The sequence below is a fragment of the Pseudomonas sp. P1_C12 genome, from assembly GCF_056406435.1.
This window is the reverse complement of sequence record NZ_JBFUAE010000011.1, coordinates 57,672-115,342: the sequence shown is the minus strand read 5'-3', so window position 1 is coordinate 115,342 and position 57,671 is coordinate 57,672. Positions and strand designations below refer to the sequence as shown.

Below are 57,671 nucleotides of genomic sequence, written 5' to 3'. Positions count from 1 at the left end.
GGCCTGTGCATGGGCTCGTCGTTGATGGTCGGCGCGTTCCTTGGTGCCCGCACCGCCATCAGCGGCGGTGCGAAATTCATTCGCCCGGTGTTCATCACCGTGGTGCTGGGCCTGACCGTGCGCCTAGCCTGGCAGCACTGGTTCAGCGTGGCCTAAACGCCGCGCCACATAGAGGTCGATCAGGTAACGGGCAATCGAGCGTGACGCCGGCAACGGCGGCAGCTCGTGCACGTTGAACCACTGGGCGTCCTCGATCTCGTCTTCCTGACAGACGATCTCGCCGCCGGCGTATTCGGCATGAAAGCCGAGCATCATCGAGTGCGGGAACGGCCAGCACTGGCTGCCCATGTACTGGATGTTCCGGACCTCGATGCTCACCTCTTCGCGAACCTCGCGAATCAGGCAGTCCTCGGCCGATTCGCCCGGTTCGGCAAACCCGGCCAGGGTGCTGTAGACCCCCGGCACAAAACGCGGCGAACGCCCCAGCAGAATCTCGTCGCCGCGGGTCACCAGCACGATCATGCTCGGCGAAATCCGCGGGTAATAGCGCAAGTCACACGGCTCGCAGTACATCGCCCGCTCACGCACCACCTGATGGGTCGCCTGCCCACAATTGCCGCAAAAACGATGCTCGCGGGCCCAGGTGCCGATCTGTGCGGCGTAACCGAGCACCTTGTAGACCGTGTGATCGCCCTCCAGCATGAACGCCCGCAGGCCTTTCCAGTTGCAGCCCGGCACTTCGCTTTGACTGCGCAGCTCCAGCAGATAGACCGGCTCGCCATCGAGATGACCGATGCCATGCTCGGCGAGAATCGACAGGTCCTGACGTTTGAGCCATTCGCGCGCGAACAGTGCGCCATTGTCATCGAACAGAAAGCCTTCGGGGCTGCGCGCAATGGCCCAGCCGCCGGGTTGATCGGTGTCCAGTACTGCGGTGGTCCAGCGAGGAATCATGGTTAATCAATCCAGAAATTCGGGTTTCTGTTTGCTCATATGGGCGGCCATGGCCACACGCAGATCGGTGGATTGCAGCATGGCGGCGTTCCAGGTAGCGATGTATTCGAGGCCGTCATCGATGCGATGGTCGCGCATGTAGCTGATCATCTCTTTGGTGCCGGTGACGGCGATCGGCGACTTGCTGGCGATTTCGCGGGCAATGCCCATGACGCCGTCGAGCAGACTGGCGTTGTCGCTGTAGACGCGATTGACCAGGCCCATGCCCCGCGCCTCGTCGGCGCCAAACGTGCGACCAGTGTAAGCCAGTTCGCGCAGCATGCCGTCACCGATGATCCGCGGCAAGCGTTGCAACGTGCCGACGTCGGCGGCCATGCCGATGTCGATTTCCTTGATCGAAAACTGTGCGTCTTCGGCGGCATAACGCATGTCGCACGCGGCAATCAGGTCGATGGCGCCACCCAGGCAGTAGCCCTGAATCGCTGCAAGCACCGGTTTGCGGCAGTTATCGACGGCATTGAACGACGCTTGCAGGGTGAGGATCTTGCGCCGCAGCAGTCGCGCATTGCGTCCGACGTCCTTGCCCAGTTCATTGGCCACGCCAGCCAGCATCATCAGGTCGATACCCGAGGAGAAATGCTTGCCTGCGCCGCTGAGAACCACCACGCGCACTTCATCGGTGTCGTCGATCCACTGGAAGATCTCGACGATCTCGCTCCAGAACGCAGCGTTCATCGCGTTGATCTTCTCCGGGCGGTCGATCTGCACATGGGCGATTTTATCGACCAGTTCGACGTTGAACGCGCTGTACTGAGACATGCCAGTGATCCTTTTGCGGGCAAAAATGAGGCCCGAACTATAACAAGGCATCAAGGTGGGCAGTAAGGCAGCGGTTCGGCCAAATGCGGGACTCACGACGCGCACCACAATGGTGCGTGCATACTGAATCGTGTCGCACATTTATGTGACTGCCCAGTGACTTTTTGCGGCAAAAACGCAAAAAACATGCACTTCGTCGGGGCGATTGCACCTCGATCAGGCACGTCCGTCCCGCTACAAACCGATTGTCGAACAATTTTGCCATCTGCCCTTTACCGCTCTAAGTTCTGGCCTAGACTCATTTTCTCGAGACGAAACCGATCGGTCACAAAATGGAAAAACAGTCGAAACTTTTTCCAATCCCGATCGGTCCTCTGACAAGAAGGTGCGTTGCGACTGGTGCAATCTTTGCAGTGGCTCATTCACCCATTCTGCTTCAGCGCATTGGGCAGCGCTTGCTCACTGATGCGTAGCGCATTTGCGCCGGCCACGGACATTGGCCATGGAACACCGTTTGCCAGACCTAAGAACTAGATCAACAACACGGGAGATTCATATGATCAGTACGGCTTTGGAAATACAGGGAGAGCGTGCTCATCAGGTCGGCGAATCGAGCGCCGTAACTGCCGCGAACACCCAACCCGTCAGCGTTCCTGGCACCCGGACGCTGACCCCGGCAGCCCACCGGAATCCGAACCGTAAAAAAGTCTTGTTCGTCACCTCGGAAATCGCCGACCTGGTGAAAACCGGTGGCCTGGGCGACGTTTCCGCGGCGCTGCCACGGGCCATGGCCCATCTGCACGATGTGCGGGTGTTGATCCCGGGTTACCCGCAGGTGCTGCACAGCGAGAACCCCATTCATATCATCGGTGAGCTCGGCGGTCATGCTGCGTTGCCACCGTGCAAGATCGGGCGCATGGACATGCCCGACGGTCTGGTCATTTACGTACTGATCTGCCCCGAACTCTACGAGCGCGAAGGTTCGCCCTACGGCGCCAACAACGGCCGCGACTGGCCGGACAACCATATCCGTTTCGCCCGCCTGGGCCTGGCGGCGGCCGATATTGCCGCCAACCTCGCGCAAATCCACTGGTGCCCGGACCTGGTGCACGCCCACGACTGGCCGGCCGGCCTGGCCCCTGCTTATATGCACTGGCGTGGACAGCGCACACCCACCCTGTTCACCATCCACAACCTGGCGTACCAGGGCGTAACCAGCCTGGGGTCGTGCCCCGAATTGGGCATCCCCCATCACGCGCTGCAGCAGGAAGGCATGGAGTTCTACGGCAAGATGTCGTTCCTCAAGGCCGGCATGGCCTATTCGAGCCACATCACTACGGTTAGCGCGACCTACGCCCAGGAAATCACCACCCCGGATTTCGGCTGCGGTCTCGACGGTTTTCTCGCCGCCAAGACCCAGCAAGGCCTGCTCAGCGGGATTCCCAACGGCATCGATGAAAGCTGGGATGCGGCGACCGATCCGCACCTGTTCTGCCCGTTCAACATCGGCGACTGGGATGGCAAGGCCGTGAACGCCGCTCATGTGCGCGAGCTGTTCGGCCTGGAAGATTCCGAAGGCCCGCTGTTTGCGGTGGTCTCGCGGCTGGTTTATCAGAAAGGCCTGGACCTCACCGAGGCGGTCTCTGAATACATCGTCAAATCCGGTGGCCAGATCGCGATCATCGGCCGTGGCGAGCCGGAAGAAGAACAGTCGATGCGCGAACTGGCCCTGCGTTTCCCCGGGCAGATAGGCGTGCGCATCGGCTTCAACGAAACCGACGCCCGGCGCATGTTCGCTGGCAGCGACTTCCTGCTGATGCCGTCGCGTTACGAGCCGTGCGGCCTGAGCCAGATGTACGCCCAGCGCTTCGGCTCGTTGCCGGTGGCACGCAACACCGGTGGCCTGGCCGACACCATCGAAAACGGCGTGACCGGTTTCCTGTTCGATGAATCCACGGTGCAGAGCTACCAGGAAGCCCTGAGCCGTGCGTTCAAGGTATTCGCCTTTCCCGACCTGCTGCACGCCATGCGCTGCCGGGCCATGGCCGCGCCGTTCAACTGGTGCAAGGCGGTCGAACCCTACGCCGAACTCTATGAACAGCTTGTGGCGAAAGCATTGGGGAAATCGAACAAACAGTAAGAGGCTTTCAAGATGCCGTTACGGACCCTCGAGACCTGGCCCCACGGCGCAATCATGCTGGACGCAGAGCACACGCGATTTGCGTTGTGGGCGCCAGATGCGTTTTACGTCAGTGTCGAACTGGAAAATGGACAGTCCTTGCCGTTGCTGCCCCAGGCCGACGGCTGGTTCGTGAGCAACATCCGATGCGCGGCGGGCACGCGTTACCGCTACAGCATCGACGGCGAACTGGAAGTGCCCGACCCGGCCTCCCGCGCTCAGGCCGGCGATATCGACCGGCACAGCGTGGTGGTCGATCCGCTGGCCTATGCGTGGCAACACAGTACTTGGCTGGGACGGCCGTGGAACGAAGCGGTGATCTACGAACTGCATGTCGGTGCGCTCGGCGGCTTCAGCGCCGTCGAGCAGCATCTGGCGCGCCTGGTCGAACTGGGTGTCACCGCGATCGAACTGATGCCCATCGCGCAGTTTCCCGGTGAGCGTAATTGGGGTTATGACGGCGTCCTGCCCTATGCGCCCCAGGCTTCCTACGGCTCACCCGAGCAGCTCAAGCACTTGATCGACACCGCCCACGGCCACGGTCTGGCGGTGATTCTCGACGTGGTCTACAACCACTTCGGCCCGGACGGCAATTACCTGCATCGTTATGCCAGTGCTTTCTTTCGCGAAGACCAACACACGCCATGGGGCGCGGCCATCGACTTGCGCCGTCGCGAAGTACGGGACTTCTTCATCGAAAACGCCTTGATGTGGCTGCTGGAATACCGTTTCGACGGATTGCGCCTGGACGCGGTGCACGCCATCGAAGACCCGGACTTTCTTCAGGAACTGGCGCAACGGGTGCGCCAGCAGACGGGACCGGCGCGGCATGTGTGGCTGATGGTCGAGAACGAACACAACCAGGCCAGCCTGCTCGAACAGGGTTACGACGCGCAATGGAATGATGACGGCCACAACGCCCTGCACGTATTGCTGACCGGCGAAACCGACGCCTATTACGCCGACTACGCGCAAAACCCCACCGAACAACTGGCGCGCTGCCTGAGCCAGGGTTTCGTGTTCCAGGGCCATCTCAACCGCCATGGTGTGGCACGCGGTGAACCCAGCGGGCATTTGCCCCCCGGCGCATTCATCCTGTTTTTGCAGAATCATGACCAGATCGGCAACCGGGCCTTCGGCGAGCGCCTGCATCAACTCGCCCACCCGCAAGCGCTGCAGGCCGCCACGGTGTTGCTGCTCCTGTCGCCGATGATTCCGCTGCTGTTCATGGGTGACGAGTTTGCCGTCGAACAACCCTTTCTGTTTTTCACCAGCCATCACGGTGAATTGGCAAAACGGGTACGCGATGGCCGGCGCAACGAGTTCGCGGCGTTCAGCGCGTTTGCGGACCCGCGTCAACGCGAACACATTCCGGACCCGAACGATCCGCAGACATTTGCGGCGTCCCGCCCTGTCCTGCCCTCGATCGGCCACAGCGAGATGCACGACTTGTACTGCCGACTGTTGCAGATCCGTCACCGGCTCATCGTCCCGCACTTGCCGGGCACCCAGGCACTGGGCACCGACGTGCTGGGCCAAGGCGCGGTCAGTGCAGCCTGGCGATTGGGCGATGGCAGCCAACTGCGCATTGACCTGAACCTCAGCGACAGGCCCGTAGGCCACACCTCACAGACCGGTGCCGCGCGGTTGTTCGAATACCCGCCAGAGAGCGCCGGCCTTCTGGACCAGGGCACCCTTGCCCCGTATTGCGCGCTCGTCAGCCTCGCCGCCGCAGCCCCTTTGCTACCCCGTATGGAGAGCGTCCATGAGTGATGCGCAACTGGAAATCCTGGCCAGCCGTGCCGGCCTCGCGGTCGACTGGATCGACGCCAACGGTCGCCCGCAAAAAGTCGCGCCTTCAGTGTTGCGCAACGTGCTGAGCGGCCTTGGCCACCCAGCCGGCAGTGCCCAGGAAATCGACACCAGCCTGCTGGAGTTGCAAGCGGCGCAACAGACCCATCACTTGCCGCCATTGATCACCGCCGATGTCGGGGTGGGCCTGGACCTGGCGCGTTATTTCGAGCCCCAGACCCCTTGCGAAATCCACCTCGAAGACGGTTCGCGGCTCAACCTGAAACTGGACGCCAACGCGGTGCTGCCGGGGCTGGTACCGGTCGGCTATCAACAGGTCGGCATCGACGGACAAACCTTCACTCTGGCGGTGGCCCCATCCCGTTGTTACAGCGTGGCCGATGCCGTGGATAACCCCATTCCTCGTGCCTGGGGCCTGAGCGTGCAGTTGTATGGCTTGCGCCGCCCCGGTGATGGCGGGTTTGGTGACACCCAGGCGCTGGAGGACCTCGCCCGGGTGGCCGGTGAGCGTGGCGCCGAGGCGCTGGCGATCAGCCCGTTGCATGCGATGTTTTCCAGTGACACCCAACGCTATAGCCCATATTCGCCGTCCAGCCGTTTGTTTCTCAACAGCCTTTACTGCGCCCCCGGCACCATTCTCGGCGAACGCGCCCTGCGTACCGCCATCGATGCAACCGGCTTGGCCATTGAACTCAAGGCGCTGGAAGAACATCCGCTGATTGACTGGCCGGCCGCCGCCGAAGCCAAGCATCGGTTGTTGCAGGCCCTGTATGAAGGCTTCGTCCAGGGTGAACACCCGTTGCACGAAGACTTCAGCAGTTTTCGTCACGCCGCTGGCGAAGCGCTGGAAAATCACTGCCGCTTCGAAGCCATCCAGGAGGCTCGCGCCGCCCGCGGTGAACACCTCGACTGGCGGCAGTGGCCCGAACCCTGGCGCAACCCGCGCAGCGCCGAACTGGCGGCATTCGCCGAAGAAAATGCCGGGCGCATCGGCTTCTTCGCCTTCTGCCAGTGGCTGATCACGCGCTGCCTGGAGCGCGCGCAAACCGCCGCCCGCGCCAGCGGCATGAGCATCGGCCTGATTGCCGATCTGGCCGTCGGTGCCGATGGCGGCGGCAGCCAGGCCTGGAGCCGTCAGGACGAACTGCTCGCCGCCCTCACCGTCGGTGCACCACCGGACATTCTCAACCGCACTGGCCAGGGCTGGGGGATTTCCGCGTTCTCCCCTGAAGGCCTGGTGCGCAATGGTTTCCGGGCCTTCATCGAAATGTTGCGGGCCAACTTCGCCCACTCCGGAGGCTTGCGCATCGATCACGTCATGGGCTTGCAACGTTTGTGGGTGATCCCCAATGGCTCGCCGCCAGCCGACGGCGCCTACCTGTATTACCCGGTGGACGACCTGCTGCGCCTGCTGACGCTTGAATCCCATCGCCATCAAGCCATCGTCCTTGGCGAAGACCTCGGCACCGTGCAGGACGGCCTGCGGGAAAAACTCATCGCCCGTTCGATACTCGGCATGCGGGTGTTGCTGTTCGAACAGGACAACACGCACTTCAAGCCGATCCTCGACTGGCCGGACAACGCCCTGGCGACCACCAGCACCCATGACCTGCCCACCCTCAACGGCTGGTGGCATGGCCGCGATATCGACTGGAACGCCCGGCTCGGCATGGTCGATGCCAGCACTGAAATCGAATGGCGCCAGCACCGCGAGCGCGAGCGTGAGGGCCTGCGCCGGGCGTTGAGTCAGGACCCGCAGAACTTTCGCGAAGAGTCCCACGAAACCGACCAGGTGCTCGACGCCAGCGTGCGCTTCCTCGGCCATACCCGGTCGCCATTGGTGTTGCTGCCACTGGAAGATGCCCTTGGCGTGGAACAACAGGCCAATCTGCCGGGCACCATCGATACTCACCCGAACTGGTCGCGGCGCTTGCCCGGATACAGCGAGGCCCTGCTCGATGGAGCGGATGCCGCGCGGCGTCTGGAACTGCTCGCCTGTGCGCGACTTCAGGCGGCCGAGCGTGATCGATGACTCAAGTGCCGAGCCGACCACTGCGCGCCACGTTGCGCCTGCAATTTCATAAAGGCTTCACGCTGGAAGATGCGGTGCCACTGGTGCCGTATTTCGCCCGTCTCGGCATCAGCCATGTCTACGCCTCCCCGCTGTTGCGCGCGCGCGTCGGGTCGATGCACGGCTATGACGTGGTGGACCCGACAAGGGTCAATCCGGAGCTGGGCGGTGAGGTGGCGCTGCGCAGTCTGGTCGGTGCCCTGCACGGGCACAACATGGGGTTGATCCTCGATATCGTCTCCAACCACATGGCGGTCGGCGGCAGTGATAATCCCTGGTGGCTGGATTTGCTGGAGTGGGGGCGCCTGAGCCCCTACGGCGAGTTTTTCGACATCCAGTGGCACTCGCCCGACCCGTTGATGGAGGGCCAGTTGCTCCTGCCGTTTCTCGGCAGCGACTATGGCGTCGCGTTGCAGGACGGCACCCTGCCCCTGCGCTTCGATGCCTGGCACGGAAGCTTTCATGTCGAGTACTACGAACACCGCTTTCCCATTTGCCCCTGGGATTACGGCGAGCTGCTCAAGGTCGATGCGCCGCTCGATACGCAACAGGCCGAACAACTCAAATCCCTGGCCGATCGCTTCAGCACCCTGAGCTACCAGACCGATGCCCACAGCCTGGCGCGACCGCTGAAAGCAGAACTACGCGACCTGGTCAGCGATCCGGCCATTGCCCAAGCCATTGACCAACACCTGAAAAACTACGACTCAGTGACCCGCGAAGGCTTCCAGCGCCTGCACAACCTGCTGGAGCGCCAGAGCTATCGCCTGGCCAGTTGGCGCACCGCCGCCGACGACATCAACTGGCGGCGCTTCTTTGATATCAATGAACTCGGTGGGCTGCGCGTCGAGCGTCCCGCCGTGTTCGAAGCCACCCACGCGAAGATCTTCCAACTGGTGGCTGAAGGGCTGATCGACGGGTTGCGCATCGACCATATCGACGGCCTCGCCGACCCGCGGGGCTACTGCCGAAAACTGCGCCGTCGGGTCGACAGCCTGTCCGCGGGGCGCCACCTGCCCATCTATGTCGAAAAGATCCTCGGCGAAGGCGAAACCCTGCATCGCGACTGGTCGGTGGACGGCACCACCGGTTACGAATTCATGAACCAGTTGTCACTGCTGCAACACGATCCCCGGGGTGCGCAGACACTGGCCGAACTCTGGCATTACCACAGCGAGCGGCCCGCCGACTTCTCCCGGGAAGCACAACTGGCCCGTCAGCAAATCCTCAATGGCTCCCTCGCCGGGGATTTCGAAAGCGTCGCCCAGGCCTTGCTGCAAGTGGCCCGGGACAATCTGATGACCCGCGATCTGACCCTCGGCGCCATTCGCCGGGCCTTGCAGGCGCTGATCGTGCATTTTCCGGTGTACCGCACCTACATCAGCGCCCTCGGCCGGTCGGCCCAGGACGAGGTGTTTTTCCAACGGGCCATGGACGGTGCCCGGCAAACCCTGGGTGAGGCGGACTGGCCGGTGCTCGACTGCCTGGCCGGCTGGCTCGGCGGTGAACCCTGGCGGCAGCGCCCGGCCGGTCGCCAGCGCAAACGCCTCAAGCACGCCTGCGTACGTTTCCAGCAACTGACCTCGCCGGCCGCGGCGAAAGCGGTGGAAGACACCGCGTTCTATCGGTCGGCGGTCCTGCTCTCGCGCAACGACGTGGGGTTCAACACCGAGCAGTTCAGTGCGCCGGTTGCCGACTTTCATCAAGCCTGCATCGAGCGCCTCGACACCTTCCCGGACAATCTGCTGGCCAGCGCCACCCACGACCACAAGCGCGGGGAAGATTCACGGGCGCGGCTGGCGGTATTGAGCGAGCGCAGCGACTGGTACGCCGACCAGATCGGTCTGTGGCGCACTCTCGCCCGGCCACTGCGCAGTGACGATCAAGTGCCGTCGGCGGGCGATGAGTTGATTCTGTATCAAGCGATTCTTGGCAGCTGGCCGCTGGAGTTGGCTGTCGATCATCCGCCGGCGCTAGAGGACTACGCAAAACGCCTCTGCCAGTGGCAACGCAAGGCCCTGCGCGAAGCCAAATTGCAAAGCAGCTGGAACGCACCCAATGACCCTTGTGAGCAGGCGAGCGAGGACTTCATCCAGCGCCTGTTGCTCAGCCCCGAAGGCGAGTTGTTGCGTACGGCCCTGGCCAAGGCTGCCCGTTCGATTGCCGTCCCCGGTGCACTCAACGGTTTGGCGCAAACCTTGCTGCGCATGACCGTGCCCGGCGTACCGGATTTGTATCAGGGCAACGATTTCTGGGACTTCAGCCTGGTCGATCCGGACAACCGTCGCCCGGTGGATTACGCCAGCCGCCTGCAGGCACTGCAGCAAGCGGTGGACCTGCCGGACTTGTTGCTGAACTGGCATGACGGGCGCATCAAGCAAGCCCTGATTGCCCGCACCTTGGGCCTGCGTGCCGAGCATGCCGAGCTGTTTCGGCGTGGCACTTACCAGGCCCTGGAAGTGGTGGGCAGCGAGGCCCATCGAGTACTGGGATTTGTCCGTGAACGGGAGGGGAAACGCGCCATCGTGATTGTGCCGATACGTTGTGCCGAGCTGCTGGAAAACGGTGCCGAACCACAGGTCCACGCGCCGCTGTGGGGCGATACCCGGGTCAAACTGCCGTTCACCGTCCCTGACGAACATATAGAGGGACTTTTTTCCCGCATCACAGTCACACAACACAGGGAGCTGCTGGTCAGCGCCGCGCTGGGGGATTTCCCGGTCAATCTCATTATTCAAACTGCCCACACTTGAGTTCAGTTCAGGAGCATTACGATGAGTACCAACGACAAACGCATCCGCGAGTTCGCCTATCAGATCTGGGAATCCGAAGGAAAACCTGAAGGTCAGGAAGCCCGCCATTGGGAGATGGCGCTCAAACTGGCAGAAGCCGAAGCCCTGGCCCCGAAAAAGTCCACGAAGGCCCCCGCCAGCAAGGCAGCGCCGAAGAAAACCGCAGACGCAAAACTCAGCCCGGACAAGACCCTCAATGGCAAGACCGCCGCGCCGAAAGCCAAGGCCAAACCTGCGGCAGCTTCGAAAGTCATCCCGCCCGGAGAAAAGGCAGTCGAGAAAAAGCCCCGGGCTGCGCGAAAACCGCCGGCGGTTTGAGACTGTCCTGACAGGGCTTGTGAAGAGTTACCATGAATATTGAGCCTTATGGCCTCATCGCGAGCAGGCTCGCTCCTACATGGGATCTGTGTCGTTCAAAAATTTGCGGCCCGTTCCCGATAAATGTAGGAGCGAGCCTGCTCGCGATGGCGGCGTGCCAGTCGCCATAGGTTTTGAGTTTGCAGGAGCACTTATGACCAGCCCAAAGAAAGCCGCCACGCCAGCCCCGCGTGCCGAAGCCACGCGAATCCGCGAAGGCCTGCCCTTTCCGCTGGGTGCCACCTGGGATGGACTGGGCGTCAACTTCGCGCTGTTTTCCGCCCACGCCACCAAAGTTGAACTGTGCCTGTTCGACGACGCCGGCGAGGTGGAACTCGAACGCATCGAACTGCCCGAATACACCGACGAGATCTACCACGGCTACTTGCCCGACGCCCATCCGGGGCTGATCTACGGCTATCGCGTCTACGGCCCGTACGACCCGGCCAACGGCCATCGCTTCAACCCCAACAAACTGCTGATCGACCCCTACGCCAAACAACTGGTCGGCAAGCTGAAATGGTCCGAAGCGCTGTTCGGCTACACCATCGGCCACCCCGACGCCGACCTCAGCTTCGATAAACGGGACAGCGCGCCCTTCGTGCCCAAATGCAAGGTCATCGACCCGGCGCACACCTGGGGCCACGACCACCGCGTCAGCGTGCCGTGGGACAAGACAATCATCTATGAAACCCATGTGCGCGGCTTCAGCATGCGTCACCCTGCCGTCCCCGAAAACCTGCGCGGCACCTTTGCCGGGTTGATGGTCGATGACGTGGTGGAGCACATCCGCAAACTCGGCGTGTCGACCGTGGAGTTGCTGCCGATCCACGCGTTCGTCAACGACCAGCATTTGTTGCACAAGGGCATGACCAATTATTGGGGCTACAACAGCATTGCGTTCTTCGCCCCCGACCCGCGTTACCTGGCCAGTGGCAAGATTGCCGAATTCAAGGAAATGGTCGCGCACCTGCACGAAGCCAATCTGGAGGTGATCCTCGACGTGGTCTACAACCACACCGCCGAGGGCAATGAACAAGGCCCGACCCTGTCCATGCGCGGCATCGACAACGTGTCCTACTACCGCCTCAAGCCCGATGACAAACGCTTCTATATCAACGATTCCGGCACCGGCAACACCCTGGACCTGAGCCATCCCTGCGTGCTGCAAATGGTCACCGACTCCCTGCGCTACTGGGCCTCGGAAATGCACGTGGACGGTTTCCGCTTCGACCTGGCAACCATCCTCGGGCGTTACCACGACGGTTTCGACGAACGCCACAGTTTCCTCGTGGCCTGCCGCCAGGACCCGGTGCTGCGCCAGGTCAAACTGATTGCCGAAGCCTGGGACTGCGGCCCCGGTGGTTATCAGGTCGGCAATTTTCCGCCGGGCTGGGTCGAGTGGAACGACAAATTCCGCGACACCGTGCGCGCCTTCTGGAAAGGCGACGATGGGCAACTGGCGGATTTCGCCAGCCGCCTGACCGCTTCGGGGGAAATGTTCAATCAACGTGGCCGGCGGCCCTACTCATCGGTGAACTTCGTCACCGCCCATGACGGTTTCACCCTCAACGACCTGGTGTCGTACAACGACAAGCACAACGAAGCCAACGACGAAGACAATCAGGATGGCAGCAACAACAACCTGTCGTGGAACCACGGCGTCGAAGGCCCCACCGACGATCCCGACATCAACGCATTGCGCCATCGGCAGATGCGCAATTTCTTCGCCACCCTGCTGCTGGCCCAGGGCACGCCGATGCTGGTGGCCGGCGACGAATTCGCCCGCACCCAGGACGGCAACAACAATGCGTACTGCCAGGACAGCGAGATCGGCTGGGTCAACTGGGACCTCAGCGAAGACGGCAAGGCCCTGCTCAAGTTCGTCAAACGCCTGATCAAGTTGCGCCTGACCTACCCGATCCTGCGGCGCGGGCGTTTCCTGGTGGGTAATTACAACGAGGACATCGGCGTCAAGGACGTGACCTGGCTGGCGCCGGACGGCACGCAAATGACCACCAGGCATTGGCACGATGCGCACAATCGCTGCCTGGGCATGCTGCTCGATGGCCGCGCCCAGGAAACCGGCATTCGCCGCAAAGGCGCCGACGCAACGTTGATGCTGGTGGTCAACGCGCATCACGACATCGTCAATTTCCGGCTGCCGGAAGTGCCTGACGGTGGTTTCTGGACGTGCATGATCGACACCAACCAGCCGTCGATCCACGGCCAGGAGCGCTTCGAGTTTGGCCACAAGTACTCGGTCACCGGCCGCTCGTTGCTGCTGTTCGAGTTGCAGCATGAGGAAGAAGAGTAAAAGAGACTCCAGGCATTCATGGCCGCAACACCGCAGAGCGGAAAAATCATTCTGGATAAGCTCGCGACGCGACGAATAGCGTTACATGAGCAATACTCGATTCGCGGCAATCCAGGGTTAGGCTTGTCGCACATTGCTTTCAACGAGCCCTCACGGGTCTGCCGGCCCTGGCTCGCACACGACTGAGGGCGAAACACAACAAGGACGTAATCCCCATGAAATCCGTTTCCGTCAGCGAAGCCAGCCTGCCATCACAAATCTGGAACAGTGCCCCGCAACTGGACAGCATCCCGGTCATCAGCACCCAATCCCTGGTGCCCACCGGCTCACGCGCGGTGCTCATTGCCCCGCACCCCGGCGATGAAGTCGTGACCTGCGGCGGCCTGCTGCAATTGCTCAGCAACCTGGGCCACCCGCTGCAATTGATCTCGATCACCGACGGCAGCGCCAGCCATCCAGGCTCTCGGCAGTGGTCGGAAAAACGCCTCAGCGTATTTCGTCCCCAGGAAAGCGTGGAAGCCATCCGCCGACTCGGTTTGCCGATGCACAGCCTGAAGTGGATTCGTGGCGGGTTTACCGACAACGCCCTGGTGGAACACGAAGAACAGATCGCCCGATTCATCACGCGCTACCTGCGTCCAGGTGATGTGGTGTTCAGCACCTGGTGCGAGGACGGCAACCTCGACCACGACACCGTCGGCCGGGCCAGCGCCAGGGCCGCGGTCAACGCAGGGGCATCCTACAACGACGTACCGCTCTGGGCCTGGCACTGGCCGGCACGGGACCGGGAGTTGATTCCCTGGCATCGTGCACGCAAGGTGCGCCTCGATACCTGGACCGTCGCCCGCAAGAGCCACGCCATTCACGCCTACGCCAGCCAACTCGACGGCGAACCGGCCATCGGCCTCGCGCCATTGCTGCCGCGGGCGCTGCTCGAGCGTATCCGTTTGCCTTATGAAATCGTGTTGGTTTGACAGCGCACCCCATCAGACTGAACTGCCTGCCGACGCATCAGTCGCATACATAAGCAGCCCTGAATCAGAGGAGTGGATGTGGCCAGTCATTCAAAACGGCAGGTAGCCCAATCAACGCCATTGAACACACCCCCGGCGATTCATCGGCTTCGCGTGCTGACGGTCAACACCCATAAGGGGTTTACCGCACTCAACCGGCGCTTCATCCTCCCAGAGTTGCGTGAAGCGGTGCGCAGTACGTCGGCAGACCTGGTGTTTCTGCAAGAAGTCGTCGGCGAACACGACCGGTATTCCTCCCGCTACAACGATTGGCCACAAACCTCGCAATATGAATTTCTCGCCGACAGCATGTGGGGCGACTTCGCCTATGGACGCAATGCCGTCTATCCCGACGGTCATCATGGCAATGCCCTGCTGTCGAAATACCCGATCCGCGAGTACCGAAACCTCGATGTTTCCATTACCGGCCCGGAACGTCGCGGCTTGCTGCACTGCGTACTGGACGTGCCGGGGCATAACGAAGTGCATGCCATTTGCGTGCACCTCAGCCTGCTGGAAAGTCATCGTCAGCTGCAGTTGCAGTTGCTCTGCCAACTCCTTGAGTCCCTGCCCGAGCAGGCGCCGGTGATCATTGCCGGCGACTTCAATGACTGGCAGATGCAGGGCAATGCCGCCCTGGCTCGTCGCAATTATCTGCACGAAGCCTTCGAACGCCACCATGGCCGCCCGGCCAAAACCTACCCCGCGCGGTTCCCCTTGTTGCGCCTGGACCGCGTCTACCTGCGCAATGCCAGCAGCCACGAGCCGCAAATACTCGGGCACAAGCCGTGGACGCACCTTTCAGACCATTTGCCATTGGCGGTGGAAGTGCATCTTTGAATCACGGCCATTCAGTGCCAATTGACGAAAAATCGTCCCCCACCTGTTATTTCTGACAGTAGCCACGTTGGATCCATGCCTGCTACGTTGGTGACGCCCTGACGGATATCCGCAGGGGCTTGCGACACACACGTAGCGCCTTGGTTGCCGATGGTATTTGCGGGTCACTGTTTTTCCCGATGTTGTCTTGCAACTCGCGCTGCCGAGCACGTCTGATTCCTGGTCGTTCCTGACAACCCAAGGAACGGAAGTTGATCCCATCGCGGAGGCAAGCATGGAGTTTTCGACAGATCTGTCCAAGTACCGTTATGGCGCCTGCCTGTTCTCAATCTGGTTATGTGTGAACTGGCCCCAGCCCACCCAAGCAGCCTGCACAATCTCCCCCACCGCCGGTAACGACAACTTCGTGTGCGACAGCGCCACCAGCGGGCCGCTGACCGATTTGTCGGGCAATAACTCCCTGACCTTCCCCACCAATGGCACCGGCAGGATCAACGGCAACGTGACCTTCGGCGCGGGTACCGACACCGTGACCATGGCCTCGGGCATCGTGGCCGGCGCGGTGGATCAGGGCGACGCAGCGGACAGCTTCACAATCAGTGCCGGGCAAGTCACCGGGGAGGTCAGCCAGGGCAGTGGCATCGATAACTTCGTCATGTCTGGCGGGACCATTCAGTCCCTGGCCCAAGGGGACGGTCACGATACCTTCCTGATGACCGGCGGCACCATCGTCGGCGCTTTCGAGGATGGCGACATCGCCAAAATGACCGGCGGCACCATTGGCCGGGTCGACATGAAACTCGATAACAATATTTTCGATATGTCCGGTGGGCAGATCCTCGGCAACCTGGTGACCGGTTTGGGCACCGATACCATCATCGTTTCCGGTGGCCGTATCGGCGGCAACATCAGTGTCAGCAATGGCAACGACAGCATCACGGTTACCGGCGGGGAAGTCGTCGGCGAGATCCGCGCCGGCAACGGCGATGACAGCCTGGTGTGGGACGGCGGCGGGATCATCCACTCGCAAATTCTCCTTGAGGCGGGCAACGATAGCGCGACCTTGCGCAATCTCACCGAAAGCACCCTCACCCCGAGCCTCAATGGCGGGGTTGGCAATGACCTGCTGACCTTCGATCACACCACCTCGTCAGGCGCCACCCGCTACGTCAACTGGGAAACGGTCAACCTCGGCAACAGCTCGCGCTTTGATCTCGATGGCACTTTTCAATTGGGGGACAGCACCAGCGGCACGGGCGTGTTCAACGTCGATGGCAGCAGCACGCTGGCGTCGGTGCAGGGCAGCATCGCGCCATTGACTGCAGGTCGGCTCGTTACCTTGAACAACAGCGGGGTCATCGACCTCACCGGTGGCAACTCGCGCACCAATGACAGCCTGACGGTTGAAGGCAATTACGTGGGTAACGGCGGCCAGTTGCTGCTGCAAAGCGCCGTGGGCGATGACAGTTCTCCCAGCGACAAGCTGGTGGTCAACAACGGGACGCTGACCGGCAGCACCCTGATCAGCGTCACCAACGTTGGCGGCGTAGGCGCCCTGACCCAGCAAAACGGCATCCAGTTGGTACAGGCCAAAGGCACGGCAGTCAGCGACAACACTGCGTTCGCCCTGAAAGCGCCAGTGTCGGTCGGCGCCTTCGATTACCGCCTGTTCAAAGGCGGTATCACACCGGGCAGCGAAAACAGTTGGTACCTGCGTTCCTCGGTTGTGGCGCCGCCAGTGCTTGCGGTTGCCAATCCTGATCCCGCCTTGCCGCCGACGCTGGTGCCCATCGTGGCGGTGCCGGTGGCCGCGCCGGTGGTTGTGGCTTCCGGTGTTGATGGGGTTGCAACCGTCGAAGCCCCGGTGTTACCGGCCGCCGTACCCGGTGCCGCCCCGATCCCCCTGTACCGCGAGGCAGTGCCCACCTGGTCGGTGGTGCCGCCGGCAGCAGCACAGTTGAGCCTGACCGCCTTGGGCACTTTTCATGACCGTCAGGGCGATCAGCGCCTGCTGACCGAAACCGGTGCCTTGAGCGCCGGTTGGGGCCGGGTCTATGGCAAGAACCTCGAGCAGACCTGGACCGGCACCGTCAAGCCAAGACTGGATGGTTCGCTCAATGGCTTTCAGGTCGGCAATGACCTGTTCGCTTCGCAGTTGGCCAGTGGTCAAACCCAGCGCAGCGGTTTCTTTATCGGCCACAGTCGATTGCAAGGCGATGTCGACGGTTTCAACGAGGGCTTTGAAGGCAAACGCTCCGGCAAGGTGGAGTTGCAAGGTGACAGTCTTGGCGTTTACTGGACCCTGACCGATCCTGCCGGCGCCTATCTCGATACCGTGGCCATGTATACCTGGCTCAACGGTGACAACCGTTCCGAAAGTGGACTGAAGATCGACAATGACGGTCACGTCACGACGTTATCGGCAGAAGTCGGGTATCCGATTGCGGTGGCCGGTAGCTGGGTGATCGAACCCCAGACCCAGGCGATTTATCAGAAGGTCAAACTCGACAGCCAGGACGACGGCATCTCCCATGTCTCGTTCGACTCCGACAGCGCCTGGACCGCTCGCGTCGGCGCACGCCTGAAGGGTCGCTACGAGGTCAGCGGCCGGCCGTTGGAACCGTACCTGCGGGCCAATATCTGGCACACCTTCACCGGTACCGACACGGTCACCTTTGACCATGTCGATCAGGTCGAAACCGAGCAACGAACCTCGTCCGCCGACCTCGGTATCGGCATGGTGCTGAGCGTTGCAGCCTCGGTCAGCGTGTACGCCGGACTCGACTACACCAGCAATATCGACAGCAACCAACAACGGGGAACGTTCGGTAACGTGGGGGTTCGGGTGACGTGGTGAGGGTTGAAAAGCGCTCCGGCCTGATTTTTTTTTGACGATCCACCGAAGACGCCGCGCCCACGGCCTGGGACCAACTCTACGGCCAGCCCTCTCGCCAGGTACAAACCGATTACCTTTCCCTGGGGTTGGCCGTCCCCGGCACCCACGAACTCAAAGGCCCGGCGATATTTACCCTGCAAAGCGCCAGCGGCCATATGCAAAGGGTCGGTCTGGAGTCAGCGGCTTCGGCCGCAACGAGCAAGGGACCCGAAGAGCCACCGAGGGCAGTGCGAGGACGTTGTCGGTGGAAGGTGGTTTCCCCATCGGCCTTGGCGAGAACCGGGTGATTGAACCCCAAGGCGCAATTGATCAATCAGCGCATCACCCTGGACACCCCGTATACCGGCAACACCGTGACCCTCGATCAGGTCGACAAGATCAGCAGTAGCCGTAGTTCCTCGACCGTCGAACTGGGTCTGGGCCAGGTCGCCAAAGTGACGCCGACCGTGGGCCTGTATGTCAGCGCCGACTACAGCAGCGACGTGGATGACAGTGATTTGAACGGATTGATCGGCAGCCTGGGTGTGCGGATGCGCTGGTAAAAACTGGTATTTCTTACAGTATCCGCGGCCCTGCGGGTAATGCATTGTAATGGCAGGTCACTCTGATCGAGAGCATCACGAATGTCATTGGACTATGCGCATCACGGCACACCGAACCTTGCGGTTTCAGATCCCCGTGGCCTGGGGGTCAGGGCCATTCAATACCATCGGCGGCTGGCGGCCGATCCGCTTGAAGCGCGGGTGACGCATCAACGGTTCGATGCCGCCGGGCGGCCGCTGGCCAGCCGTGATCCGTATCTGTTTGCCTTGGCGCAGAACGATGCCTCGGTGCCGGCCAACCTTAGCCAGGTGTTCAGTTTGTCCGGCGTACCGTTGTCGAGTGACAGCGTGGACGCGGGGTGGCGAGTGGCATTGCACAGTGCAGCCGGGCAACGTGTCGAAGCTTGGGACGGGCGCGGCAGCCATTCCCTGACTGAGTTCGATGAACTGCTGCGGCCGGTGGCCGTGCATGAACGTGGTGAAGATGTCGCCGAGCATGTCCTTGAGCGTTTTACTTATGCGGGAGTCGATGCCGGCGCGGCCTCGCGTAATCTGTGCGGTCAGTTGATTCGCCACGACGACCCGGCGGGGACGTTGCACCTTAATGATCTCGGCATCGCTGGCGCACTGCTACAACAGACGCGGCATTTTTTGCTCGAAACCAATCCCGTGAACTGGCCCGACACCGTGCCCGCCCGCGATGCGTTACTTGAGCCTGCTGAGGGCGCCATCACCGCCCTGCACTATGCCGCCAGCGGTGAACTGTTCCAGCAAATCGATGCACTGGGTAATCAGCAGCGTTTTACCTACACCGTCGCCGGTGAATTGAGCGACACGCGACTGATCTTGGCCGGTGAAGGCCAAACAGAACGGACGCTGGTCAGCGATCTTCGCTACAACGCCTCCGGCCAGATCGAGTCAGAAACCGCCGGCAATGGCGTCGTCACCCGCCACCGCTACGATCCTGCGGATGGCCGCCTCATCGGCCTGAGCGCCCACAAAGCCAACGGCACGCCGCTGCAGGATCTGAAGTACCGCTATGACGCAGTCGGCAACGTTCTGAGCCTCGAAGATACCGCCCAGCCGATCCGCTACTTCAACAACCAGCGCATCGAACCGATCAAGACCTATCGCTACGACACCCTCGATCAATTGATCGAAGCCACCGGATGGGAGGCAAAGACTGGGCATGGCGGTCCCGCCCTGCCCGACCTGCAGCCCTTGCCTCTCGACCCCAACCAGGTTGCCAATTACAGCCAGACGTATCACTACGACGCCGGCGGTAACCTGCTGGACCTGACGCACGTCGGCGCTCAGGCCCATGGCCGCACCTTGACCCGCGCCCGATACAGCAATCGCTGCTTGCCCGAACGCAACGGCCGTCCGCCGACCGAAGAAGAACTGGCCACCGGTTTCGATGCCAATGGCAATCTGCGTGAACTACAAGCGGGTCAATCGCTCGCCTGGGACCTGCGCAATCAGCTGTCCAGCGCGCGCCCGGTCGTCCGCGAAGACGGCAATGATGACTATGAACGCTACCTCTACGACGGCGGTGGCCAACGGGTGCGCAAGGTGCGTGCAAGCCAGACCAACGCTCGCACGCTGGTCAGTGAAGTGCGTTACCTGCCCGGCGTTGAGATCCGCAGCCAAGGCGGCACTGGGGAAATCCTTCATGTGATCTGCGCCAGCGCTGGAAGTAACAGCGTTCAGGTGCTGCACTGGGTTGCCAATCCGTCGGAGAACATCACCAACGACCAGGTGCGCTACAGCCTCAATGACCACCTGCAATCCAGCGCACTGGAACTGGACCAAAACACTGACCTGATCAGCCAGGAATGGTATTACCCGTATGGCGGCACAGCGTGTTTCGCGGCCCGCTCGGCCACAGAAGCCAAATACAAGACCGTGCGCTATTCGGGCAAGGAGCGGGATGCGACGGGGCTTTATTACTATGGGTTCAGGTATTACGCGCCGTGGTTGCAGCGGTGGATTAATCCGGATCCAGCGTGGGGAATTGACGGCCTCAACTTCTATCGAATGGTCAGGAATAACCCCATTGCTCTTCATGATCCAAATGGCTTGTCACCACACGGGGATCTGGCACGAACAATCATGGCCTCCAAAAGCTTTCAAAAAAATTACTATAAAAATCCTGAGATGGCCCTGAGTTTCATGGCAGAGATAGCTCAGGAGCAAAATCATCCCGCAGAGGTGATTGAAAGAGCGATACGAAGGGTTCGAAAGGAAATGAACTCACCGCTTGAAGAAGTAACGACACAGACAAGTAGTTTAGCAATCGCAAAACCTGAAAAAGAAATTCGCAAACCATCGCAAGAATATAAATACATGCGCGAATTCAATGCCATCTATTCCACAAATGAAGGCTCAGCGGCAATCAATAGCGCCATGCGAACGGGAACCCAGATTTCCATTAACGGCAATGAAGTGCTACGTGAAATAACAAAGCGGCATGGAGACGAACAGTTTTCTGGAAAGACAGGTAAAGATATAGAAAGCTCCATCAAAGTTACCGCCAAAGTCTTTAACCTGCACAACACAGAACAAATCAGCTACCAACTCTACAATCAAAGTGAAGCATCACTAACCACCTATTATCGTGGCCAAGACATATCAGATAGAGGCCTAGACGAACTTTTCTCTGCAAAGGAGGAGGGAACCGTCCTTCATTCAACGAGCTTTCTTTCGGTAGCGAAGGAAAAGAGCGTTGCTGAAGGATTCATGCACGGGACCAAGCCACTCCTAATAGCGATAAATGGATTTAGCGCCGCAAATGTAAATTCACCATACTCGGTGCGAATTGAAAAAGATTTAGTATTTACACCGCATGCAGATTTTGTAGTGACCGGTATCGGAAAACGCGAGAGCAACCAGAACCAATACGTTGTTAACCTTAAAGAAATACGAGGACACACTGGCACTCGCACCGCAATGCCATATTAAAACTTTCAATGTAGCGCTGGAGTGTGGCACTGGGTTGCAAGCCCACTCCAGAGCTTCTACTTCAGGTCTGAATTACCCCTCCGGCCTTAACATCAACACCGCCAACGGCGGCAAATTCAGCACCAACGACAACGCCTGCCCATGGCTCGGCGTTTCCTCGGCCAGCGCCCCACCACTATTGCCGTAGTTGGAACCGGCATAAATCGACGAATCGCTATTGAGCACCTCACTCCACTGCCCGGCAAACGGCACCCCGACGCGATAAGCCTCGCGCGGCACCGGGGTGAAGTTGGCCACCACCAGCACAGGCCGGCCGTCCTTGCTCCAGCGCAGCCAGGCATAAACGCTGTTGATCGCGTCATCGCCGATCAGCCACTGGAAACCCTGCGGCACATCGTCCTGCTCGTGCAGCGCCGGCTCTTCGCGGTACAAGCGATTGAGGTCAGACACCAGTTTCTGCACGCCCTTGTGCTCGGAGTATTGCAACAGGTACCAGTCCAGTTGCTGGTCATGGTTCCACTCGCGCCATTGGCCGAACTCGCAGCCCATGAACAACAGCTTCTTGCCCGGATGCGCCCACATGAAGCTCAGGTAGGCCCGCAGGTTGGCGAATTTCTGCCAGCGGTCGCCGGGCATCTTGTCGATCAGCGAGTGTTTGCCATGCACCACTTCATCGTGGGAAATCGGCAGGATGAAGCGCTCGGACCAGGCATACACCAGGCCGAAACTCAGCTCGTTGTGGTGGTGGGCGCGATACACCGGGTCCTGCTGGATGTAATGCAACGAATCGTGCATCCAGCCCATGTTCCATTTATAGGCAAAGCCCAGGCCGCCCTGTTGCGTGCCCTGGCTGACACCCGGCCAGGCGGTGGATTCTTCGGCGATGACCAATGCACCGGGCGCTTCCAGGGCGACCACGTCATTGAGGTGGCGCAGGAAGTCGATGGCTTCGAGGTTCTCCCGCCCGCCATGGCGGTTCGGCACCCATTCGCCAGCCTTGCGCGAATAGTCGCGGTACAGCATCGAGGCCACCGCATCGACCCGCAGGCCGTCGACATGGAAATGCTTGAGCCAGTGCAGCGCCGACGCCAGCATGTAGCCGTGCACTTCGGTGCGCCCCAGGTTGTAGATCAGCGTGTCCCAGTCCTGGTGGAAACCTTCCTGCGGGTTGCCGTACTCGTACAGCGCCGTGCCGTCGAACTGGGCCAGGCCGTGGATATCGGTGGGGAAATGCGCCGGCACCCAATCGAGGATCACCCCGAGCCCGGCCACATGGCAGGCGTTGACGAAGGCGGCGAACTCGTCCGGCGTGCCATACCGCGCACTCGGCGCGAATTGCGACAACAACTGATAGCCCCACGAACCGCCGAACGGGTGCTCCATGATCGGCATCAGTTCGATGTGGGTGAAGCCCAGGTCTTTGACATAGGGAATCAGCCGCTCGGTCAGTTCCGGCCAGGTGTACTGGCGGGCCACTTCGCCCAGGTCGTCCAGCTCGCATTGCCACGAGCCGGCGTGCAATTCGTAGATCGACAAGGGCGCCGTCACCCGGTGGCGGTCGCCCCGGGCCATCATCCAGTCCTGATCCTGCCAGTCGACGTTCAAGGGTGAAGCGACTTTCGAGGCGGTGTCCGGTGGCAGACTGGTGGCCAGTGCCACGGGATCAGCCTTCAACGGCAGTATGCCGTGGGCGCCGAGAATCTCGTATTTGTAGGTGTCCCCGGCCTGCAGGCGCGGGATGAACAACTCCCAGACACCGGTGGGATGACGCAGGCGCATCGGGTGCCGGCGCCCGTCCCAGACGTTGAAATCGCCGACCACCGACACCCGCCGGGCATTCGGTGCCCACACGGCAAAACGCACGCCGTCGACACCGTCCACGGTTTTCAGTTGCGCGCCCAGACATGCACTGAGGTCGCGGTGATTGCCTTCGGCAAACAGGTACAAGTCCATTTCGCCCAGCAACGGGCCAAAGCTGTAAGGATCTTCTACGGTTTGCTCGCCGCCGGCCCAACGGGTGCGCAACAGATACGCTTGCGCATGCTGGAAATGCCCGACGAACAACCCCGGCGTCTCCGTGACTTCAAGGTGACCAAGCTCTTCGCCGGAGTCCCTGGCCAGCACCTGCACACTCAGGGCACCCGGCAGGTAAGCACGGATGAATTGCCCGCCGGCACCGTCACCATGTGGGCCAAGAATGGCAAAAGGATCGATATGCTCGGCGCGCACCAATGCATCGATATCCCGCGTGTTGGGCAGCAGCGCTTCTTTGTGATGACCCTGTTCCTTGTTCGAGACACTCATGACTACTCTCCACCAAGATCGGAAAAGGGTTTAAGCCCACTCAATAATCCATATAAACCGTGCAACGGCACGGGCAACCAGGTGGGGCGATTTTCCGCCTCATAGGCCACTTCATACGCCGCCTTCTCCAGACCGAACAACGCCAGCGCGGCATCCTCGCCTTCTGGATCTTGCCATGCATGGGCAAGACTAGCTGCCGCCAGCCGATAAGCGTCGACAAATGCTTGCCGCGCCTCGCTCAAATAGCGATCGGTGACCCGCAAGCGCGCAGCATCGGCCGCCGCGGTGTTGTCGACGCTCTGCACATTGATCGCCATCGCCGCCGCATAGTCGAAGGAACGCAGCACGCCGCTGACATCCTTGTACGGGCTGTGTTTGCCCCGTCGGTCATGCAATGGCCGGGCCGGTTCGCCTTCGAAGTCGATCAGGTAGGCATCGCCCTTGATCACCAACACCTGCCCCAAATGCAGGTCGCCGTGCACACGAATGCGCAAGCCGCCCGCGGTCTTCTTGCCCAGTGCCTGTACATGGCCGAGGATGGCTTTCCTGTTGTCCAGCAAACGGCTGACCAGGGTCTGGTCCGCCGTATTCAGTTGATTTTTATGCTGCTTGAGCAAGTTCAACGCGTCATCGATTTGCGCCGCGACATCCCTGGCCGAAGCCAGCGCCTCCTTCTGCGTGGTGACCTGGGGCAAGAAGTCCGGATTGGCACTCGGCGCCGCCAGCACCTGATGCATTTCCCCCAGGCGCTGACCGAGCATAGCGGCGAAATCTTTCAGTTCGCCGAGCGCGTTGTAGTGTTGTTCCTGCTCGGACACGGCGTCGGCCAGCTCATCGCGCAGCGCCCGTTCGAGGTTGTTCTGCGTCCACTCCCAGGCGTCGCCCTGGTTACTCAGATAGCCTTGGGCGATCATCAGCAGGTTGTCTTCACCCGCCCCGTCCCGGCGCACCACCGCACCCAGCAATGGCGAAATATTGCTGAACCCGGCTTCGGTCAGGAACGCGCTCATTTCCAGCTCCGGGTGCACACCGCAGGCAACCTTGCGGATCAGCTTCAGCACCAGGCTGTTGCCGATCACCACCGAGCTGTTGGACTGCTCGGCCGACAGGTATCGCACCGGGGACTCGGCATTGAGGCCGAGTTTTTCAAGTTCGGCGGTGGACTCGAAGCGAATGTCGCCATCACTGGATGCCAACACGGTGCCGGCCTGAATGCCCTGTAATACGGCATGCACAAAGGAGTCCAGGCTGAAGGCATCGGTGATCAGGCCGACCTGGCGCCCACGCCGTACCCGCGACAACGCCAACTGCTGGGGCAACGGAGTACCGACCTGATCCTCGGAAATAAAGCCGAATGGCAACTGGTAGCGGCTGCGCTGGCCTCCACTGGTGACATTGATCTCACTGAACAGCACCGGATGCTGCGGATCGCCGAAACGCACGCCATAGGCCAGATCGACCTGTTCAATGGCGGCGTCCTTGCCGGCGAACCAGCGGCGATTCTGCAACCAGCTCGGCAGGATGCTTTGCTCCAGCGTGGTGCGTGACGGCGCTTCGAGCAGCTCTTCCATGCGTTTTTTCAGCACCAGCGTGGTGAAGTCCGGCAGGCTTTGTGCGGGCTCCACGTGCCAGCTCGGCATCTGGTTTTCCGCGGCGAGGCCGAACCAGTAAAAGCCGTAGGGCGCCAGCGTCAGGAGGAAATTCAGCTGGCCAATGGGCGGGAACGCGTTACCCCCGAGCATTTCCACCGGCACCATGCCGACGTAGGCCGACAAATCCAGCTCGGCGGCCTGGGCACTGCGCGACACATTGGCCACGCACAGAATGACTTCGTGCTTGCCATCCACCCCGGTGTATTCACGGGTGTAGGCCAGAATCCGCCGGTTGCTGGGCGACAGCATTTTCAACGTACCGCGCCCGAAGGCCTTGGACTGCTTGCGCACGGCAAGCATGCGCCGGGTCCAGTTCAACAGCGAATGCGGATCGCCGGCCTGGGTTTCGACGTTCACCGACAGGTAGCCATATTGCGGGTCCATGATCGGCGGCAGCACCAGGCTGGCCGGGTCGGCGCGGGAGAAACCGCCATTGCGGTCGATGGACCATTGCATCGGCGTGCGTACGCCGTCGCGGTCACCGAGGTAGATGTTGTCGCCCATGCCGATTTCATCGCCGTAGTACAGGGTCGGCGTGCCGGGCATCGACAGTAGCAGGCTGTTGAGCAGCTCGACCCGACGGCGGTCGCGCTCAACCAAAGGCGCCAGACGGCGGCGAATGCCCAGATTGATCCGTGCGCGGCGGTCGGCAGCGTAGTAATTCCACAGGTAGTCGCGCTCCTTGTCGGTGACCATCTCCAGGGTCAGCTCATCGTGGTTGCGCAGGAAGATTGCCCATTGGCAGTTGGCGGGAATGTCCGGGGTCTGGCGCAGAATGTCGGTAATCGGGAAGCGATCTTCCTGGGCCAGCGCCATGTACATGCGCGGCATCAACGGGAAGTGAAAGGCCATGTGGCATTCGTCGCCGTTCAGGCCTTTTTTATCGGTGTCGCCGAAGTACAGCTGTGTGTCCTCCGGCCATTGATTGGCCTCGGCCAGCAGCATGCGGTCGGGGTAGTTGGCGTCGATTTCGGCGCGGATCTTTTTCAGGACGTCGTGGGTTTCCGGCAGGTTCTCGTTGTTGGTGCCGTCGCGTTCGATCAGGTAGGGAATGGCGTCCAGGCGCAAGCCGTCGATGCCCATGTCGAGCCAGTAACGCATCACCGACAGCACTGCTTTCATCACTTGCGGGTTATCGAAGTTCAGGTCCGGCTGGTGGGAATAGAAACGGTGCCAGAAGTATTGGCCGGCCACCGGGTCCCAGGTCCAGTTGGACTTTTCGGTGTCGAGGAAAATGATGCGGGTGCCGTCGTATTTCTGATCGTCATCGGACCACACGTAGAAGTCCCGGGCAGCCGAACCTTTTTTGGCCTTGCGTGCGCGCTGGAACCACGGGTGCTGGTCGGAGGTGTGGTTGATGACCAGCTCGGTGATCACCCGCAGGCCGCGTTTGTGCGCCTCGGCAATGAAACGCCGGGCATCGGCCATGGTGCCGTAGTCACTGTGTACGCCGCGATACTCGGCGATGTCATAACCGTCGTCGCGCCGTGGCGAGGGATAGAACGGCAACAACCAGATGGTGTTGACCCCAAGGTCGGCGATGTAGTCGAGCTTGGCGATGAGGCCGGGAAAATCGCCGATCCCGTCGTTGTTGGAGTCGAAATACGATTTGACATGAACTTGATAGATCACCGCGTCCTTGTACCAGAGCGGGTCCTTGATGAACGTGGCTGCCTTGGGTTTCTTCGCCATGTGAAACTCCTGGAACTCATTAAGGCCGCTCTCAAAACGCCCCCTGTAGGAGCTGCCGAAGGCTGCGATCTTTTKATCTTCGCTGTAAAGCAAAAGATCGCAGCCTTCGGCAGCTCCTACAGGGTGGTTTGCGGCGCATTCAAGCAGTGGTAATCCTCCAAATCCCGAACGGCTGATACGCCGGATCGATCCGCATCAATTGCTGCTTGCCGTACCAGGTCCAGCGATGGCCATTCATCAGGTCTTCGCCGTGAGTGCTGGCGTCATCGGGCAGGCCCATTTCCCACAAGGGCAACTCAAAGCTCGCTTCCTGCACGTTGTGCGGATCGAGGTTGACCGCCACCAGAATGAAATTGCTGCCGTCAAAGCTGCGTTTGCCGAAGTACAGGATATTGTCGTTCCACGCGTTGTAGACCTTCAGCCCCAGATGCGTGTGCAGCGCCGGGTTCTGTCGGCGAATGCGGTTGAGCTGGGCGATCTCGGCAATGATGTTGCCCGGCGCGTTGAAGTTCCTGGGGCGGATCTCGTACTTCTCGGAGTCAAGGTACTCCTCCTTGCCCGGCACCGGCGCCGACTCGCACAACTCGAAACCCGAATACATGCCCCACAAGCCTGAGCCCATGGTCGCCAACACGGCACGGATGAGGAACCCGGGACGCCCGGATTCGTGGAGGAACGCCGGGTTGATGTCCGGTGTATTGACGAAAAAATTCGGCCGGTAGCATTCGCGCCATGGCGATTCGTTGAGTTCCGTGAAGTAGCTCGCCAGTTCGGCCTTGGTGTTGCGCCAGGTGAAATAGGTGTAGCTCTGGGAATAACCGACCTTGCCCAGGCGCGCCATCATTGCCGGGGTGGTGAAGGCTTCGGCGAGGAAGATCACCTCGGGGTACAACGCCCGTACATCGGCGATCAGCCATTGCCAGAACGGCAAAGGCTTGGTGTGCGGGTTATCGACGCGGAAGATCTTCACACCCTCCTCGACCCAGCCCACCACGACGTCGCGCAGTTCCAGCCACAGGCTCGGAATCGCCTCGGGGGCATAGAAGTCGACGTTGACGATGTCCTGGTATTTCTTCGGTGGGTTCTCGGCATATTTGATCGTGCCGTCCGGCCGCCAGTTGAACCAGCCGGGGTGTTGCTTGAGCCAAGGGTGGTCCTGGGAACACTGGATGGCAAAGTCGAGGGCGATTTCCAGACCATGGGCCGCGGCGGCCGCCACCAGTCGCCGGAAGTCTTCGCGGGTACCCAACTGCGAGTGAATCGTCTCGTGGCCGCCCTCCTCGCTACCAATCGCATAGGGACTGCCCGGATCATCGGGGCCCGCCGTCAGGGAGTTGTTCGGGCCTTTGCGGTAGCTGCGCCCGATCGGGTGGATCGGCGGGAAATACAGCACATCGAAGCCCATGTCCTGAATCATCGCCAGCCGTGAATGCACGTCATTGAAGGTGCCATGACGCGCCGGACTGTCGGTGATCGAACGCGGGAACAATTCATACCAACTGGCGAACTGCGCCAGTTCGCGCTCCACATCCAGCGGGTACTCCGGGCTCAGGCTCAGGTAAGCACGATGATCGACGCGGGCCATGAGGTCGGCACTACGCTGGTGCAAAAACAGCGCGACCTGCTCGGCTTCGAGCAGTCCTGACAGTTCATGGTGCAAGGCCGCCAGTTGCTCGCTGAGTTGCCCTTCGCTGCGTTCGGCGGCTTGTTGTACATGAATCCGCCCTTCCTGCAATTCCAGGCTGACGGGCACCGCCGCCGCATGCTTCTTTTCCAGCTCATAGCAAAAACTGGCGAACTGATCGATCCAGGCTTCGATACAGAACAGATAACGGCCCTGGCTGTGGACCCGGAACTGCCCTTGCCAACCATTGTTGCCCAGATCGTTCATGACCGCGCTTTGCCAGACGTCCTCGTCCTCGGCCCGCCAGCGCACGCGAACCCCCAGCTTGTCATGCCCGTCGGCGAAGACCTTGGCCGTCACCACCACATCCTGCCCCTCCACGGCCTTGACCGCGAACTGCCCGCCTTCAAGGGTCGGCATGATGTTTTCCATGACGATACGCGGCAGCAACAACGCCTGCGACAGCGGCATGTGCGGGTTGTAGCTCAACTCAGTCGGTTTTTCAGCCGTCATCGAGCCTCTCTCCTGACGCCCCATGGACGCGCTTGTGTCTGGTCGCCATCCCGCTGGACTGTCCGCCCCGGAATGCACTCACTTAGGTTCCGAGCGACAGTCGCCGGGAAAGTTTCATCAACAATTTGCGCAATCAAGTCCTTCGCGCTGCGACCCACCCACTAGTCCACCAACTAAAGCACGACTCACGCCATGTGCCACCTGAGGTTTGAACAATGAACAATCCACTCCTGGCACGATCCCACCGCCAAGGGAAGAACCGCCAACGACGATGCCGCCGGTGATTGTGGATCCGTAATGAAAACAGTTGATCGCTCCTGCGTCGAAAGCAGGGAATATCATAAAAAATGAATGACTCTTCCCAAGAACGCGTAGTACCGATCCTGAAGCGCCAATTCTGCCCGCCCGACACTTTACGAAACGCACATCCCACGCCTTATATGGCCGTCACTCTGTCAGCCTTGAGCGTGGCCAGCCATGAAAACGTTTTTTTCCAGCGTCAGCGAATTCACAGACAACGCTAGCGCACAGCACCACGCGCTCAACCGTGAACGACCAACCGACGGCTGGCCTCCCTTTGAAAATATTCAACTACGAATTTCTTTGCTTCGAAGCCGAACGCAACCCCTCAGAACCATCAACCAGAAGCTCGATCATCAGGGATCTGGAGAATCATCTGCTGCACGGTGATATTGACTACAGCCAGCACGAACTCTCGCAAACCCCGAGCAATGAGCAGGAATCAGGTTGTGAAAAAACCTCCGCTGACAGGGTGAGTCCCTGACAGGCAGGCACGGTGGATGGACGCCGGCACTTGAAAGCCACCGACAGTGGTTCGGTGATTTGACTGAGCTAGCACAGTAGCTGCCGCCACTGTTTGGGTCAGACCCTTGGGCCCAGCTGCGGCGGGTGCTTCAAGTTGTCGCAGGCCGTGCGCCCAGCGCCATCTGATCTGCTTTTTAATGCAATACCTGAGTCTGTTATGCAAACAGATCGCCGCTCATAGTGCTCATGCCTGATGGAGGCTGATGAGCGAAAGACCATGAGCGAGAGAATCCCCGTCCGAACCGTAGAAACATTCGAGCCTTCGCGTCCAAAGATGAAGGCCAAATCCAGCGACAACCACATCCACACCCGCAGCTTCACCGGGTTGTTCCGCAACCTGCGCATCAGCGGTGCGGGTTTTCTGTTTTTGCTGTTTTTCGGCACCGTGTGGTTGAACTGGGGTGGCCGCCAGGCGGTGCTCTGGGATCTTTCCGAAAGCAAATTCCATATCTTCGGTGCGACCTTCTGGCCGCAGGACTTCATCCTGCTGTCGGCGCTGTTGATCATTGCCGCCTTCGGCCTGTTTGCGATCACCGTGTTCGCGGGACGGGTCTGGTGCGGCTACACCTGCCCGCAAAGTTCGTGGACCTGGATCTTCATGTGGTGCGAGAAGATCACCGAGGGCGAGCGCAACCAGCGGATCAAGTTGCAAGCCGCGCCGTGGGGCCTGAACAAGCTGATGCGTCGCGCGGCCAAGCACACCTTGTGGCTGGCCATCAGCCTGCTGACCGGCCTGACGTTCGTCGGCTATTTCACGCCGATCCGGCCGTTGGCCGAAGAGCTGCTGACCTTCCAGATGAGCGGCGTCAGCCTGTTCTGGGTGCTGTTTTTTACCGGCGCCACCTACATCAATGCCGGTTGGCTGCGTGAAGCGGTGTGCATGCACATGTGCCCCTATGCGCGGTTCCAGAGCGTGATGTTCGACAAGGACACCCTGACCATTTCCTACGACGTGGCCCGAGGCGAAAACCGTGGCCCGCGCAAACGCGAGGTCAAACCCGCCGAGGTCGGCCTGGGCGATTGCATCGATTGCCAGCTCTGCGTGCAGGTCTGCCCGACCGGCATCGACATTCGCGATGGCTTGCAGATGGAATGCATCGGTTGCGCCGCCTGCATCGACGCCTGCGATTCGATCATGGACAAGATGGGCTACGCCCCAGGATTGATCAGCTATACATCCGAACATCAGTTGCAGGGTGGCAAGACGCACCTGTTGCGTCCGCGCCTGATCGGCTACACCGCCGTGCTGCTGGTGATGATTGCCGCCCTGGTGGTGGCGCTGGTGGAACGGCCGATGGTGTCGCTCGACGTCAGCAAGGACCGGGGCCTGTTCCGCGAGAACAGCCAGGGGCAGATCGAAAACATCTACAGTCTGAAGGTAATCAACAAAACCCAGCAGCGTCAGGACTATCAATTGCGCCTGGTCGATGCCGATGATTTCGAGTTGCGGGGCAAGACCGGGTTGAGCCTGGCGCCGGGCGAGATTGTCGATGTGCCGGTGTCGGTGGCGATGCTCTCGCAGCGTCCGGCCAGCAGCTCACAGAGCATCGGCTTCAAGGTGGTCGACAACGATGAGCCCGACGTCTACAGCGTGGCGAAGAGCCGGTTTGTGGCGCCGATGAATCGCTGAACCTTTAAGATGTTGACCTTCAAAGATCGCAGCCTTCGGCAGCTCCTGCGCACGCAAGCCGATCCATTGTAGGAGCTGCCGAAGGCTGCGATCTTGGCGGTACGACCGTCCCCTTTCTCCAAATGACACCCAACCGGGCTTTTGATGAAACGCTACGAAAAATTCGCCGACGACATCGCAGAACTGATCCGCTCCGGCGTCCTCGGCCCGGGCCAGCGTGTGCCCTCGGTGCGCTATGCCAGCCAGACCTACGGGGTCAGCCCGTCGACGGTGTTCCAGGCCTACTACCTGCTGGAACGTCGCGGGCTGATCCGCGCTCGCCCGCGTTCCGGTTACTTCGTCAACGCTCATGCAACCCGGCCGTTTTCCGAACCGGTGATCAGCAATCAGGTCAACGAATCCACGGAAGTCGACGTCAGCGAACTGGTGTTCTCGGTGCTCGACTCGATCAAGGACCCGAACACTGTGCCCTTCGGCTCGGCGTTCCCCAGCCCGACGCTGTTTCCCCTGCAACGCTTGTCACGCTCCCTGGCCAGCGCCAGCCGCGAGATGGACCCGCGCATGGTGGTCACCGACATGTCGCCGGGCAACCCGCAGCTGCGCCGGCAAATCGCCCTGCGCTACATGGTCGGCGGGCTGATGCTGCCCATGGAAGAATTGCTGATCACCAACGGCGCGCTGGAAGCCCTCAACCTGTGCCTGCAAGCGGTGACCCAACCCGGCGATCTGGTGGCCATCGAAGCCCCGGCGTTCTACGCCTGCCTGCAAGTGCTCGAACGCCTGAAGCTCAAAGCCGTGGAAATCCCCGTGCACCCGCGCGACGGCATCGACCTCGGTGTGCTCGAGCAAACCCTGGAGCGCCATCCGATCAAGGCCTGCTGGTGCATGACCAGCTTCCAGAACCCCATGGGCGCGACTGTGCCCGAGGCAAAGAAGCAGCAGCTTGTGGAATTGTTGCGCCGCCACCAGGTGCCGCTGATCGAAGACGATGTCTACGCCGAACTGTATTACGGCCAACAAGCACCGAAACCGGCCAAGGCCTTTGATACCGAAGGCCTGGTGATGCACTGCGGCTCGTTCGCCAAGAGCCTGGCCCCCGGCTACCGCATCGGCTGGGTCGCCGCCGGGCGCTATGCGCAGAAAATCGAACGACTGAAACTCATGACCTCTCTGTGCGCATCAATGCCAGCGCAGGCGGCTATCGCCGATTACCTGCAGCACGGCGGCTACGACCGGCACCTGCGTAAATTGCGCCACGCGCTGGAAGACCAGCAAAGCGCCATGCTCGCCGCCATCGCCCGCTATTTCCCCGCGCAAACGCGGGTCAGCCAACCGGCAGGCGGGTACTTTTTGTGGCTGGAATTACCGGAGCAGATGGATTCGTTGAAGTTGTTTCAGATGGCGTTGGCACAGGGGATCAGCATTGCACCGGGGCCGATCTTTTCGCCGGCGCAGCGGTTCAGGAATTGTATTCGGTTGAATTATGGCAGCCCGTGGGACGAGGCTGCGGAGAAGGCGATGGAGACGTTGGGGCGGATTGTGCGGTCGTTCTGATGGTTGGATGTCGCCTGCTCTATCGCCTTCGCGAGCAGGCTCGCTCCCACAAGGGTTTATCCGTGTACACAATATCTGTGAACACTGGAATTCCACTGTGGGAGCGAGCCTGCTCGCGATGAGGCCTTATTCAACAACACAAAACTGAAGCGTTAACGCCCACCACCAAGATCAACAAAAGTCCCCGTCGCATAAGAAGCCTTGTCCGACAGCAACCAGACAATCGCCTCCGCCACCTCATCCGGACGCCCGCCCCGGGCCATCGGAATCGCCGATTCCAGTTTGCTGACCCGGTCCGGATCGCCGCTCAGGGCATGGAAATCGGTGTAGATGAAGCCAGGCCGCACGGCATTGACCCGAATCCCCTCGCCCGCCACTTCCTTGGACAGACCGATGGTGAAGGTGTCCAGCGCACCTTTGGAGGCGGCGTAGTCGACGTACTCGTTGGGCGATCCCAGGCGCGAGGCGACCGACGAAACGTTGACGATGCTCCCGCCCTGCCCGCCGTGCCTGGGCGACATGCGCAGGATCGCGTGCTTGGCGCAGAGGATCGGCGCCAAGACGTTGGTTTTCATGATTTTGAGAATGCGGAACTCGGACATCTCGTCGACCCGGGACTTTTGCCCGACGGTGCCGGCGTTGTTCACCAGCGCGGTGACCCGGCCCAGTTCGCTGTCTACCCGATTGAACAGCGCGATGACTTCGTCTTCGATGCTGACGTCGGCCCGCACCGCAATGGCTTGTGCACCGAGGGTGCGGACTTGCTCGAGCACGCCGAGTGCAGCCTGTTCGTCGGCCTGGTAGTTGATGCAGATCCGATAGCCCTGCGCGGCGGCCAACAGCGCGGTGGCGGCACCAATGCCGCGGCTGCCGCCGGTGATGACGATGACTTTGTCCATGCGAGCTTTCCCCCAATCAAAGCTTAAGCGGTCGGGGGCTAGAATAACCGCCATTGACGGTTTTTGCATGGCTTCACGTCAGCTGTCATGTCATCGACATTTCGCGCTCTGAACTGGCTTTCAACTGCTCGAACAATTGCTCCCCGCGATGGATTTCCACCATGAAGCCTGCGGCCGGCAACGGATGCCCCAGCAGGTACCCCTGCAACGAATCGCAACCGAGTTGAGTCAGGAAGTCCTGCTGCACACCCGTCTCCACACCTTCGGCGACGATGCGCAACCCCAGCGCCTGGCCGAGGGCGACGATGGCCGAAACGATGGCGGCGTCATCGCTGTCGTGCTCCAGGTCGCGGACAAAACCGCGGTCGATCTTCAGTTCGTTGGCCGGCAGGCGCTTGAGGTACATCAAGCTCGAATAGCCGGTACCAAAATCGTCGATGGACAGGTCGACGCCCATTTCCGACAGTTCCTGAAGCACCGTCATGCTCGCATCGGCATCGCTCATGGCGGTGGTTTCGGTGATTTCCAGGGTCAGGCTGTTGGCCGGCAGATGGTGTGTCGCCAGCGCTTTGGCGACGCTCTGGACCAGCCCGGAATGACAGAACTGGATGGCCGAAAGGTTCACCGCGATGCGCCAATCGGTGTAGCCCGACACGTACCACTCGCGCATCTGCCGGCAGGCTTCGTTGAGTACCCACTCGCCAATCGGGATGATCAGGCCGGTTTTTTCCGCCATTTCGATGAATTTGTCCGGCAACAGCATCCCTTGCGTCGGGTGCTCCCAGCGCAACAACGCCTCGGCGCCCACCGGACGGCCATTGGCGGCGTCGAACTTGGGCTGGTAATACAGGCTGAATTCCTGTTGTTCCACGGCATTGCGCAAGTCCTGCAGCAATTGCAGCTGTTTGCGGGCGTTGCTGTTCATCGAGGCATCGAAAAAACTGTAGCCGTTTTTACCCGCGCCCTTGGCGTGATACATCGCCGCGTCGGCGTTCATCAGCAACTCCTGGGCGGACTGCCCATTACCCGGGTAGAGCGCAATGCCGACGCTGGCGGAAATGTGCAAATCATGTTCGGCAACCCGGAACGCCCGCGCGATCAACCCGACCTGACGGGCCGCCAGGCTCAAGGCGTCGTTCTGTTCGCTCAATTGCACCAGCAACACGAACTCGTCGCCGCCGATGCGCGCCAAGGTGTCCTGGCTACGCAAGTCTTCGCGCAGGCGCAAGGCCACTTCGCGCAACAGCAAATCACCCATATGGTGACCAAAGGCATCGTTGACCGGTTTGAAGCCGTCCAGATCGATGAACATCAGGGCAAAGCAGCCACCCTCTTCCCGGACCCACGACATGGCCTGATCGATACGATCAGCGAGCAACATCCGGTTCGGCAACCCGGTGAGGGTGTCATGCAGGGCCAGTTGGGTCAGTTCACGGTTGGCCTCGGTCAGCGACTCGGCCAGGCTCGCGGTGCGGGCCTCCAGGCGCGCATCGAGGATCGAGGTCAGCAAAGCGATGCTCAGCACCGCCAGCGTGGTGACCAGTACCAGGTTGTCCAGGCCCTTGCCGCTCAGGCCATTGACCGCCGCCCCGCAAAAGCTGCCATCGGCAAAGCGTGCGGCGGCCATGCCGGTGTAGTGCATGCCGACGATGGCGATACCCATGATCACGGCGGCACCACCACGGATCAGACGGACATAAGGCGTGTGCTGGCGCAGGCGGAAAGCAATCCACAATGCCGCGCCCGAAGCACCGACAGCGATCATCAGCGAGGTGCCGAACAGCGTCGGGTCGTAGTCGATGCCCGGTTGCATGCGCATGGCGGCCATGCCGGTGTAGTGCATCGCGCTGATGCCGGCGCCCATGACCAACGCGCCAAAGGCCAGTTGCCAGGCCGGCAATTGCGGCTGGCTGACCAGCCACAGCGCAAAACCGCTGGAGAGCACGCCAATCAGCAGCGACAACAGGGTGATGGTGCCGTCGTACCCCAGGTCGATCGGCAACTTGAACGCGAGCATGCCGATAAAGTGCATCGACCAGATGCCGATGCCCATGGCAATGGCCCCGCCCGCGGTCCACAAATGCACGGCGCGGCCTTTGGCAGTGGCAATGCGTCCGGTCAGGTCGAGTGCGGTGTATGAGGCGAGAATCGCGACACAGAGCGAAATGATGACCAGGGTGGGGGAATAGCTACCGATGAGCATGGGGACTTCTCGCGCATGCCCCCGTCAATGGTATTGATTCTCGCTGGGGGGCAAATGCGGCGATTGTACTGATTCCAAATGAGAACGCACTCACAAAATGAGCAAAGGGCCATCAGTCCGATGAAACGCTTGTTTTAAGGTTTTACATTAACTCGCATCGGGCGCAAAAATCTGTAGAAGCTGCGGTGCGGCGATCCGACTTGCCAGCGAAGAGGCCATCAGGTCCAGCATTGTTGTCGCCTGACACACGGCTTTCGCTGGCAAGTCGGATCGCCGCACCGCAGCTCCTCCAGGGATTGCAGCGTTCGACCGTTATTGGCTATCGCTCACCTGAAGCTGTCCATCCCAGCCACCTCCCAACGCGGCAATCAACTGCACGCTGGCTATCAAGCGGCTTTGCAGCAGGTCCAGGTTACTGCGCTCATTGCTCAGCGCCGCCGCCTGGGTCACCACCACATCGATGTAGGCAATCAAACCGGCCTTGTACTGGTTCTGGGTCAAGCGTAGCGATTCACGAGCGGCGTCCAGTGCCTGTTGGCGCACGACGGCTTCGTCCTGAAGCACCTTGAGTTGCACCAGGAAGTTTTCCACTTCGCGGAAACCGTCGAGCACGGTCTGGCGATACTTGGCCACCGTTTCGTCATAGGCCGCTTCACTGCGGTCGACTTCCGCCGAACGTTGGCCGCCGTCGAACAGGGTCATGGCCAATTGCGGCCCGACCGACCAGAAGCGGTTCGGCAGGCTGATCCAGTTGGAATAGGTGCTGCTGCTGTAACCGCCGTTCATGTTCAGCGTCAGGTCGGGGTAATAGGCAGCCTTGGCCACGCCGATGTTGGCGTTGGCGGCCATCACCGAACGCTCGGCGGCAGCAATGTCCGGGCGCCGCTCCAGTAACTGCGAAGGCAGCGCCGACGGTACTTGCGGCAACGGCGGAATGTCCTGGCTTTCCGCCAGGCTGAACTGCGCCGGTGGCAAGCCGATCAGCACGGCAATGGCGTTCTCGAACTGGGCGCGTTGCCAGATCAGGTCGATCATATCGGCTTCGGTGCCCTTGAGCTGCGTCTGAGCCTGGGCCACGGCGTCCTTGCCGGATACGCCTGCGCGGTACTGGTTCTCGGTCATTTTCAGCGAACGCTGATAAGCCTCAACCGTGTCCTGGAGCAAGCGCTTCTGACCATCGATCACGCGCAATTGCAGGTAATTCTGCACCAGCTCCGACTGTTGACTCAGGCGCATCGCGGCCAAATCGGCAAAGCTGGCCTGGGCATTCGCGGTGTCGGCTTCCAGGCCCCGGCGCAGCTTGCCCCAGACATCCGCTTCCCAACTGACGCCCGCCTGGGCCGAGTACGTGTCGCGAATACCGCTGGACGAACTGCTCAGGCTGGAGTTGCTGCTGCCGGTGCCCTGGCTTGAGCGGTTCTTGCTGACGTTCAGGTCGACCGTCGGGAAAAACGCCCCGCGTGCGCTGCGCACCAACGCCTGGGCCTGCCGGTACTGGGCTTCGGACTGGGCGACGGTCTGGTTGGAGCTGTTGAGCTTTTCGACCAGGTCGTTGAGCTGCCGGTCACCATACAACTCCCACCACGCACCACGCGCCAAGGCATCGCTCGGATTGGCCTGACGCCAGCCCTCTGCGGCCTTGTACTGCGCCGGCTCCGCGGTTTGCGGGCGCTGGTAATCCGGGCCGACGGCGCAGGCACTGAGCATCGCCACGCACAGTGACAGGCTCAACACACGCGAGCCTCGGGCTGTGATCAGCGGTGCAGCCAGGTTGAAAAGCGAACGTTCAGTCATAGCGGAGTTTCCAGAGCAGCATCGGTACGCACCCCACGCCATTTATTGAAGCGATGGCGCAGTTTGTCGAGATAGAGGTAAACCACCGGGGTGGTGTAAAGCGTCAGCACCTGGCTGAAGATCAGCCCGCCGATGATGGTCAGGCCCAGTGGCTGGCGCATTTCCGCCCCTTCGGCACGGCTCAGCAGCAACGGCAAGGCACCGAGGATCGCCGCCAGGGTGGTCATCAGAATAGGTCGCAAACGTTGCAGGCAGGCACTGCGAATCGATTCCAGCGGTGCCATGCCCTGGTGTCGTTCCAGTTGCAACGCCAGGTCGATCATCAGAATGGCGTTTTTCTTCACCACGCCGATCAGCAGAAACAGCCCCAGCAACGAAATCAGGCTGAACTCGCCGCCCAACGCATAGATCGACAGCAACGCGCCAACCCCGGCCGACGGCAGCGTGGACAGGATGGTCAGCGGATGAATGTAGCTTTCGTACAACACGCCGAGCACCAGATACACCGCCACCAGCGCGCCGAGAATCATGAACGGCTGGCTTTTTTGCGTGGCGGCAAAGGCGTCGGCGGTGCCGGCCATTTTCACGATCACGTCTTCCGGCAGGCCGACCTTGGCAATCGCCCGCTCGATGGCGGCACTGCCCTGCTCCACGGTCACGCCTTCGGCCATGTCGAAGGCAATGCTTTCCGAAGCGAACTGGCCTTCGTGGCTGACCCGGTCGTTTTCCAGGCTGTTTTCGTAATGGGCAATGGTCGACAGCGGGATCCGCGCGCCGTCAGCGGTGATCACCTGGACCTGCTTGAGAGTGATCGGGTCCTGGGCGTATTTCGGATTGACCTCCATCACCACCTGATACTGGTTGAGGCTGTCGTAGATGGTCGAAATCTGTCGCTGACTGTAGGCGTTGTTCAGCACCGCCGTGACCATATCCATGTCGACACCCAGGCGCTTGGCCTGGTCGCGGTCGACGATCAGCGTCACCTGCCGGGCGCCCCGGCCTTCCCGCGCATCGATCGCCGTCAGTTCCGGCAAGGCCCGGAGCGCAGTGACGACTTTCGGATACCACTCGCGCAACGCCCCCAGATCCCCGCTTTGCAAGATGTACGAGTATTGCGAACTGGTCTGTTCGCGGCCGCCACCGAATTGCAGGTCCTGGTCGGCCATGAGCATCAGTTGTGCGCCGGGGACCTTGGGCATTTCCTTGCGCAGGCGTTCGATGACTTTCTGTGCGGAAATGTTGCGTTCCTTGATCGGCTTCAGGCGCACCAGCATGAAGGCGTTGTTGGTGCCGTTGGAACCGCCAATGAACCCGGCGACGCTTTCTACGGCCTCGTCCTTCAACACCGCCCGGCGGAAAATCTCCATCTTCGGCTGCATCACACTGAACGAGAGGCCGTCGTCGCCGCGCACGAAACCGATCAGCTGGCCGGTATCCTGCTGCGGCATAAATGTTTTAGGAACAACCACATACAACGCGATGTTCACACCAATTGTCACGAATAGACTGAGCAACGTCAGGCGCTTGTGGCGCAGCACCCAGTCGAGGCTGGTCGCGTATTTGCCGACCATCCAGTCGTTGGCCCGTCGGCTCCAGCGTTGCAGGCGGTTCTCCTGCCCCGGCGTATGCGGCTTGAGCCATCGGGCGCAGAGCATCGGGGTCAGGGTCAACGACACCAGCAGCGAGACCACGATGGCCGCCGCCAGGGTGATGGCGAATTCGCGGAACAGGCTCTCGATGATCCCGCCCATGAACAGGATCGACAGGAACACCGCCACCAGCGACACGTTCATCGACAACAAGGTGAAGCCGACTTCCTGGGCACCGAGGTACGCGGCCCGCATCGGCCGCACGCCTTCGTCGATGTGCCGGGAAATGTTCTCCAGCACCACGATGGCATCGTCCACCACCAGCCCGGTGGCCAGGATCAGCGCCATCAGCGACAGGTTGTTCAGCGAAAAACCGTAGAGGTACATCACGGCAAAGGTGCCGACCAGCGACACCGGCACCGCCAGCGTCGGAATCAGCGAGGCGCGGAAGTTACCGAGGAACAGGAACACCACCAGAATCACCAGCGCCACGGCGATCAACAGGGTCATTTCCGCTTCGTGCAGCGTCGCCTTGATGACGGGCGAGCGGTCCATGGCCAGGTTCAGCTTGACGCTGGCCGGCAACACCGCCTGCAATGCCGGCAGTTGCGCCTTGATCTCGTTAACCGTCTCGATGATGTTGGCGCCGGCCTGCCGGTTGATCACCAGCAGCACCGCCGCGTCGTTGTTGAAGAAACCGCTGTTGTAGCGGTCCTCGACGCCATCGCTGACTTTCGCCACATCCTTCAGGCGCAGGGCCGCGCCGCCGTTGTAGTGGATGATCAGCGACTCGTAGTCCTTGGCCTTTTCCAACTGGTCGTTGGCCTGGACCTGCCACAGCCGTTGATCGTCTTCCACCGAGCCCTTGGGCCGGCGCACGTTGGCATTGGCGATGGTGTTGCGCACATCGTCCAGGGCCACGCCGTACTGGTTGAGCGACTGCGGTTCGAGCTCGATACGTACCGCCGGCAGGGAACTGCCGCCGATCTGCACCTCGCCGACGCCCTGCACCTGGGACAGGCTCTGGGACAGGATCGTCGAGGCCAGGTCATAGAGCTGGCCTTTTTCCAGCACATCCGAGGTCAGCGACAGCACCATGATCGGTGCCTGGGACGGGTTGACCTTCTTGTAGGTCGGCATGCTGCGCATCCCGCTCGGCAGCAGGTTGCGCGAGGCATTGATGGCCGCCTGCACTTCCCGCGCCGCGCCGTTGATGTCGCGGTCGAGGTCGAATTGCAGAATCACCCGGGTCGATCCCTGGCTGGACCGGCTGCTCATGGTGTTGACCCCGGCAATGGCGCCGAAAGAGCGTTCCAGCGGCGTGGCCACGGTCGATGCCATCACCTCGGGGCTGGCCCCGGGCAGACTGGCCTGGACCACGATCACCGGAAAGTCCATTTGCGGCAGCGGCGACACGGGCAGCAAACCGAAGCTCACGCCACCCAGCAGCATGATCGCCAGGCTCAGCAACATGGTCGCGACCGGGCGCTTGATGAAAGGTCCCGAAAGGTTCATGGCTGCTCTACCGCTTCCACGGACTCAGGCTTGCGACCCCAGCGCCGACCGAGACGGTCGAAGTACAGGTAGATCACCGGTGTGGTGAACAGGGTCAGAACCTGGCTCAGCAGCAATCCGCCAACCATCACCAGACCCAGCGGCTGACGCAGTTCCGCGCCGGAACCGGTGGCCAGCATCAACGGCACGGCACCGAACAAAGCGGCCAGGGTGGTCATCAGGATCGGCCGGAAACGCAGCAACGCCGCCTGATAGATCGCCGTTTGCGGGTCCATGCCCTGATTGCGTTCGGCGTCGAGGGCGAAGTCGATCATCATGATTGCGTTCTTTTTCACGATGCCGATCAGCAGAATGATGCCGATGATCGCGATCATGCCCAGGTCATTGCCACTCAGGATCAACGCCAGCAACGCACCCACCGCCGCCGACGGCAAGGTCGAAAGAATGGTGATCGGGTGGATGTAGCTCTCGTAGAGCACGCCCAGCACGATGTACATGGTCACCACCGCCGCCAGAATCAGCAGCAAAGTGCTCGACAACGAAGCCTGGAAAGCCTCCGCCGCGCCCTGGAACTGGGTCTGCACGCCAATCGGCATGCCAATGTCCTTCTGCACCTGCTCGATGATCTCTACCGCATGCCCCAGCGCCACGCCGGGCGCCAGGTTGAAGGACATCATCACCGCCGGGAACTGGCCGATATGGGTGATCGCCAGTTGCGCCTGGCGCTCCTCGATATGCGCCAGGCTGGACAGGCGGACCTGACCGCCATCGGTGGTCTTGACGTGAATCTGGTTCAACGCATCCGGGCCGATCTTCTCGCCGGCCTGCGATTGCAGCACCACGCGGTACTGACTGGCCTGGGTGTAGATCGTGGAAATCTGCCGCTGACCAAAGGCGTCATACAGCGCATCGGTGATGTTCGACACCGACACCCCGACCCGCGACGCCGCATCGCGGTCGATCACCAGGTAGACCTGCAAGCCCTTGTCCTGCAAATCGCTGGCGACGTCGGTCAACTCCGGCCGGTCGGCCAAGGCCTCCACCAGACGCCCGCTCCACAGGCTCAGCAACTCCGAATCCGGCGACGACATGCTGAACTGGTACTGCGTGCGGCTGACCCGGTCTTCGATGGTCAGGTCCTGCACCGGCTGCATGAACAGGCGGATGCCGACCAGTTTGTCCAGCTCCGGTTGCAGGCGGGCAATCACTTGCGTGGCGCTCAGGTCGCGGTTGTGGTGCGACTTGAGGTTGATCAGCAACCGACCGCTGTTGAGGGTCGAGTTGTCACCATCCACGCCAATGTAGGAGGACAGACTCTCGACCGCCGGGTCGGCCAGGATCACCTTGGCCAGTTCCTGCTGGCGCTCGCTCATCGCCGCGAAGGAAATCGATTGCGGCGCTTCGGATATGCCCTGGATGACGCCGGTGTCCTGCACCGGGAAGAAACCCTTGGGCACCACCATGTACAGGAAAACCGTCAGTGCCAAAGTGCCAATCGCCACCATCAAGGTCAGCGGCTGGTGCTTGAGCACCCACTGCAACTTGCGTCCGTAAGCGGCGATCATCCAGTCGATGAACGCACCGCTGGCACGGTAGAAACGGCCCTGCTCTGCTTCCTTGGGTTCGCGCTTGAGCAACCGCGCGCACATCATCGGCGTCAGGGTCAGGGAAACCACCAGGGAAATCAGGATCGCCACCGCCAGGGTGATGGCGAACTCGCGGAATAGCCGCCCGACCACATCCGCCATGAACAGCAGCGGGATCAGCACGGCGATCAGCGACAACGTCAGGGAGATCAGGGTGAAACCGATCTGTTTGGCGCCCTTGAGCGCCGCGTTCAGCGGGCTGTCGCCCTCCTCGATGAAGCGCGCAATGTTCTCCAGCATGACGATCGCATCGTCCACCACGAAACCGGTGGCGATGGTCAGGGCCATCAGGGTCAGGTTGTTGACCGAGAACCCGGCCAGGTACATCACGCCGAACGTACCGATCAACGACAGCGGCACGGCCACCGACGGAATGATCGTGGCGCTGGCGCGACGCAGGAACAGAAAGGTCACCATGACCACCAGGGCGATGGCGATCAGCAATTCGTGCTGCACGTCCTTGACCGAGGCGCGGATGGTCTGGGTGCGGTCGGTCAGCACCACCACGTCGAGGCCGGCCGGCAGGTTGTCGGTGATGCTCGGCAACAGGGCCTTGATCCGGTCCACCACCTCGATGACGTTGGCGCCGGGCTGACGCTGGATGTTCAGCAGCACGGCCTGGTTCTCGTTGGCCCAAGCGGCCAGACGCTCGTTCTCGGCGCCGTCGACGATTTCCGCCACGTCCTTGAGTCGCAACGGTGCGCCGTTGGCGTAGGCCAGAATCAGATTGGCGTAGTCCTTGGGCGACGTCAGTTGATCGTTGGCATCGAGCATCGAGACCCGGGTCGGGCCGTCGAAGTTACCCTTGGGCTGGTTGACGTTGGAGGCGCCGATCAGGGTGCGCACATCCGACAGGTTCAGGCCGTTGGCCGCCAGGGCCTCGGGGTTGACCTTGATCCGCACGGCCTGGCGCTGGCCACCGGCAATGCTGACCATGCCGACGCCGCTGATCTGGGCAATCTTCTGTGCCATGCGCGTATCGACCAGATCGTTGAGCTTGGGCAACAGCATGGTCTTGGATGTGATGGCCAGAGTCAGCACCGGCGTGTCGGCCGGGTTGACCTTGTTGTACACCGGCGGTGCCGGCAGGTCCTTGGGCAGCAAGTTGGTCGCGGCGTTGATCGCCGCCTGAACTTGTTGCTCGGCCACGTCCATGTTGATGTCGAGGCTGAACCGCAGGGTCAGCACCGACGCCCCGCCGGAACTGGTGGAGGCCATTTGCGTCAGGCCGGGCATCTGCCCGAACTGCCGCTCAAGTGGCGCAGTCACTGCGCTGGTCATGACATCCGGGCTGGCGCCGGGATACAGGGTCATGACGCGAATGGTCGGGTAATCGACCTGGGGCAGCGCCGACACCGGCAGCAGCCGATAGGCGATGACGCCGGCCAGGATAATGGCCAGCATGCTCAGCGTGGTGGCTACCGGGCGTAGGATGAACAGCCGCGAGAGATTCATGCGCCGTCCTTTTTCGCCTTGTCAGTGGTCGCAGGCTCAGCCGCGTCGGCCGCCGACTTGCCTTGCAGGTGTTCGGTTGGCGTGGTCGGCACGTCCTGGCGGTCGTTGACCACCTCCACGTCGCTGCCGTCCTTCAGGCGGTCAGTGCCTTCCAATACGACCCGATCGCCCGCCGACAGGCCTTCGGTGACCACAGTGTTCAGGCCGTCACTGGCGCCGACTTTCAACTGACGGATCTTGACCTTCTTGTAACCGTCCAGGACATAGGCGAACGTGCCGTTGGTGCCGAACTGGATCGCGGCGGAAGGCGCCAGTACGACGTCCTTGAGGGTGTCGGCCAGCAGGCGCACATTGACGAACTGATTGGGGAACAGCGACTGATCGCGGTTCTCGTAACGGGCCTTGAATTTCAGGGTGCCGGTGGTGACGTCGATCTGGTTGTCCAGGCTCTGCAGCACGCCCGTGGCTTGCAGTTTGGTATCACCGCGGTTCCAGGCTTCAGCCGGCAGTTTGGCGCCGCTGCGATAACGGGCGAGCACGGTGTCGAGGCTGTTTTCCGGCAGGGTGAAGGCCACGCTGATCGGTTGGGTCTGGGTGATGATCGCCAATGCAGTGGTGTCGTTGGCCGCGACCAGGTTACCGACGTCCAGTTGACGCAGGCCGACGCGACCAGTGATCGGTGCGCGGATCCGGGTGAATTCGAGGTTGAGCTTGGCGTCGTTGACCGCCGCCTGATTGGTCTTGACGGTGCCCTGGAACTGACCGACCAGCGCTTCGGCGGTGTCCAGGGTCTGCTTGGCAATACTGTCTTCGCGGTACAGGCCGCGATAACGCTCGACATCGACCTGGGCGTTTTTCAGCTGCGCCTGATTCTGCAGCAAGGTGCCTTCGGCCTGGAGCAAGGCGTTCTGGTACGGGCGCGGATCGATTTCGGCCAGCAGGTCGCCGGCCTTGACCATCTGCCCTTCTTCGAAATAGATCTTGACCAGCTCACCGCCGACGCGGCTGCGGACATTGATGGTGTTCAGCGCCGTGACCGTGCCCAGCGCCTTGAAGTACAGAGGGAAATCACCAGTGACTGCCGGCGCCACTCGCACCGGTACCGGCCCGGACGCCCCGCCGAATCCAGGTCGCATTCCGCCTGACCTGCCGGTATGCCCCGCGACGGCTTTCTGCCCCGCAGCCTCTTTGGTTGCAGCGCTGCCGGGCCAGAATTTCCAGCACAGGGCGGCGATGACCAACAGGACAAGCAGGCCGAACAGCCAGCGACGAGGACTATGGGAAGCGGAGGATTGCATTGAGTGATCAACCATTGGGCGCGTGGGCTTTTTTACATGAGGCTGAACGATAAGCACTGGCGGGTTTTAAGCAAAGCGCCTTTACCGGCAATTTACCTTTGGCTTACGTAACAGGAGTTTTGTGTAAGACACTGAAGCACAAATGAAAACGGCCTGGACAGAGGGGGGCGATCTTAATTGATTTCCACGCCGCGCCGGGCCTGCTGTTGTGCAGGGCAAGGCACGAGAAGCGCGGTTTGGTCATTCCAAATAAGCTTCGAGCAACGCAGCCCTGCACAACAGCAGGCCCGGCCCTTCGGGTTGTGCCTTAAAACGGGCCAGGCTGCGTTGCAGGCCTTGGAAAGGGAACAACCATTCCCAGCGGCCTGCGCCTTGCCTGGCCCGTTTTAAGGCGACAACGCGGCGGGGAAATCAATTAAGATCGCCCCCCCCTAGGCCGTTAATAAGTGTAAAGCTACGCTTATTTCAGAACAGCAAGTGCCGCTTCGTAGTTCGGCTCGTCAGCGATTTCGCCAACCAGTTCGCTGTGCAGCACGTTGTCGTTTTCGTCCAGAACCACAACGGCACGAGCGGTCAGGCCTTTGAGCGGGCCGTCGGCGATGGCCACGCCGTAGTTCTGGATGAACTCGGCACCGCGCAGGGTCGACAGGTTCTGTACGTTTTCCAGGCCTTCGGCGCCGCAGAAGCGGGCTTGGGCGAACGGCAGGTCAGCGGAGATGCACAGTACGACAGTGTTGGCCACGTCGCTGGCCTTGGCGTTGAACTGGCGCACGGAAGTGGCGCACGTCGGGGTATCAATGCTTGGGAAGATGTTCAGTACTTTGCGCTTGCCGGCAAAGTCTTTCAGGGTGACGTCGGACAGATTGCCGGCAACCAGGGAAAAGGCTGGCGCCTTGGAACCGGCTTGTGGCAGTTGGCCGTTGACTTGAACCGGGTTGCCTTTAAGAGTGACTTGAGCCATGAACGGAGTCCTTCTGAACGTTGTGGTGGAGAATTTTGACGAGGCCGAAGTTAACCACGAAATTGTCCTACGACCTATGGTCAAACATAAATTGTCATGTATCAGCGTACAAAACTGGATACAAACCTTACCCCCGTGGGAGCGAGCCTGCTCGCGATAGCGCTATGTCATTCAACATCGCTGGTGACTGATCTGACGCCATCGCGAGCAGGCTCGCTCCCACAAGATCACGGCGCTACTTAAGCAATTGCAGCATGTTCCGATGTCGCGCCTCGAAAATCCGCCGCATATAGGAATTCACAAGCAGCGCTTCCACCAGCGCACCGCCAATCGCCGAATACGTCACCCGGTCGGTGTATAGCGTACCGCCCTCTCCCGCCTCGACCCGATGTTCATGACGAAAGGCACGCATCGGTCCCTTGAGCATCTCGTCGATGAAATACATTTCACCGACTTCACGGATCACTACCGTCCAGCTCGACGGAATCACATTGAACATCCAGTGGCGAAAGCGGAATTGCCGCCCGGCTTCAATCCGCAGGTCATTCAGATTGATATCGCCTAGCGGGGTAATGCGCTCAGGGAAAATCTTCGGAAAGTTGACCCCTTCCAGGCAGAAGTCGAGGACCTGTCCGGGCGTGCGGCCGGGGATGAGTGTAGTGAGTTCCAGAATTGCCATACGGGACACATTCCTTTGATCGTTGGACAGGCTCGCCAGAAATACGGTGTAGCGAAATGGCGGTCGAAAAGAAACCTGCCAAAGTGTCTTCTACAACAATTTTGTCGAGGGGCTGTCGATTTGCACTACAGCCATTCGACCATTTAGCGAGTCACTCAATAACAACGGAGAATACACCATGCGATTCATGATCATCATCAAGGCCAGCGCCGATTCCGAAGCCGGCGTGATGCCCAGCCAGGAACTGCTGACTGCCATGGGCAACTACAACGAAGAACTGGTCAAGGCCGGCATCATGCTCGCAGGCGAAGGCCTGCACCCCAGCAGCAAAGGCACCCGCGTAAAGTTTTCGGGGGAGCAACGCTCCGTCATCGACGGCCCCTTCATCGAAACCAAGGAACTGATCGCCGGCTTCTGGTTGTGGAAAGTGAGGTCCAAAGAAGAAGCCATCGAGTGGGTCAAGCGCTGCCCCAACCCGATGCCGGGCACCGAAGCCGAGATCGAGATTCGCCAGGTGTTCGAGGCTGAAGACTTTGGTGCCGAATTCACGCCGCAACTGCGTGCGCAGGAAGAACGGGTGTGGGAGCAGGCGAAGAAGAACTGAATCCCCTGGAGCGAGCTTGCTCGCGAAGGTGGCAGATCAGCCACCATCAGCGTTGAATGTAAATCCGCCATCGCGGGCAAGCCCGCACACACTGGATCAGTGTGCGCCACCGATCCCCTGTGGGAGCGACGGTGCGGCGATCCGACCTGCTCGCGATTGCAATCGCTCATCCACCACAAAATTCGGCACCTTGCTCCTTTGCCTGATCGACACAAGTACCCTCGCCGCCGAACCCGAACTGCGGGTCAGCGTCAGCCTGCAACCCGCCGATCCCGTCATGGTCGGCAGCCTGGTCGAACTGCAACTGGGTATCTGTGGACCCGACGCAGCCGTCGCAGCCTGACGGCCCGCGCCTGCAAACCTTCCTGCGGGCCTGTTACGGCCGTGAACCGAACAAAGATCAAGCGCTGCGCCAAACCAGGGAATCCTTGTCTACGCTGCATAGTCAGGCCGGGCGCAACAGAGAATCAGTCACTTGTGCACTGCATCCGCCCAACCCCGTTCACGAGAAGGATTTCCCATGACGAATTCGATATCGTTGCGCCATCACTGCGCATTCAGCTTCCTGCTGACCCTGGCTTTGAGCCTGCCGTTACTGGTCCAGGCGGCCGAGCCGCTACCCTCCTGGAACGATGGCCCGTCGAAAAAGCAGATCATCGAGTTCGTGCAGACGGTCACCGATCAAAACAACAAGGACTTCGTCAAGCCCGAGGACCGAATTGCCGTGTTCGATAACGACGGCACCTTGTGGAGCGAGCAGCCGATGTACTTCGAGTTATTGTTCGCCCTCGAGGAAGTCAAACGCACCGCATCGCAGCACCCGGAATGGAAAACCACCCAGCCCTTCCAGGCGGTGCTGGAAAACGATCACAAGGCCCTGGCCGCCAGTGGCCTTGAGGGCATGATGAAAATTTTCGGTGCCACCCACACCGGGATGACCACCGAAGCCTTCGATGACTACGCCAAGACCTGGCTGAGCCAGGCCCGCCATCCGAAAACCGGCAAGCCGTACACCGAGATGATCTTCCAGCCGATGCTGGAGATGCTCGACTACCTGCGCGGCAAAGACTTCAAGACCTACGTCGTGTCCGGCGGCGACACCGGGTTCATGCGCGCCTTCGCCGAGAAGGTCTATGGCATCCCGCCAGAACAGGTCATTGGCACCACCTTTGTCACTGCCTATCAATTCAAGGACGGCCAGGCGTCTATCCTGCGCACGCCAAAACTGGCCCACAACGACGATGGCCCGGGCAAACCGGAAAGCATCGACGCCGTGATCGGACGCCGGCCAATCCTCGCCTTTGGCAACTCCGACGGTGACTTGCAAATGCTCCAGTGGACCGCCGCCGGTCCCGGTAAACGCTTCATGGGCCTGGTGCATCACACCGACGCCAAACGCGAATGGGCTTACGACCGGCAATCGCAGATCGGTCGTCTGGACAAGGCTCTGGACGAAGCAAACAAACGTCGCTGGACGGTCGTCGACATGGCGTCCGATTGGCGTCGGATCTATCCGTTCGATGCCTCCACAGCCGAGCAAGTGCAATAAAAAGACGTGATGCAGGACTGCAATAAACGTTTTTCGCAGTACATTACCGGTGGTTTTTCGGGGAGTGATTGGGTGCCTTGCCCGCGAAGGGGCCATCAGCCCAACGCAACGTCATTTGACACACGCCGACCATCCGGCAAAGCTGCATCGAGCTTCATCGCGCACCGCAAGGCAATCGCACCTGGACCATGGAAGTCGTGATGCCGAAACATAAAAATAAAGCTGCAAACCCACACCCTGTTTCGCAACCGACCCTGATCAACCGTTATCTGTTCCCGGTCACCATCGGCATCTTGCTGCTCGCAGTGGTAGGTATTGGCTGGTTTTTGCTGAGCAGTACACCGACGCAGCTCCAGCCAGTCCCTGTCAGCGCCCCTGTCGTCGAACCGGCCAAGCCGCAACCGGTCGCTCTCGTGCCTGCGAAAATGGTCGACGAGCAACAATGCCAGGGCTGCCACGGCGAGCAGGTCAAGGACTGGCAAGGCTCCCATCACCAGTTGGCGATGCAGCAAGCCAACGCCGACACCCTGCTCGGCGACTTCAATAACGTCACCTTCAAGACCGAAAAAGAGACCACGGTGTTCTCGCGCAAAGGCGACGAATTCCGGGTCAACACCCCCGGCGTCGACGGCAAGAATGCCGACTTCAAGGTGGCCTATGCTTTTGGCGTCGCCCCCTTGCAGCAATACCTGATCGAGGTCGGCGAAGGCCGCCTGCAGGCGCTCGGCGTAGCCTGGGATACCGAGAAGCACCGCTGGTTTCACCTGTATCCGGGCCAGGGTGTGAACTTCAAGAACCCGCTGCACTGGAGCAAACCGAGCCAGAACGCCAATTTCATGTGTGTCGAGTGTCACACCACCGGTTTCAAACGCAATTTCGATGCGGCGAAGAACACCTTCGACAGTCACTGGAACAGCCTCGGTGTCGGTTGTCAGGCCTGCCACGGTCCGGCGTCCAGCCACCTGGAATGGACGGCGAAGAAAACCGACCTGATCCATGCCGGATTTGCCGTCGACCTCAAGGACAAGAACGCCAACTTCGAAATCGAAACCTGCGCCCGCTGCCACTCGCGCCGCGCACCATTGGACGACGGTTACACAGTCGGCAAGCGCCTGATGGACGACTACCTGCCGAGCGTTCTGACCCGTGAACTGTACGCACTGGACGGCAAGATCAAGGACGAAGTGTTCGAACACGGCTCCTTCGCCCAGAGCAAAATGTTCGACAAGGGCGTGCGTTGCAGCAACTGCCACAACCCGCACAGCACTCAATTGAAAGCGCCAGGCAACGGCGTTTGCCTGCAATGCCATAACACCGCCGGCAAAACCACCGTGGAAGGCGTCGACAGCAAGGGCCTGCAAGCGAAAAACTACGATTCAATCGAACACACGCGCCACACCATGGGCCAACCGGGCTCGCAGTGCGTGGATTGCCATATGCCCGGCAAGTTCTACATGGGCAATGACTTGCGGCATGACCACAGCTTCAGCATTCCCAACCCTGAGCGAGCAAAGATTCTCGGTACGTCTGACGCCTGCCTGACCTGCCACCAGGGCAAGGCCGGCGACAAGATCACCGGGCAATTCAAACTGTGGAACACCGCCAACGCCAGCGCGGTGCAAGCCCCGCGTTACGACGAAAGCCTGTGGCTGATCCGTAACGGTCAACCGGGTGCGGCGCAGGCGCTGTTCGAGCAACTGCAACGCAGCAATCTGCCGGCGATCCAGCGCGCGACGCTGCTCGGCGAATTGTCACTGTATCCGAGCGAACAAGCGTTGAAACTGGCCACCAGGGACCTGAACAACCCGGCGCCTGAAGTACGTGAGAGTGCCATACGCGCGCTCAGCGCATTCCTGCCGCCACCGGAACGCGCGCATCTGCTGACCCCCTTGTTGAATGATCCTGTCAGAGCAGTGCGCATCGCCGCCGCCCGGGATTTGCTCAGTGTGGCGCGCAACGGCCTGGGCACGGCTCAGGACAACTGGAATGCCGCTATCGTCGAATACGAGGCGGTGCAAAAGAGTCTGGCCGAGCGTGCCGAGGCCAACCTCAACCTGGCCATGCTCTATCAGGCGGATGGCCGCAGTGCAGAAGTCGAAGGTTTGCTGCGTACCGCCTTGCAGCGCGATCCGGACTTCTACCCGGCGCTGGTCACCCTGGTGCAATGGCTAGAGGCCAACGGTCGCCGTCAGGAAGGCCATGTCCTGCTGGCGCAAAGCCTCAAGGACCACCCCGACTCAGGCCTGCTGCAACACACCCGGGGCCTTGCGCTGATTCGCGCGGGCAAGGCCGCACAGGCCATGCCGTACTTGCGCAAGGCCGCGCAACTGGAGCCACAGAGCGGACAGTTCGGCTATGTGCTGGCGGTGGCCCTGCATGACAGCGGCAAGATTGACGAGGCGTGCGCAGAGCTGGAACGGCTGTTGAAAGAACAACCGTCCAACCGCAATGCCCGCTTGTCGTTGATCCAGTACTACCTGGACAACGGCCAGGAGCCCAAGGCGCAGGTTCTGTTGCAGGGCTGGAAGAAAATGAACATGGGGGACCCGGCGTTGAAATAACAGCTGGCGTCACACCTCAAACGCTTTGCTTGCCCTGGCAAAAGTGTATCGAAACCAAGGCGTGAAATGCTCCGGGTCCCGGAGCAGGCGCGCCTCTATTTGCCCTCGGGACAGGTAACAAAACGCTTGGGCTTCATCTGGGTTCAGTACCGGCAACTGGTCGCTGACCCCATAAAATACGTGACCGTATTCGTGCTCCACCAAGCCTTGGTCAACCTCCAGCCGGTACTTGATCTCAAAGCCCTTGTGTAGCGTACACCTGAGGCCCATTTCCTCTTCAAGTCGCCTCTGTGCCGCTGCAAGTGTGTCCTCCCCTGGGTAAGGATGACCACAACAGGCGTTACTCCAAAGCCCACCACAGTGGTATTTGTCCGCGGCGCGCTGCTGGAGCAAAAGCTCACTGCGCGAGTTGAACACGTACACCGTGACCGCTCGGTGCAACAGCCCCTTTTCGTGGGCTGCCAGCTTTTCCATCTCGCCCACCGGATGGTCATTTTCATCAACCAGAATCACTTTGATCTCAGCCATCACAGCTTCACCAGATGCAACTGGACCATGCGCAAGGTACCGACAACGTACAGTGGATCATCCGCAATATGCGCCAGCTGGGCAAGAATGGAATCAGCCTCTTGCCCAGTACACAACCCCATCGAGATCAAGGGTTGATGAATTTGCGTAAATGAACGCCAAAGCAGGCTTTTCTGGCGGTCGGTGGCCAGGATCGGCTGGCTGAACGAATAAGCCTTTACCCGGACACTGTCCAGTGCATGAACATAGCTCCATAACGGATCAATACAGTCAAAACGCAAGCCCATCCTCGAGGTCAGTGCTTGTCCGAGGGCGTTCGCACGATCGAGCGCTTCATGGCGTGGATAACAGAAAAAGGGAAATCCCGGCTCTTCGATCAGCAGTGAACCGCCCGGCTTACAGAGTGCCAGAGCGTTATGGAAGAAGGTGTCCCACTCTCTCAAATGCAATAGGAGATAGCGGCAATAAACTGCATCTGCCTGTGGAATATCCCGGGCAGGGTCCAGCACATCATGACGATGGAAGCTGACGTTCGGCACGTCAAGCGCCACCCGGTTCTGCTCACAGATAGACAGCTGCTCATCCGATAGATCCAGCCCGTAGACCCAGGACCGGGAGAACGCCTTCGCCGTCCAGCATGTCAGTTGGCCGTGACCACAACCAAGATCAATCAGAGTACTTGCCTGAGCTGGCAGATGACGTTGCAGAAAGTCCTGGCTGCCTGGATCGTAGATGCTGGCCAGCACTTCGAGGCGCTCGCGATCGGCATCGCCCACGCGTAATAGATAGGACCGGGATTGACTGTCCAATTAAAGCTCCATCTTCAAGGTTTATATCCGGGTAGGGTCAACGCTTGCTCAGCAGTACCGGCACATGCGAGGGGCAAAGGGTGAAGGCGTAAACTTCACTCGTTTCAACGGCGTCCGGGTCCGGTAGCACATGGAAGTTCCTGGCCAATGTACTGATGGCCATGAGGCACTCCAGTTTCGCCAGGCGATGACCGGGGCAATACCTCGGCCCGGATCCAAAGGGCATGAAGGCCTTGTGGTTGTCATCGATATAGCGGGCGTCATCGAGCCAGCGTTCGGGGCGCATCTGCCAGGCATCGGTAAAGCAGCCAGGCTGCTGTCCCAGGTGGCCCGGCAACAGGAATAACGGGGTGCCTCGGATCACCGACACATTGTCGATCACCACATCCTGGTTAGGCTCAAGCGTCAGGAGCGGAAACACCGGTTTGAGACGCATGCTTTCCTGTATGACTGCGTTGACGTAGCGCAACTCATCAATTTGCTTTATGTCGCTCAACCGGGTGCCGGCACCGATGACACTGTCCACCTCGCGCTGCATCTCACGCTGAATATCGGGGTGACGGGCCATGTAGTAAATCGTCCAGGCAATCGTATTGGCAGTGGTGTCCTCTCCCGCCAACAGGAAAGTCAGCACATTGCCGACAATCTCGCCATCGCTCAGGGCTCCGGTGTCATTGTTGTTCTGGTAGGCAACCAATGCTTCAACCATGTTACCCGGGCGCTCGCAAAGCGAGGGATCGGCTGCAATACGCACGCGCGCCTGCGCGATCATTTCATTGACTGTCTGGTTTATTTGCGCAAGGGATGCGTCGAACTTGCGGTCCAACCTAGACTTCAGGTAACGCCAATAGGGAAATATCGCGGCCTGACGCCGCGCAGCCGTGTGCAAGAACTGCGACAGGTGCCCCTGCAGCACGCTGTTCCTGTCATTCAAGGTGTTCAGGTCATGACCAAAGGCAAACCCCGCAACGATGTCGACCGTATAGCTCATCGAATCCTGGCGAATATCAAACGCCTGCCGGGCGATAGCGCGCGCGCGCCAATGGTTCTCAAGGCGTTCCGTGACTGCCTCCAATCGACTCCAGAAATGTTTGACATGCAGTTTGTCAAATGCCGGCACAACCAACTCGCGATGGCGTCGCCACTTCTGCCCCTCGGCCACAAACACGCCATCGGCTCCAACTTCCAGCCCCAGCTCTTCCATTTTGCTCCATCGACGAAACTTTTCCGGACGATTGCGCAACAACTCGCCGATCAGTGCCGCATCGGAAATAACCAGAATACGGCGCCAACCGATTCTGAATGTATAGATAGAGCCATATCGGTCCGCCCACTCGCATAGTTGCCTGTAGACCTGCGATGACTTGAGTTGCAATGCATTACCGAGCAATGGCAACCCGACGGGTCCGGGAAGTTGTTCAATCGCAGGCATTGCGACCCCCTGGTTCAACATCATTTCGAGAGGTCAGGCGTAAATAGGCATTTTTTAATGTTTGATCGAGTTGCCAATCCTGACTGGCACCTGTGCGACCTCTGCTCTGGACGAGTTCAGCGAGATGCAGACTGTCTTCTTTTCCTTTCCAGTTTTTCCGGTACTCACCCGATTTGTATCCATTGCGTTGTCGAAACACATGCAATTCATATTTTTCGCGGTACGTTGAAACTACAGCGTCCCAGTCACTCAGCCCCGACAGGCAAAATATGCGCTCCAGCACAGGCAAGGCAGCCACTCCAAAAATCGCCAGGCCCGCGAACCACTCCAATAGCTGCAGGACATCACAGGCCTTCAGGTCAATCACGCGCTTGTCGAACAGATAATGTTTCACTTCGGGATCTGATTGCCCGACCAGGGCGCGAGCGGAAATACTCAGGTCACCGCGATTTTCACTGATGTGATGGGAGAGGAAGAAGCTCAATACATCCATGAGTTCATATTGAAACTGTTGCAGATCGGGGGCCTGGGGAGTCCACCACTTCCAGCCGTGATGGTCCATGGCCTCGGCGGTTTCAGCCAGAACGCCACGCAGATAAGGATACCGAGCACGGGACCAGTCCGGATCCACCAGGCAATTGAGACTGTTCTGCCACGAGACCAGCGACAGAGCCTGTTCAAACGAAATTCCCTCCATCCGATGAAACCTCTTCGATCTGACCACCCATTCAAGAGTTGAACAAAGTGTCATCTCGGAATCAGAGCCACTATCAGCTTTTTCGGATATGTACGTAGGAAACCACGTTACAGATTCAGCTACCCTGATCGCCGCTCCCACAGGGTTACCTGCCAATCACAAAATTGACAACAATCAGCTGCGCTCGCGAGGAATCAGACTCTGCAACTGCTGCGCCAGAAAGTTCGCATCGAAGGCAAAGGTGTCCGGGTCTTTCAGGCCATTGGTCTTGCGCCACTGCCAGCTGTCCGACGGCGGCAGGCAAACCAGCGAAACACTGCCATACCGCGCCGCCGTGAATCCCATCACCGCCAACGAAATCTGTCCGCCGACACCCATCACGTCCGGTACGAATTCCACCGGTTTGCCGGCGATCAGGATGCTCAGCTTTTCGGTCTTGAATGGAGAGGTCTCCACCGGAGCACTCGGCCCCGACGCGACATACGCTTCGCGGTTCACTTCGAGCAGGTCAGGTGCCTTGACCGGTTCCAGCCACTGCTGGATCTGATCGAACAGCCCACCAATACGCGCTGCCCAATCGGCCGACCGGGACTCAAACAGTTGCTTCTTGTGCGCTTCGCTTTGCGCATAGTGGCGCAGCATTTCACCCAGTTGCTGTACATCGTCCATTGCAGTGTTCCTTTGGTTGCAGCAGTGCTACGGACATTGAGCATGGCAGATGCGTGCAGCCGGTGTGCAACTAACAGCCGGGAGGTACGCCAGAGGTTTGCCCTGGGTGGCTGACTCAACCGGCCTTGGGCGGGCGACGCAGGCGCGCCATGCTCAAGGTGTCCACCAGCACGCCGTCGCGCACGGCGTAATCACGGAACAGGCCCTCGGTTTCGAAGCCGAACTTGCGGTACAGGGCAATGGCCGCTTCGTTGTCGGCGTACACCGAAAGCTCGATGCGCTGCAGATTCATCCAGTTGTCAGCGATATCCAGCGCCGTCGCGAGCAGCTTCGAACCCACGCCCTTGCCCTGCCACGCCACCGCAACGCCCATACCGAAACTGCCGGCATGGCTGCGACGAATGCGTGAGAACTGCTCCAGGCCAATGTTGCCGATGACCGTCCCTTGATGCAGGGCCACCACTTTCACCAGGCGTTCGTTATCCTGCGCCAGAGCTCGGTGGACTGAAACGGCATTTGCAGGGTTTGTCGGGCGATCTCCGGGGCGTTGTACAGCGCCGTGATGCCTTCGATATGGGACTCGTTGAAGCGTTCGAGGGTGATAACGGGTTCGGTGGCTGGCATGGGTGAATCATCCTTGAAGCAGACATGGTCGCTCACTCTATAACGCTACCTTCGGGTGTGGCGAGAACCAATGTGGGAGCACTCAGCTTTCAAACCACGCCCGGCGCTCGCTGAAGGTGTTTTCGATCAATTCGACGATCATCTTTACCTGCGCGTCGTCCCCGGAATGGGCGTTGACCGCCATCCACACCTGACGTCGCATCGGCTGGTCAAACAGGCCCGGCAAGGCGATCAGCCCGCGGTCGAAGTGGCTCATGTAGTGCGGCAGCAGGCCGATGCAGGCACTGCAACGGATCATCTCCAGCATCAGCTCCCAGGATTGCAGTTGCACCGCTCCGGCCAGGCGCTGATCCACCAGCGCATTCCATGGCCGCAAGCTTTCTACATGCCCGTCCTGCTGCCATTGCACCAGGAGAAAATCGGCCAGGTCATCCAGGCATTCCGGCCTGGAAGCGACCCGCGAGTAGCGCTTGGCAATGTGCGGCAGGTAATCCAGTTGCACCAGACGCCGGGGTTCAGTGGTGGCAAAGCTTGGCCCCGGTAACGGCGACTCGGTCTCGCCCAGCCACACCACCACGTCGGCGCTGACCGCCTGCAATGACAATTCGCTGTCGAGCGTGATGATGTCCAGCCGCACGCTGGCGTTGCGCCGCAGCAGTGCAACCAGGCCGCGTCCGAGAATGTCATGCAGGATCGAATCCGCCACGGCCAGGCGAATCAACGGCTGCTCGATCACCGGCAAATTGCGCTCATGGGCCAGGGCGATCAATTGTGCGTGCAAACGCAAGCCATCGCGGCTGAGGCTGAAACCA

General features: G+C 60.5%; 37 protein-coding genes and 2 pseudogenes (2 of these 39 cut by a window edge). 19 read left to right on the top strand and 20 right to left on the bottom strand.

What is annotated here, in order from left to right:
* A protein-coding gene (locus AC1D19_RS19360; RefSeq protein ID WP_477764176.1) for a TSUP family transporter crosses the window boundary here: on the top strand, positions 1-156 show its end. It extends 624 nt beyond the left edge of the window; 156 of the gene's 780 nt are visible here — the last part of the coding sequence; its start codon lies off the left edge, out of view; its stop codon occupies positions 154-156.
* On the opposite strand, the gene nudC is transcribed toward AC1D19_RS19360, so the two are convergent.
* Entirely contained in the window at positions 124-954 is an 831-nt protein-coding gene (nudC, locus tag AC1D19_RS19355; protein WP_477764175.1) for an NAD(+) diphosphatase, read from the bottom strand. The genes AC1D19_RS19360 and nudC overlap by 33 nt on opposite strands.
* Positions 955-960: 6 nt before the next feature.
* Positions 961-1,773: a crotonase/enoyl-CoA hydratase family protein gene (locus AC1D19_RS19350; protein WP_477764174.1), complete on the bottom strand. Its 813-nt coding sequence runs from the start codon at positions 1,771-1,773 to the stop codon at positions 961-963.
* A gap of 556 nt (positions 1,774-2,329) precedes the next feature.
* Here AC1D19_RS19350 and glgA point away from each other — a divergent pair.
* The 11 genes and pseudogenes from glgA to AC1D19_RS19295 all read left to right on the top strand — a co-directional run bounded on the left by glgA (position 2,330) and on the right by AC1D19_RS19295 (position 21,553).
* On the top strand, positions 2,330-3,913 hold the full coding sequence (gene glgA / locus AC1D19_RS19345; protein ID WP_477764173.1) for a glycogen synthase GlgA: 1,584 nt from the start codon (positions 2,330-2,332) through the stop codon (positions 3,911-3,913).
* Positions 3,914-3,925: 12 nt separating this feature from the next.
* Positions 3,926-5,725: a malto-oligosyltrehalose trehalohydrolase gene (gene treZ, locus AC1D19_RS19340; protein WP_477764172.1), complete on the top strand. Its 1,800-nt coding sequence runs from the start codon at positions 3,926-3,928 to the stop codon at positions 5,723-5,725.
* Positions 5,718-7,796 carry a 4-alpha-glucanotransferase gene (gene malQ / locus AC1D19_RS19335; protein ID WP_477764171.1) on the top strand — a complete coding sequence of 693 codons (2,079 nt, stop codon included), beginning with the start codon at positions 5,718-5,720 and terminating at the stop codon, positions 7,794-7,796. The genes treZ and malQ overlap by 8 nt, the downstream gene beginning before the upstream one ends.
* The gene (locus tag AC1D19_RS19330) at positions 7,793-10,588 is read left to right on the top strand and encodes a malto-oligosyltrehalose synthase (RefSeq protein WP_477764170.1); all 2,796 of its coding nucleotides are present in this window, start codon (positions 7,793-7,795) and stop codon (positions 10,586-10,588) included. Before malQ ends, AC1D19_RS19330 begins: the two co-directional genes overlap by 4 nt.
* A 21-nt stretch (positions 10,589-10,609) precedes the next feature.
* Positions 10,610-10,945 carry a DUF2934 domain-containing protein gene (locus tag AC1D19_RS19325; RefSeq protein ID WP_477764169.1) on the top strand — a complete coding sequence of 112 codons (336 nt, stop codon included), beginning with the start codon at positions 10,610-10,612 and terminating at the stop codon, positions 10,943-10,945.
* Positions 10,946-11,138: 193 nt separating this feature from the next.
* Entirely contained in the window at positions 11,139-13,301 is a 2,163-nt protein-coding gene (gene glgX, locus AC1D19_RS19320) for a glycogen debranching protein GlgX (RefSeq protein ID WP_477764168.1), read from the top strand.
* A 215-nt stretch (positions 13,302-13,516) separates the two neighbouring features.
* Positions 13,517-14,275 (top strand): PIG-L deacetylase family protein, encoded by a 759-nt coding sequence (locus tag AC1D19_RS19315; RefSeq protein ID WP_477764167.1) that lies wholly within the window; start codon positions 13,517-13,519, stop codon positions 14,273-14,275.
* 78 nt (positions 14,276-14,353) lie between these two features.
* Positions 14,354-15,154 (top strand): endonuclease/exonuclease/phosphatase family protein, encoded by an 801-nt coding sequence (locus tag AC1D19_RS19310; protein WP_477764166.1) that lies wholly within the window; start codon positions 14,354-14,356, stop codon positions 15,152-15,154.
* A gap of 274 nt (positions 15,155-15,428) precedes the next feature.
* Complete coding sequence (locus tag AC1D19_RS19305; RefSeq protein WP_477764165.1) at positions 15,429-18,011, top strand: autotransporter family protein; 2,583 nt, start codon at positions 15,429-15,431, stop codon at positions 18,009-18,011.
* A gap of 41 nt (positions 18,012-18,052) precedes the next feature.
* Positions 18,053-18,592 (top strand): annotated as a pseudogene (locus tag AC1D19_RS19300) (autotransporter outer membrane beta-barrel domain-containing protein); the annotation flags it as partial.
* Positions 18,593-18,673: 81 nt separating this feature from the next.
* Entirely contained in the window at positions 18,674-21,553 is a 2,880-nt protein-coding gene (locus AC1D19_RS19295; protein ID WP_477764164.1) for an RHS repeat domain-containing protein, read from the top strand.
* A 72-nt stretch (positions 21,554-21,625) separates the two neighbouring features.
* On the opposite strand, the gene glgB is transcribed toward AC1D19_RS19295, so the two are convergent.
* The 3 genes from glgB to AC1D19_RS19280 all read right to left on the bottom strand — a co-directional run bounded on the left by glgB (position 21,626) and on the right by AC1D19_RS19280 (position 29,338).
* Positions 21,626-23,857 carry a 1,4-alpha-glucan branching protein GlgB gene (glgB, locus tag AC1D19_RS19290; RefSeq protein WP_477764163.1) on the bottom strand — a complete coding sequence of 744 codons (2,232 nt, stop codon included), beginning with the start codon at positions 23,855-23,857 and terminating at the stop codon, positions 21,626-21,628.
* A gap of 2 nt (positions 23,858-23,859) precedes the next feature.
* Positions 23,860-27,201, bottom strand: a complete 3,342-nt coding sequence (treS, locus tag AC1D19_RS19285) for a maltose alpha-D-glucosyltransferase (protein ID WP_477764162.1) — start codon at positions 27,199-27,201, stop codon at positions 23,860-23,862.
* A gap of 139 nt (positions 27,202-27,340) precedes the next feature.
* Complete coding sequence (locus AC1D19_RS19280) at positions 27,341-29,338, bottom strand: alpha-1,4-glucan--maltose-1-phosphate maltosyltransferase (RefSeq protein WP_477764161.1); 1,998 nt, start codon at positions 29,336-29,338, stop codon at positions 27,341-27,343.
* 547 nt (positions 29,339-29,885) lie between these two features.
* Here AC1D19_RS19280 and AC1D19_RS19275 point away from each other — a divergent pair.
* From AC1D19_RS19275 to mapR, 3 genes are all read left to right on the top strand, one after another.
* On the top strand, positions 29,886-30,122 hold the full coding sequence (locus AC1D19_RS19275; RefSeq protein ID WP_477764160.1) for a hypothetical protein: 237 nt from the start codon (positions 29,886-29,888) through the stop codon (positions 30,120-30,122).
* A gap of 258 nt (positions 30,123-30,380) precedes the next feature.
* A complete protein-coding gene (gene ccoG, locus AC1D19_RS19270; RefSeq protein WP_477764159.1) occupies positions 30,381-31,793 on the top strand; it encodes a cytochrome c oxidase accessory protein CcoG in 1,413 nt (470 codons plus the stop codon).
* A 144-nt stretch (positions 31,794-31,937) separates the two neighbouring features.
* Positions 31,938-33,347, top strand: a complete 1,410-nt coding sequence (gene mapR / locus AC1D19_RS19265) for a GntR family transcriptional regulator MpaR (protein ID WP_477764158.1) — start codon at positions 31,938-31,940, stop codon at positions 33,345-33,347.
* Positions 33,348-33,499: 152 nt separating this feature from the next.
* Here mapR and AC1D19_RS19260 read toward each other — a convergent pair whose 3' ends face one another.
* From AC1D19_RS19260 to AC1D19_RS19225, 8 genes are all read right to left on the bottom strand, one after another.
* Complete coding sequence (locus AC1D19_RS19260) at positions 33,500-34,246, bottom strand: SDR family oxidoreductase (protein ID WP_477764157.1); 747 nt, start codon at positions 34,244-34,246, stop codon at positions 33,500-33,502.
* An 85-nt stretch (positions 34,247-34,331) separates the two neighbouring features.
* Positions 34,332-36,449: a putative bifunctional diguanylate cyclase/phosphodiesterase gene (locus AC1D19_RS19255; protein ID WP_477764156.1), complete on the bottom strand. Its 2,118-nt coding sequence runs from the start codon at positions 36,447-36,449 to the stop codon at positions 34,332-34,334.
* Between the two features lie 312 nt (positions 36,450-36,761).
* Entirely contained in the window at positions 36,762-38,243 is a 1,482-nt protein-coding gene (locus AC1D19_RS19250; protein WP_477764155.1) for an efflux transporter outer membrane subunit, read from the bottom strand.
* On the bottom strand, positions 38,240-41,347 hold the full coding sequence (locus tag AC1D19_RS19245; protein ID WP_477764154.1) for an efflux RND transporter permease subunit: 3,108 nt from the start codon (positions 41,345-41,347) through the stop codon (positions 38,240-38,242). The genes AC1D19_RS19250 and AC1D19_RS19245 overlap by 4 nt, the downstream gene beginning before the upstream one ends.
* On the bottom strand, positions 41,344-44,448 hold the full coding sequence (locus AC1D19_RS19240) for an MdtB/MuxB family multidrug efflux RND transporter permease subunit (protein ID WP_477764153.1): 3,105 nt from the start codon (positions 44,446-44,448) through the stop codon (positions 41,344-41,346). The genes AC1D19_RS19245 and AC1D19_RS19240 overlap by 4 nt, the downstream gene beginning before the upstream one ends.
* Positions 44,445-45,761, bottom strand: a complete 1,317-nt coding sequence (locus AC1D19_RS19235) for an MdtA/MuxA family multidrug efflux RND transporter periplasmic adaptor subunit (RefSeq protein WP_477764152.1) — start codon at positions 45,759-45,761, stop codon at positions 44,445-44,447. Before AC1D19_RS19235 ends, AC1D19_RS19240 begins: the two co-directional genes overlap by 4 nt.
* 445 nt (positions 45,762-46,206) lie before the next feature.
* A complete protein-coding gene (tpx, locus tag AC1D19_RS19230) occupies positions 46,207-46,707 on the bottom strand; it encodes a thiol peroxidase (RefSeq protein WP_477754059.1) in 501 nt (166 codons plus the stop codon).
* Positions 46,708-46,942: 235 nt separating this feature from the next.
* Positions 46,943-47,386, bottom strand: a complete 444-nt coding sequence (locus AC1D19_RS19225; RefSeq protein ID WP_477764151.1) for an SRPBCC family protein — start codon at positions 47,384-47,386, stop codon at positions 46,943-46,945.
* Between the two features lie 178 nt (positions 47,387-47,564).
* Here AC1D19_RS19225 and AC1D19_RS19220 point away from each other — a divergent pair, with 178 nt between their 5' ends.
* From AC1D19_RS19220 to AC1D19_RS19205, 4 genes are all read left to right on the top strand, one after another.
* Positions 47,565-47,990 carry a YciI family protein gene (locus AC1D19_RS19220; RefSeq protein WP_477764150.1) on the top strand — a complete coding sequence of 142 codons (426 nt, stop codon included), beginning with the start codon at positions 47,565-47,567 and terminating at the stop codon, positions 47,988-47,990.
* A 190-nt stretch (positions 47,991-48,180) separates the two neighbouring features.
* A complete protein-coding gene (locus AC1D19_RS19215; RefSeq protein WP_477764149.1) occupies positions 48,181-48,333 on the top strand; it encodes a hypothetical protein in 153 nt (50 codons plus the stop codon).
* Between the two features lie 177 nt (positions 48,334-48,510).
* Positions 48,511-49,539: an HAD family hydrolase gene (locus AC1D19_RS19210; RefSeq protein WP_477764148.1), complete on the top strand. Its 1,029-nt coding sequence runs from the start codon at positions 48,511-48,513 to the stop codon at positions 49,537-49,539.
* Positions 49,540-49,739: 200 nt separating this feature from the next.
* The gene (locus AC1D19_RS19205) at positions 49,740-52,100 is read left to right on the top strand and encodes a tetratricopeptide repeat protein (protein WP_477764147.1); all 2,361 of its coding nucleotides are present in this window, start codon (positions 49,740-49,742) and stop codon (positions 52,098-52,100) included.
* A 9-nt stretch (positions 52,101-52,109) separates the two neighbouring features.
* Here the strand turns inward: AC1D19_RS19205 and idi are convergent, their stop codons facing one another.
* From idi to AC1D19_RS19170, 7 genes and pseudogenes are all read right to left on the bottom strand, one after another.
* Positions 52,110-52,628: an isopentenyl-diphosphate Delta-isomerase gene (idi, locus tag AC1D19_RS19200; RefSeq protein ID WP_477764146.1), complete on the bottom strand. Its 519-nt coding sequence runs from the start codon at positions 52,626-52,628 to the stop codon at positions 52,110-52,112.
* The gene (locus AC1D19_RS19195) at positions 52,628-53,437 is read right to left on the bottom strand and encodes a class I SAM-dependent methyltransferase (RefSeq protein ID WP_477764145.1); all 810 of its coding nucleotides are present in this window, start codon (positions 53,435-53,437) and stop codon (positions 52,628-52,630) included. The genes idi and AC1D19_RS19195 overlap by 1 nt, the downstream gene beginning before the upstream one ends.
* Before the next feature lie 37 nt (positions 53,438-53,474).
* Positions 53,475-54,869: a cytochrome P450 gene (locus AC1D19_RS19190; RefSeq protein WP_477764144.1), complete on the bottom strand. Its 1,395-nt coding sequence runs from the start codon at positions 54,867-54,869 to the stop codon at positions 53,475-53,477.
* Positions 54,856-55,566, bottom strand: coding sequence for a dUTP diphosphatase (locus AC1D19_RS19185; protein ID WP_477764143.1), 711 nt, complete (start codon positions 55,564-55,566; stop codon positions 54,856-54,858). The genes AC1D19_RS19190 and AC1D19_RS19185 overlap by 14 nt, the downstream gene beginning before the upstream one ends.
* A gap of 174 nt (positions 55,567-55,740) precedes the next feature.
* Entirely contained in the window at positions 55,741-56,235 is a 495-nt protein-coding gene (locus AC1D19_RS19180; RefSeq protein ID WP_477764142.1) for a hypothetical protein, read from the bottom strand.
* Positions 56,236-56,350: 115 nt separating this feature from the next.
* Positions 56,351-56,859, bottom strand: a pseudogene (locus AC1D19_RS19175) (GNAT family N-acetyltransferase).
* Between the two features lie 82 nt (positions 56,860-56,941).
* A protein-coding gene (locus AC1D19_RS19170) for a LysR substrate-binding domain-containing protein (RefSeq protein ID WP_477764141.1) crosses the window boundary here: on the bottom strand, positions 56,942-57,671 show its 3' portion. It continues 251 nt past the right edge of the window; only the last 730 of its 981 coding nucleotides appear in the window; the start codon falls outside the window, past its right edge; it ends in the stop codon at positions 56,942-56,944.

Excerpts from the sequence above, each read along its gene's own strand:
- AC1D19_RS19235 (WP_477764152.1), bottom strand. The coding sequence starts at position 45,761 with ATGGTTGATCACTCAATGCAATCCTCCGCTTCCCATAGTCCTCGTCGC.
- AC1D19_RS19315 (WP_477764167.1), top strand. The coding sequence starts at position 13,517 with ATGAAATCCGTTTCCGTCAGCGAAGCCAGCCTGCCATCACAAATCTGG.
- AC1D19_RS19180 (WP_477764142.1), bottom strand. The coding sequence starts at position 56,235 with ATGGACGATGTACAGCAACTGGGTGAAATGCTGCGCCACTATGCGCAA.
- AC1D19_RS19260 (WP_477764157.1), bottom strand. The coding sequence starts at position 34,246 with ATGGACAAAGTCATCGTCATCACCGGCGGCAGCCGCGGCATTGGTGCC.
- AC1D19_RS19205 (WP_477764147.1), top strand. The coding sequence starts at position 49,740 with ATGCCGAAACATAAAAATAAAGCTGCAAACCCACACCCTGTTTCGCAA.
- AC1D19_RS19325 (WP_477764169.1), top strand. The coding sequence starts at position 10,610 with ATGAGTACCAACGACAAACGCATCCGCGAGTTCGCCTATCAGATCTGG.
- tpx (WP_477754059.1), bottom strand. The coding sequence starts at position 46,707 with ATGGCTCAAGTCACTCTTAAAGGCAACCCGGTTCAAGTCAACGGCCAA.
- AC1D19_RS19190 (WP_477764144.1), bottom strand. The coding sequence starts at position 54,869 with ATGCCTGCGATTGAACAACTTCCCGGACCCGTCGGGTTGCCATTGCTC.
- AC1D19_RS19295 (WP_477764164.1), top strand. The coding sequence starts at position 18,674 with ATGTCATTGGACTATGCGCATCACGGCACACCGAACCTTGCGGTTTCA.
- glgX (WP_477764168.1), top strand. The coding sequence starts at position 11,139 with ATGACCAGCCCAAAGAAAGCCGCCACGCCAGCCCCGCGTGCCGAAGCC.
- treS (WP_477764162.1), bottom strand. The coding sequence starts at position 27,201 with ATGGCGAAGAAACCCAAGGCAGCCACGTTCATCAAGGACCCGCTCTGG.
- AC1D19_RS19240 (WP_477764153.1), bottom strand. The coding sequence starts at position 44,448 with ATGAATCTCTCGCGGCTGTTCATCCTACGCCCGGTAGCCACCACGCTG.
- ccoG (WP_477764159.1), top strand. The coding sequence starts at position 30,381 with ATGAGCGAGAGAATCCCCGTCCGAACCGTAGAAACATTCGAGCCTTCG.
- treZ (WP_477764172.1), top strand. The coding sequence starts at position 3,926 with ATGCCGTTACGGACCCTCGAGACCTGGCCCCACGGCGCAATCATGCTG.
- AC1D19_RS19280 (WP_477764161.1), bottom strand. The coding sequence starts at position 29,338 with ATGACGGCTGAAAAACCGACTGAGTTGAGCTACAACCCGCACATGCCG.
- mapR (WP_477764158.1), top strand. The coding sequence starts at position 31,938 with ATGAAACGCTACGAAAAATTCGCCGACGACATCGCAGAACTGATCCGC.
- AC1D19_RS19245 (WP_477764154.1), bottom strand. The coding sequence starts at position 41,347 with ATGAACCTTTCGGGACCTTTCATCAAGCGCCCGGTCGCGACCATGTTG.
- idi (WP_477764146.1), bottom strand. The coding sequence starts at position 52,628 with ATGGCTGAGATCAAAGTGATTCTGGTTGATGAAAATGACCATCCGGTG.
- AC1D19_RS19185 (WP_477764143.1), bottom strand. The coding sequence starts at position 55,566 with ATGGAGGGAATTTCGTTTGAACAGGCTCTGTCGCTGGTCTCGTGGCAG.
- AC1D19_RS19305 (WP_477764165.1), top strand. The coding sequence starts at position 15,429 with ATGGAGTTTTCGACAGATCTGTCCAAGTACCGTTATGGCGCCTGCCTG.
- AC1D19_RS19220 (WP_477764150.1), top strand. The coding sequence starts at position 47,565 with ATGCGATTCATGATCATCATCAAGGCCAGCGCCGATTCCGAAGCCGGC.
- malQ (WP_477764171.1), top strand. The coding sequence starts at position 5,718 with ATGAGTGATGCGCAACTGGAAATCCTGGCCAGCCGTGCCGGCCTCGCG.
- AC1D19_RS19350 (WP_477764174.1), bottom strand. The coding sequence starts at position 1,773 with ATGTCTCAGTACAGCGCGTTCAACGTCGAACTGGTCGATAAAATCGCC.
- AC1D19_RS19225 (WP_477764151.1), bottom strand. The coding sequence starts at position 47,386 with ATGGCAATTCTGGAACTCACTACACTCATCCCCGGCCGCACGCCCGGA.
- AC1D19_RS19330 (WP_477764170.1), top strand. The coding sequence starts at position 7,793 with ATGACTCAAGTGCCGAGCCGACCACTGCGCGCCACGTTGCGCCTGCAA.
- glgB (WP_477764163.1), bottom strand. The coding sequence starts at position 23,857 with ATGAGTGTCTCGAACAAGGAACAGGGTCATCACAAAGAAGCGCTGCTG.
- glgA (WP_477764173.1), top strand. The coding sequence starts at position 2,330 with ATGATCAGTACGGCTTTGGAAATACAGGGAGAGCGTGCTCATCAGGTC.
- AC1D19_RS19255 (WP_477764156.1), bottom strand. The coding sequence starts at position 36,449 with ATGCTCATCGGTAGCTATTCCCCCACCCTGGTCATCATTTCGCTCTGT.
- AC1D19_RS19210 (WP_477764148.1), top strand. The coding sequence starts at position 48,511 with ATGACGAATTCGATATCGTTGCGCCATCACTGCGCATTCAGCTTCCTG.
- AC1D19_RS19250 (WP_477764155.1), bottom strand. The coding sequence starts at position 38,243 with ATGACTGAACGTTCGCTTTTCAACCTGGCTGCACCGCTGATCACAGCC.
- nudC (WP_477764175.1), bottom strand. The coding sequence starts at position 954 with ATGATTCCTCGCTGGACCACCGCAGTACTGGACACCGATCAACCCGGC.